This window comes from Pantanalinema rosaneae CENA516, assembly GCF_050753385.1.
Classification (GTDB): Bacteria; Cyanobacteriota; Cyanobacteriia; order Leptolyngbyales; family Leptolyngbyaceae; genus Pantanalinema; species Pantanalinema rosaneae.
In genome coordinates this window covers 1-56,818 of sequence record NZ_JBLZFZ010000013.1, presented here as the reverse complement: position 1 = coordinate 56,818, position 56,818 = coordinate 1, and the positions used below count along the sequence as shown (strand labels likewise).

Genomic DNA, 56,818 nt, shown 5'->3' with positions numbered 1-56,818 from the left:
ATCATCCATGTCTTTGCGCACATTGGCGGCTGAGTCGTTACTGTAGTTTGCGACAATACTTAAGACAACTGGGGGATAGTTCGGTGGAGTTAGATAGCCCGATAGCGCTACCACACCCCCGATCGTGCCTGTTTTAGCCTGTAAGCGCCCCTGCACCGGAGTGTTACGAAACCGATTCTTTAACGTGCCACTCACCCCCGCGACCGGTAAGGAGTTGCGGAAAATGGCGGCATGGGGAGATTGTGCCATTGCTTGCAGAGTTTGCACAAACGCTTCAGCACTCGCCCGGTTTCGAGCCGCTAACCCCGACCCATCAACCATGCTGTAGCGGTTAGGATTCACACCTAAGGGGGTCAAAATGGCTTTAATTGCCGCCGCCCCAGCCGTCGTAGCATCCTGATTACTCGGAGATTGGACTCTGCCAACGGTTTTTAATAACGCTTCAGCATAGACATTATTACTTTCTCGATTCGTCTCTTGCAGCAGTTGAGATAAGGGTGGGGAGGCGATCGCCGCTAATTCTGTTTCGCCGGGAGGAGCCGCACTGGCTTTGACTACGGTTGACTGGCTCACCTGAATATTCGCTTGACTCAAAGCATTGCGAAACTTTTGGATCAGGTAATTGCCAGGATTCGGAATCGATGCCGCGACCTGCTCCGAAGCCGCCCCCGCCCGCAATTGTCCTTCTACCGTCACCACCCAGCCACTACTGGCACGATAGGCATCCACATATTCTCCCTGACTGGCAGATACCGTCGTTGTCCGATTATTAATCCGCCAATCACTGGCATCCGTCGGATCATCCCATTGAATTCGTAATGGTTGTCCAACTCGCTGCGGAAATAATGTCAGCCCGATCGCATTTTGATTGAGCATCAAGCTATTCACAGGTGCTCCATAACCCGCCAGCGTATCACCGGCTTTCCAGTTAGGATTGACTGCCGCACCGCGAAAATAAGTATCATCACCAATCAATTGTCCAATCTGACGAATACCTTTTTGACTTAATTGCTGAACCAATGTAGTTAACTGCGACGTAGTTAAGCTGGGATCGCCTTGACCAATAATCCGTAGAGTGGTTAAATTAGCTCCGTTGCCTGTGCCAGTCACCACCGTTCGCAACCGATACTGAGGTCCTAGCTGCGTTAACGCCGCTGCCGTTGTGAATAGCTTATTATTTGAGGCTGGAATTAATTGGGTTGCAGCATTGCGGTTATACAGATTACTGCGATTTCCGGCTGCACCCTGAGTCTGCACCAAAATGCTCCACTGCACCGACGATCGCGTGGCAATCCGATTGAGAGCCGCCGGTAACTGAGCCGGACAAACTCCCGTCGCTGTCTGCGCGATCGCCTGGGGTGCGGCTAACGCTATATGCCCGAGGGCAAAACTGGTCGCTGACCAGAACACTAGGGGAGTGGTCAATCTAGCAGCGAGGGATTGGCTCTGAATCAACCTGAATAAATGCAGCATTGGGCTAATCTATTACGTCTCAAGACAGTTTAAACGATGGTTTTGCAAATCCCGGATGCTGGCGAATCAGTTCAGCCACGATCAAGACTAGCGATCACACATCCTGGGGGGTAAGACTATCTGAGACTCAAATCGATGGGCAATGTTCCATATTCAGAAAAGGCTAGCTGATGCCGTCGGACATGATTGCTATTGAAGTTTTACAAAGAGTACCTCAGCAAATGCCGATCCCTACTACTGTGTCTGAATATAAAGTGGTTCTGCCAGAACGGTTTCACGATGCGAGAAAAAAATCGTTGGTTTGCCGAATCCGTAAGTTCTACCTGATTGTTCCAAAATGCTTATGTGAAAATAGAGTAAAGCATGGCTTTCAGCCTCCAGCCGTATGAAAAGCAATCTGGTTGAGACAGAAGTTTACCATCGCAATCAGCAATTGCACCATCTGATTCAAGTCATTCAGCAACTCGCTGTTGCTCGGGATCTGGATACCATCATGGTGGCGGTACGGACTGCCGCGCGGCAATTAACCGGGGCTGACGGTGCTACCTTTGTGCTTCGCGATCAAGACCAATGCTACTATGCCGACGAAGATGCCATCAGTCCCCTGTGGAAAGGTGGGCGGTTTCCCATGAGCGCCTGCATTAGTGGTTGGGTCATGCTAAATCAGCAGCCTGCGGTCATTGAAGATATTTATGCCGATCCCCGCATTCCCGTCGATGCCTATCGCCCCACGTTCGTCCAGAGTTTGGCAATGGTGCCAATTCGTACCCGTGATCCGATCGGGGCAATTGGCAACTATTGGGCAACCCGCCATATCCCTACCCCACAAGAATTAGAGTTACTGCAAACCCTGGCAGACACAACCGCGATCGCCCTAGAGAATATTTACCTGTATGAAGCACAGGAACAACGCATCCAGGAGCGTACTGTTCAACTTCAGCAAGCATTAGACTTTGAAGCCTTGCTGAAACGCATTAGCGACAAGGTGCGTGATAGCCTGGATGAATGCCAAATTTTAGCAGCCGTTGTGCAAGAACTGGCTGAGGGATTGGGATCAATCCGATGTGACACGACGCTTTACAATTTGACACAGGCAACTGCCCAGGTTTGCTACGAGTATAGTCAAGCTAGAGTCGCTACGGCTTGTCAACCGCCCCTATTAATGGCTGAGTCGGCGGCATTATATGAGCAACTTTTACAGGGTAAAACTTTGCAATTTTGTGATTTACGCCAATCGTATAGCCCTCTTGAGATGGATGCTGCCACTGTCACGTTAGTCTGTCCGATCGTCGATGATCAACGGGTACTAGGTGATATTCGGTTATACCGCCCAGCTAGAGAAACGTTTACCGAACTGGAAGTCCGTCTAGTACAGCAAGTGACGAACCAGTGTGCGATCGCGCTGCGGCAAGCCCGGTTACATGAAGCGGTGCAGGTGCAGGTGCATGAGCTAGAACGGTTAAATCAACTGAAGGATGATTTTCTCAGTACGATTTCCCATGAGTTGCGATCGCCGATGGCAACCATTAGAATGGCGGCCAAAATGCTGAAAACGGTGCTGGGTGTAGGTAAATTTGACACTCAACTAGACTCACCTAAGGATATTGTTTTAAATTGGTTTAGCTTCTCTAAAGCCATGCACTATTTACAAATTTTGAATAACGAGTGCCAGCGAGAAATCAGTTTAATTAATAATCTGTTAGACTTTGTGCAATTTGAAGCGGAAGAGCCGTCGAGCATATTAACCGACGTGCTCCTACAGGAATCGCTCCCACAAATTATTGAGCCGTTCAAAGAACGTCTTCAGCAGCAACAACAACAGATTCAGATTAATATTCCCCCTGACTTACCCCCCTTAAGAACAGATATGGCGTTGTTAAACCGAGTTTTGACTGAACTGATTCAAAACGCTTGCAAATACACCCCAGCCGGGGAAACCATTGAGATTGCAGCCGTCGAAACTAACTCTGGCAGATTAGAGCCATCACCCCGATCGCCTACAATGCTGTTAACTGTCAGCAATTCTGGCGTGGAGATTTCTGAGCGCGATCGTGCCCATATTTTTGATAAGTTTTACCGCATTCCCAACAGCGATCCCTGGAAGTATGGTGGTACTGGGTTAGGGTTAGCGTTGGTCAAACGGTTAGTTGAACATATTGGTGGGGCGATCGAGGTTGCCAGTGGTCATCATCGCGTTTGTTTTACAGTGACGTTAACCAACCTGCAATAAACAACGGAGATCCGCCATCATTCGGGTGCGATCGATGACCGTAACATAATCCGATAAATGGGCAATCACATGGGCAATACAAGTTTGTGGCTGGTCTAAGGAGCGACTGTCGGTGATGTCCTGAATTATTCCTAATACCTGTAATGGTAAGCCATTTGACGCTTGGACAAAGACCGTCTCCTGGGAATGTAGGTGTCGCCAGATGCCGTCTGATCGCAGCATTCGATATTCCACCTTGATCACTTCCCCCGGAGTCAACGTGGTGAATTTTTGGAAATGAGCCGCCACCCGTTCCAAATCATCCGGATGAATGAGTTGAGCAAATCCCAGTTCCTCCTGCATAAGAGGATGGTTAGGCGCATAGCCCAATAGACTGGCGATCGATTGACTGGAACAAATATTGCATTGATCAACCAGGTCATAGATATAAATACAGCTAGGCGTTGAGCTACTCGACTGCTGCTGAAGATGGTCTAGAACTTCAATCACCTGCCACGGAGAGGCGACGGCAGCAGAGCTAACGTAAATACTTGAATCAGAATGCAGCATGGTTAATCTCCCCAGCCGTTGATAAGCAAATTTTGCGGAACTATCTCAAGCCTATTGATCTGTGCTTATTGTGGGGGATGAGTTGTAAAGGAACTGTGAGACTGCCTGTATCCTTCATAGATTATTTATCAAAGTAAGGACAAAGCAGTTGGACGAGCGACGCTGCGAGGATTGCATCAATTTTTATCCAGATGCTTCACCCTTACTTTGTTCTCTCGGGTTGTTGGGCAGGTAAATACACTTTAAATTGGCTACCATGACCAACCTGACTGAAGACCTGTAAAAAACCTCCATGTTTTTTAACAATCCCGAGAACGGTTGCCAACCCCAAGCCTGTGCCTCTACCCGGATCTTTAGTGGTAAAGAACGGATCAAAAATGCGATCGAGCAATTCTGGCGACATGCCGCTTCCGGTATCTGCCACGGTGATTAACACATAGTTACCAACCCGAGCGTCCAGGTTGAGTCGAGCAACCCGACTGTGGACGTAATGGTTTTCTACCGAAATTGTCAGGGTGCCGCCATCCGGCATGGCATCACGGGCATTGACACATAGATTCATTACCACTTGCTGGACTTGGGTGGGATCTGCCTCAATCAACCATAGATCCTGAGGAGGAATCGACGGATGAATGGCGATCGATTTAGGAAAGGTTTGCTCAATCACTTTCACCGTTTCTAAAAGCAGTTGCCTCACCTGTACGGTAATACACTTACCCTCTGTCCCACGGGTAAACGTCAGAATTTGCTGAATCAGTTCTGAGCCGTGTCGAGCGCTACCCTGAATGGTTTCTAAAATTTCCCGCGATCGCGGATCGAGATGGGAGAACTTCTGTGTCAGAATTTGGGACAACACCAGGATCGGGGTAAACACATTGTTCAGATCATGGGCAATGCCACTGGCTAACGTTCCCAAACTTTCCAGGCGTTGCGCCCGGTAAAATTGTGCCTCCAGTTGCCGTTTCTCCTCAAGGGCAACCTCTGCCTGTTTGCGCTCGGTGATATCAATCTGGGTACTGACATAACCAATGATTTTGCCAGTCGTCGATCGCATGGGGGCAGCATGAGCCGCTATCCATCGCACCTGATTTTGGGGCGTGAGTACGCGGAATTCACAGGCACATTCTTGCTGCTGCTGAAGCATCTTTTCCCATGCGGCGACAATCATCGGTCGGTCTTCCGGATGAATCGGTTGCATCCACCCATTTCCTAAACAATCGGCTGCTTGGAGTCCAGTCATGACTTGCCAGCGGGCATTGGCATACAGACAGATCCCATCAGCATTCATTTGTAAAATGCCAATCGGGGCAGAAGTGCTGAGCGATCGAAACCGTTCTTCACTCTCCTGAAGCGCATCCTGAATCCGTTGCCGTTCTAGCAATTCATGGCGGGTTTGTTGGTAGAGTTCCGATTGGTAAATCGCAATGCCAACCTGATTCGCCAGTTGCCGCAATAATTCGATCTCTTCCGGCTGCCATTGCCGTGGACTGGCACAATGATGGGCAATCAATAGACCCCATAATTGATCACTGTGCAGAATCGGGACTACAAGATTGGCTTGCACTTGGAAGTGGGCTAATAGTTCCACATAGCAGGGTTCAATTGCTTCGGTATGGAGGTTAGTAATGGTAGAAATACGCCCCTGACGATAGGGTTCAATATAGCGATCGCTGAAGCAAGGATCGGAGATGATGGTGGAGAGAATCGCTGTCCACGGGGCATCCACCGACTCCGTCACCACCTCACCCTGCCAATTCGATCGAAAGCGAAAGATAATCACCCGATCGGTCTGCAAGATGTGCCGGACTTGATCAACGGTGCGCTGTAAGACTTCATTAACATCCAACGTTTGCCGAATGGAATGAGTGATTTCAGCAATTAATTGTTCTCGGGCTAATTGTTGCTGTAACGCCATCTCGGCTTGTTTGCGATCGCTAATATCGCGCAAAATCGACAAATGGCGATGGGGGATAAAGTTGGCGACGGCGTTAAACTCGACATCTCGGACAGTGCCATCCCGCCGATATACCCGGTACTCTCCTGATAGCTGTCCCGACTGGAGGAAGGCAGTCCAGAGCTGGTCAAAGTCCAACGCTGGATCAGAGAAATCAGCTACCCTGAGCCCAATTAGCTCCTCTCTAGCAACTCCCAAGAGGGCACAGGCAGCCGGATTCACATCGGTATAATATCCGGCATCATCGGTAATCGCGATCGCATCGAGAGCATTGTCAAATAATCCCTGCCATTGGCTTTCTCGTTGGCGTAAATAGGCATTGGCTAACACGAGTTCTGCGGTTCGCCTTGCCACCCGTTGTTCCAACTCCTCCTGGGTCGCTTGCCATTGAGTTTGTGCCTGTGCTAATCCCTGTAAGGATTGCAAACCCTCTATCCATCTGATTGGATCGAAGGCTTGCAATAAACTTTTTTGAGTAATTAGTCCTACCGGGTTGCCCAATTCATCAATCACGGGCAGGTGGCGAATTTGATGCTGCCGCATTAACGATAAAGCGACTAAGGCTGGCGACCCGGTTGCAACTGGCAGGGCAATCACGGGTTGTGTCATCACCTCCGATACTGGGAGTGCGGTGTAATCCATTCGGTTTGCCATGAATCGTATAACATCATGGACAGTCAAGATCCCAACCAGATGAGATGGTTCTACCACCAACACACAACTGCTAATCCTGGGATCTCTAGCCTCTGACGTTAAATTTGTGGCTTCACCCATCAGGGCAATCACAGCCTGTAGGGTGGTATCTGCTTGCACGATCAGAGGAGAACGATCGAGCACCTGCTCTAACGTCGGCAAATCAACACGCGAAGAGGGCTGCATGATAAACTCGGGCTGGGGCAACGCTGGCGAGGAGGGGGGCAGGCAAAACAGGCTGAATCAACGGCTATATTTCAGATTTTAAATGGAATTACCAGGTCGTTGTATCAGTATTTTTTCTGTTAAAGCGAATAACTCCACAAAACTAGAGTTACGCTATCAGTGACTTTCTTCCCGGCTCAGTTTGGGAAACCCGGATCTTCACCTGTGCAAATCAACGCTATGAGTATGTGGACTCGAATTGTGGCAATCGGGGCGATCGTATTGTCACTCAGTCTTCTCTCCCCTACGATCGCGGGGGCTGAGCCGACTGAACTTCCAGCCAATTCTGTCAAAGTGACCCCTGTGCCCAATTCGCCATTAGATCCCTTCTGGGTGAAGCTGGAACGACTACGAGAAGATCGGCAACTCCAGGATTTGGTGGAAGATGACATTAATCGCAGTCTGGCAATTCGGGCCCAAATTCAAGCGGAGGTCGATCGCGCCTTTGGGCATACCACCACACTATTAAATGTGCTATTGGGTGTATTGACTGCTCTACCGATCCTCGCGGCTGTGAGCATCTGGTTTATTCGTCGCAGTGTGATTAACCAGATTATTGGGGAAACCAAACGGCAGATTCAGGAGGAAGTGGATCGCCAACTGGAAGCCGAAGTTGCCACCGAACTGAAGCAGCAGGCGGCTGCCTTCCAACAGCGAGTAGAACAACTCGAAGCGGAATTTCAAGCCCAACTGTCTCAATTAAAAAGTCTGTTCTCCGATGCTCAACGCGAGAAGGATCAGATTATTCAGGAATTAGCTCAGATTACCCCTTCTCCTATCCGTGATTCGGCCACCCCGGAAGCCAAGGAAAAAATTCACGCCCTGACCCGCCAATTAGAACAATTGAAATCGACTAATTCGCAATTGTCATTTACGGCTAATGATTATGTTGAACAGGGAAAAGCGCTTTATTTTGAGAATCGCTATGAGGATGCGATCGCTTGTTATGACAAGGCAATTCAGATGGAACCAGAGAATGCCAAAGCCTGGTTGAGCCGTGGAGCTATTCTTGCCAAACTGCAAAATTATGAGGCTGCGATCGCGGCCTACGATCGCACGATTCAACTGAAACCCGATAGCTCGGAAGCCTGGTTTGGGCGCGGCACTGTACTGGCGAAACTACAACGGTGGGATGAGGCGATCGTCGCCTATGACCAAGCCATTCAACTGAAACCTGATGCTTCCCTGGCATGGTTTGGTAAAGCTCGGTGTCAGGCACTCCAGGGACAGGGGGATTTGAGTTTAACTACCCTGCAACAGGCGATCCACCTGAATGGCGATCGGTGCAAGGAAATGGCGAAGACGGATCCAGCCTTTGATCTGCTGCGGGAACAAGCCACTTTCCAGGAATTAATCAGTTGAACAGTGATATTGATCCCAGCCGACTTTGGCAATTGGCATAACACGTCTCATAGATTCCAAACGTGCCAGTTAGATGATGAGTGTTTTTACTCACTCTCTAATTCCTTGAGCGCCGTTTGTAAATCGGTTTTTCCACTGGCAACAGCATCAATTAAGTCAACAAACATATCCTGGGTATACACAAACAAAAGTACCGTTTCGGTAATAGCAGCCTGATTCAATAATTCATCCTTAGGCGCAATATAAATGTATCGGTAGAATAACTCGTTATTGGGTTTGAGGTTATAGTGACCTAGCGCTAAAACCCCATTAATCGCCATTAATAGCTTTTCCAATGCGTCCCGGTAGTCGGGATTAAAGTCGCAGGGCACAGAGGTATAAAGTTGCAACAGGTTAATGGCTTCTAAATCCTCGTCTGAGGTAGGGATATAGGAGAAATTGATCGCCCGATCGCGCCCCTGTTTGTCCTTAGCGATCGCTGTCAGTAATACGTTAATCGGCACTTCGGGCGATCGCTCCACCAGTTTCGATTCCAGCCCAATCTCATCCATGTAACGTTTGAGAAAATCAAGTTCAGCCAAATTTCTGGCATGAGTGGCTTCGGAAATCATGAGTTGTACCGGATAAAGATTGACAACAAGCTTATACTAATTTACTCGCGCTGCTTCATCGACTCAATCAGCAGTTTCTTCTGGGCAGGAATATCACCATTCAGACGATACAGGGCATGGGGTTCGCATCCTGCGGCAATGATGTAATGCTCCACCCGTTGGTAGCTTTCAACAATGGTCGGCACATTCGGATCATGGGCAGGGAGTTTAGCAATCATCTGGAAGATGACTTCCGTATCTCTGACCCGTTTCGCATGTTTCTTATCCGAGGATTTTTCAGCATTAAATACCTTTTTGGTAATTTCCCAGGCTCCAGTTTGAGCCGCTCGATCGCGACCATACTGTTTCACCCGCCGCGTCACACTCATGCCCACTTCTGTACCCCCTGCCAGCATCTTGAGGGGAACTCCGGCAACGGCACCCTGTCCGGTCAAGGTGGCAATATCACCAGCGATCTTAGTCATTTCAATGCCGATCTGAATTCCGGCTCTGGTCTTCCGCTTCTTATTGATGTACTTCATCTCGCTGGCAAGTTCGTACTCGCGGATCCCATGCAGTTCTTGCTGTTCTTCTGGAGTAATCGTGTTCGCTGTTTCTTTGGTTTCTAACGCCAGCTTCCGGGCTTGCAGTTTAAGCAGATCAACTTTATTAGTCGTCTTGTCGGTCTTGGTAATGATGCCCGTCTTCCGGGTGTATTGGTACAAGTAGTCCTTGCCCGCACTCTTCTGCTTAAACTGCTGCCGCATGGCTTTCATCCGTTTACTACTGACATGCGACCAGAGAATGTTGTAAACCTTGACGGCGATCGTGGCACCACTGATGGCGATCGTTAAACCAGGAATCGTAGAGGCTAAGGCGGCATTCACCCCACCCTGGGCAATTTCCAAAAAGCCTTTCACCGATTTCACTACAGAAGCCGCAGTCTTCAACAAACCCAGGATCGTGTCCATCACACCCCGGAACACTTCCCCCTTACTCGCGCCCTCATCACTGGTGGCTTTTGTATACAGGTCGTAAATCGATTTCACGGTAAAGAAGGCTTCCTTCACCGAGGAGATGGCATCACCGACGGAGCCAGTCCATTTGCCAGCGATATCTGAATCGCCCACCCCTTTATCCTTACCACTGGATTTGGCGATCGAGTCAACCGCTTTTGTCCCCCCAGCGACTGTTTGACTGACACCACCAACTCCCGACAGCACCGCACCCGTCTTATCCATGCGGGACTCAGACTCCTTGTAGCTCTTGACGGCTTGCGCCATCGCCACTAGCCCACCCACCGTATCAGCTACACCGGCTGTGGCATCTAAGCGATTTTTATGACCACTAATACTTTCACTGGCATTCTCCTTATCCACCAGCAAGCTGCCCTGCCGTTGTTTCAAGTGCTCGGTATCCAACGCATTAGCCATCGGATCGGTGGTTTTGCCACCCGATAAATCCGTGACATCTGCCAGGTTATCCAGGGTTTGCCCTTCAGCCTCATGGACAGGAGCACCATCCCGCAGCGTATTCCCCCGAGCCGCCTCATCCGCGACTTCTCGCGCCCCCGTCACTCCCAACCCGGCAAACTTCACCTTATTCGCCCGAATAAAGCCTTCGTAAGTCGTTGTGCCTTGAGTTACTTTGGCTTTGAGCCACTGCCCAGTTGAATCGGGAGTCGCGTCATCCACATCTAATACAAACTTGTTGCCTTTCAGGTTCGGACCTATCTGTTTCTTCTCCAGAACCACATAGGCTCCAGTTGTAGCGGATCGCTGAAACTCCCGCAAATGGGTACTCTCCCCATGTACCACGCTGGCAGATTTACGTTGCAGTATTCCTGAAGTCGTCAGACGTTGCACCGATGGCACTACTGGTTGCGCTGACGATCGTCGCTGCACCGTAGAGCCATTTTGTTGCACGACATGGGTCAATTCATGGGCTAATAGTTCTTTCCCTGACCGTGTGTTGGGATTATATTCCCCTTGCTTGAAGAAAATATCTTGCTGGGTAGTAAATGCCCGGGAACCAAGGGAGCGGTTGAGCCGATGCGATTCTGCATCTGTATGGATCTTGACTCCACTGAAATCTGCCCCAAACGATCGCTCCAGAGGTTGCCGCACCGGATCGGACAAAGCATCCCCACTGCCCCTGGCTCCCGCGATCGCCCCTTCTAAGTGAGTATTCGCGGCTGGCGACGCTGCCTCTGTCTGGGTCTGGACTAAGGGTTGAATGGACTGGCTGGGAGGGATTGGCTCTGAATCAGACTGTCGCCGCTTTTTGCGAGGGGAAGCTTCAAATGATTCCAGGCGATCGACCACCTGAGCAGCGACCGCATCCGCCTCCTGTTCATAGTGATCCCCTGGTTCTCCCACCGTTAACTGCGGTTGGAGAGTCACTCTCTCTGCCCGATCTGCCGCATTGACAGCCACGTTTTCTAGAGTATGACCGTAGCGCTGGCTTCTGGTTAAGGCGGTTTGGAGTGTGCCTGACTGTCCTGACTCGGTAGCGGCTTTCGCTTGAGGCGTAAACGAGCGAGGTTGAAACTGGTCAGGCGGGGACTCGATATCAACACGCTGCTCTCGTCTCTTTTGAGTATAACTACGCAGTTTAGTCATGCGGCAGGTGGGGGTAGTGGGGGCGATCGCGCAAAAATTAAAGATTTCCCAGGTCCAGTCTACCCAATTCTGCCCAGAATCTCCTTCAGAAGTTTTACGGAATCTACGTCTTTTTACGGATGAAACTATCCGCTTCAGGAAAAACTGGCTTCTTCATCAGTTCCTTAGATTTGTCCTTTATCACTAACGTATGAGGATATGACTGGTTCAAATCTAAGTCTTATCTTCTCTCCGTCAATCGATCCCCTACTGCTTACCCAGTGGGGGATTTTTCATGATTCGGGGCAAACCCCAAAAAGCTCACTGCCCGATCGGACAATGAGCAGATGCTGTTACCTACTGGTCGCTCCTACAGAGTCGGATTACTCCGGCAAGGTACAAAACTCATCAACATGCAGCATAATTTCGCCATAATCAGGAATCCAGGCGAGCCAACTTTGCTCGGAACACTGACAGAGTAACCAGGCTTCATCGAAACTAAATGCCGTGGGAGGATTTAACAACTTAACCCAAGTAGACGGCTCAAACTGAGGGATAGCCGACATCAAGGGCGACTTTTCCCAGACAAACGCCGATCGGGCATGGGTAGGCGATGGCAAAAACTGATTCGCACCTGTATAAGCCTGGAGTGTCATAAGTTCATCCTGTGCAGTCGAAAAAACTGCGCCCGAATGAGATTGAGTCCTTCAATGTGGTGGTTCAGGCGCAGGATCAATTCTGTAGTTTATGCTACAAAATTACACGGGTGAACGGCCGCGATCGTCTTACTTCTTAACGATTTGTCGTTGGCAATGTTTTAATTTGGTGAGGAAATATAACAACTGGGGATCATTCTGGGAGAGTAAGGAGGGCAAACAGGTTGGCTTACGAACACAACAATCACACAGCATAATCAACGCATTCCTTGAACATACCTGCTGGGGAAGAAATGGGGGATTAAAAGACAGACCTGAACAAGCTTCAAACTAGAAACGGGTTCAGTCCCTGCTGAATATCTTGGCGGATTTCGACCCATTTGAGGTCGTGATTTGGTTAAAAGAAGGCTAAGATTCTCTCCCTAGATAGATGCCAGATCCCCCGATAGATCTATATACGCAGGGAAAGAAGCCATCCAGGAGTCGCGAAGGGCTTTAGCTGTCAACCAATCAGCTAAAGGACACGATCGCCCGCCGTGATCCAGTAACCGTCAGTCCTCAAACATGAAGTTGCTTAAAAATTTTGGTTGAAATTTATCTGGATTACCTGAACAGCAGTAGGGTAACGGATCTGATGCCCCTTGAAGTATGACTGTATCTGTGACGACGGCTCAACATCTTTCTTTCCAGGAACAGATAGCGATCGTAGATCGTTGTCTCACTGAACAACTGGATTTAAATCAAGAATTACATCGATTAGAACTGACCTACGATGACCTGAGCTATCGAATCCATCCACCGATCGCGACTAATTCACCCGCTTATCTGTCACTGCACCACTTTGATGCTCCTAAGCATGGAGTGCCGATCGTCAGTTTTTTTGCCGGAGCGGGAGGGCTAGATTTGGGATTCACTACCGCCGGATTTCAGCCTTTAGTCGCGATCGAGATTAATCCCCTCTGCTGCCAAACCCTACGCACAAACTATCCTGACTGGCAGATTATTGGGCCGCCAATCTATAGCGGTGATGTCCGCGATCGAGAGACTACGTCTACTTTGCTGCAAGCCATCCCCGGAATGACAATTCCGTTTGAGGGAGTATTCATTGGTGGACCGCCCTGCCAACCGTTTAGTGTAGCCGCCAATCAACGATTTGCAAAACAGGAAGAACAGTTCAAGCGAATTGGCTTTGATGATGACAAATTTGGTAGCCTGATATTTGATTTTATTTGGTATGTTGAGCAATTTAAGCCAAAAGTTTTTTTAATTGAAAATGTTCCCGGCTTATTAGACATTGATCATGGCAAACAAGTAGCTAAACTGTTATCTCATTTAATGTCTTTAGGATATACGATTACTCACCCCCAGATTCTCAATGCGGCTGACTACGGAGTGCCACAAAATCGCTATCGTTTGTTCATGATTGGATGGCGATCGGGTGCTAATTTCTTTACTTTCCCCTCTGCCTGTTCTTCACCGATTTCTTGTGGGCAAGCCCTGCAAGCCCCTGTCCAGGGGTTAACCAACCACATCACACGGGCACATCATGCAGCTTCTATTCGGCGCTATATGGAACTTGCCTGCGGCGACCGCGATCGGTTAGGACGGGTCGATCGACTACACCCTCACTTACCTGCAAAAACAGTCATTAGTGGAGGCAGCACTGGCGGTGGGCGATCGCACCTCCATCCTTTCATTCCCCGTACCCTATCTGTCCGCGAATCTGCTCGGTTGCAAACATTTCCAGACACCTTTGTATTTTGTGGAGCTTCCGCCCGTCAATTTACTCAGGTTGGCAATGCTGTTCCCCCACTATTGGCATTCCATTTAGCCTGCGCCATTTATACGCAGCTTTACGCTTAAAGTTCTGGATCGGCAATGTCTACTAAGACTTTCAACATCCCCCGTTGCCGCGCCTGATCAAACGCTTGCACCACCTTAGATAAGGGGTAACGCGCCTGAATCAACGGGAGAACATTGACTTGCCCGGTTTTCAGCAGTTCTAGCGCTGGAGCAAACGGTCCACAGCGGGAGCCAACTAGCGTAATTTCATCGACCACTAGCGCCGATGCATCGATCGTCAAGCGTCCAGCATAGGTACTCTTTAACACCAATGTACCGCGTGACCGTAAGGCACGATGGGCGATCGCAAACCCCTCTGGATTTCCCGTACATTCGACGGCTAAATCAAATGTCCGATCGCTGACTATATCCGCAAATCCCACTTGAATGCCTCGTTCCGCCAAATTAGCCAGTTTTTCCGTGTGACGACCTACTACCACTAAATCACACCCAGTTAACGCCAGAGTTTGCGCCACCAATTGCCCCAACTTGCCATCACCGACAACCAATACCCGATCAGTGGCTTGTACCCGCACCTGTTGCTGAATCTCTAACGCGGCGGCTAATGGTTCCGTAAACGTTGCCACATCTGTAGACACATGATCTGGAACCAAGTGCAAATTTGCGATCGGTAACGTCAGGTACTCTGCAAATGATCCATGACGATTAACAATGCCCAATACGGTGCGGTGCTCACAGTGAGTTGATTGCCCTTGTTGGCAAAACCGGCACTGTCCACAGATGGCATTAATCTCACCGACCACTCGCTGCCCTAGCAGGTGCGGTGGGCCTTGTTCCACAACCCCAACAAATTCATGCCCTGGAATCCCTCGGTAAGGATAATAGCCTTGTAGCAATTCCAGATCGGTATTACAAATCCCCGATCGTAATACCCGCACCAAACTCTCTCCGACTGGCACTTCTGGCACTGACACATCTGTACGAAATTGCAATTGCTTGTTCTCTAGCCAAAGCGCTTTCATCGTTTTAGTATCTATATCCCTACATCCAGTTAAACTTAATGTCCCCATCCCTTTCTACATCCAATTTTAATCAGACGCTCTCCGTCTGTCAGTAAACGAGGAATGATTGACCTCTAGCACTCCTAAGGAAGCAGTTGGAATTGTCTTCCCGGACAGATGGCAGGGCTGGGTATAGCCCTAGAGAATGGCATGATGCCTACTCAAATTCTGCCCTGATCAGACAGGCTACAAGGAGGTGATACAAACACGATGCTGGCAGGATTTAGGGTAGACCAACGGTACCCGATATGATTGAGATCAGACCTATGCCGGAAAAGGATGAGTAGTAATCATGAACCGCCGAACTATCCGTACAGCCTTGGCATTACTAGTAACCGTCGGGTCAACCTTTCCCGCCCTAGCCAGATCTGTTCCTGGACGAGGGGTGGTTATCCTATAGGCTACTTCCCAGACGATACGGTGCGAGTCTTTACCCTGTTTGACCCTAGCACAACCCAGGAAGAGATGTCACCGTATGTAAAAACAACGGAAACTCCTGATGGGAAGCATGTAATTTACCAGTGGGGATATACTTTTTCTCTATGACACAAGCACTAGAACAACACACCTATACCCTCGAAGAGTATCTGGAGTTTGAGGTTGCCTCTGAGGAACGGCATGAATATCGGAATGGGGAAGTAAGACGGATGACAGGCGGGACACCCAATCACAATGATATTACTGGTAATCTCTATATCCTGCTCAAGCTAGCTCTACGAGGAAAACCCTATCGCACGTTCTATACTGACCAGCGCCTCTGGATTCCCGATCGCAATCTCTATACCTATCCAGATGTCATGGTAATTGAGGAACCTTTACAGTTTCAGGCTGGTCGTAACGATACTCTTACCAACCCGATCGCGATCGCTGAAGTGCTATCTAAGTCAACTCAGGACTACGATCACGGCGAGAAGTTCTCAGCTTATCGATCGATTGAGACATTTGCAGAGTATCTATTGATTGCTCAGTACAGTATCCATGTGGAGCACTACGTTAAGACGGCGGCGCATCAATGGTTATTCACGGAGTACGACGATCCCAACATCACTTTGTCTCTCAGGACTATAGAGGTACAGATTCAGATTGCTGACCTCTATGAAGGAATTGAGTTTTTAATCTCTAAACAGTAGGCTGAACATAGCTCTAAGGACTATGTGTGAAATACTCTGAAGCTTATAGCTAGCATTAAAGAGAATCGGGTTGAAATTCTGAGTTAAAGGGTGCAAGTTCGGGAAACCTATATTCAATGATTTGGTTTGCTTCTATGACATTCTTACTGCTCTTAGTTTCTATCGGGCTAGCTACTGCTCTTGCGTTAACGTTCAAGCAACTGCAACAGTATAAGAATGACTGCACAATCGCTCAACAGCGTGTAAAGGAAGTAGATAGGCGATTACAAGCAGCGGATCGGAAATATAGTGGGTTGATCTCTAGAGAAGATGCTATTAGGGAATTAGATACACAAATTACAGTTCTAACCGCTCGCCACAAACAGTTTATCCAGCAAGCAGAGCATGAAGAGCATAAGATATCTGACCGAATCTCAATTCTAAAAAACCAACTGAAAGAACTTGAAGAGCAGGAGCTTGTCGAAGCTTTTGGATTCTATGAATCTAAATATGACTTCCAGGGTTCTGACGACTATAAACAGCGTTTAGATCAGATTCGAGCCCAGCAAAAACAGATGCTTAAAGATAAGCAAGCTGCTATTTGCCATGCTGAATGGACAGTAGGTGGCAGCGCAAAAGAGGGCAAGAAGATGACTAACAACTTTCTTAAGTTAGTGCTTCGTGCCTTTAATGGAGAATCGGATGCTTCTGTGATGAAGGTTAAATATAATAACGTTCAAACAATGGAGAATCGAATTAGGAAAACCTACGAAGAACTGAATAAGCTATCGCAGACTACGCACTGTGAGATTAGTGCAAGCTACCTAAACTTAAAACTCCAAGAACTTTGGCTAACGCACGAATACCAGGAGAAAAAATATGAGGAGCAAGAAGAGCAACGAATCATTCGTGAACAAATGCGCGAAGAAGAGAAAGCAATACGAGAACTTGAAAAAGCAAGGCTAGAGGCTGAGCGCGAGGAAGCCCGTTATCAAGAAGCATTAGAAAAAGCACGTAAAGACATAGAATCTGCTACGGGTAAGACCCAACAGAAACTCCTCAGCCAAATTGAAGAATTAGAAAAGCGGCTTGCAGAAGCAGAAGCTAACAAACAGAGGGCTATCTCTCAAGCTCAGATGACTAAGTCCGGACACGTTTATATCATTTCAAACATTGGTTCATTCGGTGATGATGTTTATAAAATCGGCATGACCCGCCGTGAAAATCCACTGGATCGAGTTAAGGAACTAGGTGATGCTTCTGTTCCCTTTTCTTTTGATGTCCATGCCATGATCTCTTGCGAAAATGCTCCAGAACTTGAAGCTCGCTTACATAAACGCTTTGATAACAGAAGAATGAACAAGATGAATGCGAGAAAAGAGTTTTTTCGAGTTTCTTTGCAGGAGATAATTCAAGCTGTGCAAGAGATAGATAAAGAACTAAAAATTTGTAAGTCAGAGGTGAAATTTACGAAAGTGGCTGAGGCTGCTGATTATCGGAAAACTCTAGCAAAAGAACGGGAACTAGAGCAGCAAAGAGTTACAGTAGCGTCCTAACAGCTATGCAGTTCGGGTCTATTTCTCAAGATCGCGTGTGTTAGCTGACCTTTCTCTGGTTCCCTCCAGGCTTTGGTTAATTAGTTAGCTGACCTACCTGATTAACCTCGATCGCGAATAACCACCCAATCAAAATAGTGACATGGGAGGGGTAAGAATCTTGCTTTGCTTATCAGAACTTCCATCCAGAAGGGTGTTTGGGGCATATCAACTTCAGATAACCTGGAAAAACCAGATATGCTGCGAGACTACATTGATTAGTGCAGCATCGCCGCTGAATCTCAGGCATCGCCCAGGAGATCGGTCCTCACTCTTCTCTTGTATGCCCATTGCCCCCACATCGTTGGGTCCAAGCATCCAGAATCGCCTGGACGGTTGTTCTAAACTCGGTTCGGTCTAATGCCGCCTGAGAACGGTCTTGTTCCGCCGATCGCATCATTTGCTCCATTTGCAACGCTAGACCCTCAACATCAGCCGTTAGTCGCTCAATAGAACGGGTGTTAGAACCGACGATCGCTTCAATTCGGTCTAATCGCTCGCTAGACCCCTGGTTGCTCACTACAACCGCTTCCAGTATCCGCTCAATCCGGTCTAGCCGTTCTGCGCTCATATCGCCTTCGTCAATCCCTGACCCTATCCTATAACGTTGTCCACCCATTGGGGTGAGCCGCGATCGGGTCTAGCGATAGTCTTGTCGTTGAATATCCCGGAGGCGGGCTTCTGGACGCAAAAAGCGATCGAGTTGCGATTCAAAAAAGGCTCGATTTGCTTTCAGGTGTTTGGGATTGGGGTCATCCAGGGGATACAGCAATGCCGTCCGGAGGGCTTGAATCACCGCCGAAGTCACACAATACATCGATCGCTGGAAACTAACTGCCAATTGAATCAGCATGTCATCTTCACCCCGACAATGCTGTTGGTAATAGTCCACCAGATACGACGGCAAAAAGTGCAACATATCTTGAGCCAATAATGTTGGTGGAATGCCTGCCGTTCCTACAGGGAATTTATCCGCATACAACACGCCATAGTGGAAGTCCTTTTGGTCGGCGGGAACTTGATTCGCCTGGGCGTTATACGACTTTGTGCCTCGGAAGGGAGAGGTGCGATAGAACACTGCTTCTACATACGGTAATGCCGCTTCATACAACCAGGTAAATCCCTTCGACTTGGGAATGATTTCATAACATTCACCCCGGATGTAAACATGGTGGTAAATAGGACGACCCGCGATCGCAAAGATCCCATTCACCAGAAAATTCATTGCCTCTGGCACACTGGTAATCTTGCCCTCATCATACAGATCCGACATTTCAAAAAACACTGGAGCCATCACTTCCCAAAACAAGCCTAAATTGGCATAGTAGGACGCTTGACGGCACTGCTCCAGAAACATCTCTGGAAACAGTTTGTACAATCCCATCATAACTGGATTGCCCTGGAAGTAGGCGCGAATGGCTCGATCGGCATTCTCCCGATATTCCTGACTATCCAGATAGGGATCAAATTGATTCACCGGGCAATACATTTGGCGATGCCATAGCATCGATCGCATACATTCTTCCGCAAACTCCATGTTGATGCGATCGTGCCACCAATGATGCAAAATTCGGGGCAATTTGATTTTTAGTTCCCCTTTCGCCATGAACTCCAACAACTCTGGATGCGCCGTTGCCTCACCCCGCCAAATCCGCAAATCCGCATCATCACCTGCATAGTGATTATGCCGCTCCAAATAATCCTTAGGAATAAAGTATTTGAAGAATGGTAACGGATCTAAAAACACCCGCTCAGCAATATAGAGCAAATCCCGCCAATAAAAATCCATTGGCACCGCATAGGCTTTATACAAACCAATGATTTGCATCAGATTTTCTGGTGTATCCGGGAGCATCGCGCCACCCGCTTCCAACCGATGAATGATCTCGGCAAACGGGTGCTGAGATGGAGGTAGCTTAGTTTGGGGTGCAGGCATATTCATGGCGATCGAGGAGTAGGTTAAACAAAAAATTAGATTGCTGGTATGGAGGAATTAATGATTACTGCCCCACACCTAAGCTGATTTAGAGGCGATCGTTTTCCGAACTGATTGGGAGAAGCGCCGGAATGTAGCGCGGAGAAATTTGCGTTCGTCGATCGTGTGTAAAAAAATGAAGGCTAGGAAAGCGTAGGCAAGCCAAAAATGGAGGCTTCGCCCTAATGCCGCAACAGCATTATCCGGTGGGAAGAGACGGGGCAACAGTAAACCAAAAAAACTCACATCTTTGTCATAGGAATTGGAGAAGAACCAGCCAGTCAGAGGCACTACGAACATAAACACATACAGCACTGTATGGCTGACGATCGCCCAGATGCGATCGCCTTTAGGTAAGGGGCGCTTAGCTGCCGATTTCCAGCGGAGTGACAACAATAGAAAGAGAATGCGGGCTGTCAGCAAGCCCATCGTTAACACACCTAGCGCTTTATGGAAGTTGTATAAACTACCGCGATAGGATACATCACCCGAAAGGCTTGCCATGTAGGTTCCCCCTACAAACAGAATCAGATAAATCCCTGCCATCCACCAATGGAGTGACCATAACCGTTGAGCAAACGTCTTTGATTTGGGGGCTTTGCGGGGCTGAGTGTTAGAGTTAGCTACCTTGTTCACAGTCACCTCCAAATAGTCGTTATCAGATTGCCTTTGCCTGTTCTAACACTCAACCGGCTGTCATTGCAGTGATGGCGTAACTACTTGGGCAGATAAGGGATGATTCAAACTAGCCGTCGGTTCCAGGGCAACAATGCGATGGGCGATCGGGGCAGATCCTGCCAGAGTTGCCGTGGTTGTTTCACTCCAGCGCACTAACCAGGTTGGTTGAATTCCTAACCAAATGATCAACGCTGTCAACGCCAAAGCTGGAACTTGTTCCCAGAGGGTAACTTTGGGATAGTAGGCGGTGGCTGTATCGAGTTTGCCAAAACAAGTTCGGTTGAGCATGATCACGAAGTAAACCGCCGTCAACCCCGTACCTACAACGCATAACAGGGTTTGCAACGGAAAAATCGGATAGCTGCCCTGGAAGACCAGAAACTCGCTGATAAAACCAACCATGCCCGGAATTCCGGCACTTGCCATGCCCGCCAGTACCAACAATGCACTGGTCATTGGCAACCCCCGAATCGCATTCAACAACCCATTCAAGACATCTAACTCACGGGTGCCCACTTTGGCTTCGATCGTGCCCACCAGATAAAACAGCAGTGCCAGAATTAAACCGTGGCTAACCATCTGTGCCACCGCTCCCACCATGCTTAAGGGGGTTAAAGCCGCCGCACCGAGGAGAACATAGCCCATGTGACCGATCGAACTGTAGGCAACCATCCGCTTGATGTCCTTCTGGGCGATCGCCGCCATTGCTCCATACATCACACAGATCGCCGCAATCAGGGCTAATCCTGGGGTGACGAGCGACCAGGTTTCGGGAAACAGTCCCAAGCCAAACCGGACTAATCCATAGACTCCGAGTTTGGACAACACGCCACCCAAAAGAATTGCCGTTGGCGTTGAAGCTTCCACATAGGCATCCGGGAGCCAGGTATGTAAGGGAATTAAGGGAATTTTGATCCCAAATCCCACTAACAGTAACGTCAACAAAATTAGTTGAGTTCGTTGTGACAAGTCGCCTGTTTGGATCGTCTCATAATCAAAATTGGAACCAGTCAACCACCCGATCGCCAAAAACGCTGCCAGAATCAGAATGCCAGATAAAGCGGTGTAAATGAGAAACTTCATGCCAGCATATTCCCGCTTGGCTCCGCCCCAAATCACAATCAGCAGATAGAAGGGAATCAATTCCAGTTCATAAAACAGGAAGAATAGCAGCAGATTTTGTGCCATCAATGCCCCTGCCATGCCTGCATTAATCAGCAATACCAGGACATAAAACAGACGCGGACGCTGAAGTGGTAAAGCGGTTTTGCCGACTAACTCACTCGCAAAAATGGCCACGATCGTCAGCAAATTACTCAATGCCACTAACGGCAACGATAGCCCGTCGATCGCCAGGGAATAATTAAGACCCAGGGTGGGAATCCAGGGCAAATATTCCGGCATCTGGAAGGTGGCACTACTCAGATCGAACTGGGTCAGAAGCCACAGACTCCACAGCAAAGCAACGGTGACGATCGCGATCGTACCAAACCGCAATTGCTTTACCGGAATGCCTCCTGGCAAACATCCCACCAACAGTGCCCCAACCAGAGGCAACCAAATTAAGGTACTTAGCATAGTATCTATTGCTTGTTTCTCTACAGGGATCAAAAAATGAACTACTGAATCCTTAACCTGCTGCTCGACCAGACCATAAAGCACTAACTGAAGTCAGCAAAGAACTAATGGCTGGGTCTAACGACAACTGAGAGATCAACGGAAAACAGAGCCAAATGCCCAGAAAGGCTAATCCCATCAGAATTGTCAGCATGTAAAACTGAGACTGACCGGAGGTACTGTATTTCAGACTTTGTCCGCTCAACAGGGTAATCAGACCAAATAAGTTGACTGTGCCATCCACCAGATACTTATCCACCCAGGAGGTAAGACGTGAGATCAGATCCACCCCAAATACAATGCTGGAACGATAGAGGCTGGGAGTGTAAAAGTCATACGCCACCAGATCTTGCAGTCCTTTCCAGGGAAACTTGATCGGCTTAGGTATGGCTTTACCCAGGTAGATCACCGCACTTAAACTGCTGCCTAAAATACTCGACCAGATCAGTAACAGCGCCATATCTTTATTGAGTTGCACCCAACTCGGTAGTAAAGAGAACGCTTGTAGCACCAACGGTAGATGGAGGGTAAAGCCCAGCAAGATCATCATCGGCATCATCATCGGCCAATGCACTTCCGGCGATCGCTCGGACATTGGCTGAGGTTTCCCCCCAAACACCAGACAGAATACCCGCACTAAACCAAATGCTGTTAAGCCATTCACAACTAGCAATAGTGCCGCTAACCAGGGTTGGGTCTGCCAAATGCCAGTTGCCAAGTCTAGCATTGCCCAAAAGCTACCGAGGGGTGGAAACGCGATCAGTCCTAAGCTACCTACCACAAATGCCAGCCCGGAGAACGGTCGTCGTGACCATAGACCACCCAGTTGCGTTACATCCTGAGTCACATTATTCCAGACGATCGCGCCGGTACTCATGACCAGCAATCCCATAGACACGGCATGGGTCAATACCAGTAATAGGGCAGCATCCACCTGTTGCGTCCCGACGGCAACAAACACAATGCCCATGTAGGCACTGACTAAATAGGACAGGGTGCGCTTAATATCAATTTGTGCCAGGGCAATCAATGATCCACCGATCGCCGTTAAGGCGCCAATCAACGTTGTGGCAGACAGTACGATCGGTGACAACGCTAACACAGGGGTCAATTTCACCAAGACCCAGGCTCCCGTTGCCACCACCACCGAGTTCCGCAGAATCGTGGATGGTACAGGGCCCTCCATGGCTTCATCTAGCCAAAGATGTAACGGAAACTGAGCGCATTTCCCCATGGGTCCAGCAATCAGCCCGAGTCCAACTAAGGTGATCACAAAGGGACTGACCTCGGCTGTTTTTGCCCACTCCGCCAGTTCCGTAAAATTCCAGGTACCCGTTAGGGGCAATAACGCAATCACCCCCATCAGCAGGAACAAGTCACCCACGCGCTTGGTCAGAAAGGCATCCCGGGCACCCGTCACCACAAGGGATTGATTGAACCAAAAGCCCACCAATAAATAGGTGCCTAAGGTCAAGATTTCTAGAATGATGTAACTGAAGAAAAGGGAATCGCAAAGGGCAAGCGCTGTCATCCCGGCTTCAAACAGTGCCAGCAAGGAATAAAATCTTGCCCAGCCCCAGTCCATTTCCATATAGCCGATCGCATACACCTGCGCCAACAAGTTCATGCCAGTCACCAATACCACAGCACCGACTGTTAATGCCGAGGCGACGATCGGTAAGGTTAGATTCAGGTCAGCGACTTGTAGCCAGGTGATCGATAATTCATACGCTGGTTGCTGCCAAACGGCTTGTAAGGCAATCAACGCATGGACAAACGAGATCAAGGTCATTAGGGCATTAACATAGCCAGCCGGTCGGGGACCAGTACGCCTGGTAATTGAGGGCAACCAGATGACTGACAATGCTGCACCAATGAGGGAGTAGATCGGGACTAACCAAATCGTTTGTAGGAGGAGGGAAGCCATCCAAAATTACCTCATAGGACTCCAACAATAAACGCAAAAATAGCGGTACTCAGACTAGGGATTTTTCTTGAGTCAAGAGTTATTAGTTTTTCTTAATCTTTTGCGTTACTTAGAATTCAAGCATATTTACAATGCTTGAGTTAATCGATAGTTTTAAGCAAAACCATTGATAAACTCCTGAATTGACCGATATTCCAGGGCTTCAGCCAGTGATTTAATTGCTCAATTAATTTAATTGAATTTGACTATTAATCAGAATCATTAGATTCAGCAGCATATATCTATTGATTTGAGTCTATGATGGAGGTTCAATAAGTCACTATCGTTCAACCAGAGTAATTAATCGGACTGAGATCGTCTATCTCCAGTTATATTAAGTCAGTTGCGATCATGGACGACCAAAAAAATTCCCCTACTCCTCAAAGAGAAATCAGGGGAATCCGCTTAATTCAGGCTGTAAGGCAATCCATTACAAGCCGTCAATATTCTACAAGCCTGTGACATCAATAAAGTCAAAATCTCGGTAAACATTGGAGCCAATATAGCTGTTGAAGACTAGCGGCATCGTGCGACCGTAGTTGCGATTGTTCTCCCGACCACCGGGACCCTCATTCGGAATGTCTAGTCCACTGGGATCAATCCACATCAAAATATAGTAGCGTCCATTTCCTTGCCAACCATCCCATCCTCCTAAGGTTGGTAGACGAACATCCGTGTTAGTAAAGAAAGAGGCTTGCGTTGTACCAGGAACTTGGGCGGTTGTACTAATAAAGTTAGCGCTTGCCCCTGCCGCTAAGGGAGCAAAAGAAGCAGTGGTCAAGAAATGATCACCACCGTCAAGGACATCATCCGCAGAGAGATAGAAGTTTACCTGGAAGCGGAGTCCGGTTGTTCCAGTAGCAACAGTTCCCTGGTTCGTAATTGTGCCACGCAGGGTAATGGCACCACCAATCGTTTGACTAGACTGTACGATATCGAAGCCATTTCCAACCGCATCCGGTCGTACTGTCCCCGTAATACCAATGCCTAGCGCCCGATAATTGTTATTCTCGAAGGTTTCTACCACTGTGTTGCCGGGATCCGCCAAGACACCGAGGTAATAGGTCTGGTTGCCGCCCCACCAATTATCACTATTTGGCGGCAAGGTAAGACTAATGGTGCGCTGGAATGTCCCTGGTTGCACATTCGTGAAGGTAATGTAGTCATTCTCATCACTGACACCATCCCCATTTAAGTCAAACAACCGATCCGTCGGAGTAATCACCGCATCCCGCGACAGATAGATCCCAACTGAGAATGTTCTACCCCCTTGAGGCGGATTAGGATCCGTGTATTGCACCGTATAGGTGATGGAGATATTTCGCTGAGTACTTTGTGTTAAATCAACGGTACTACGAGTGGCAGTCAGATTTGTTGCAACTAAGTCGATCGGCGGAGCCTGAGTTGCCGCGATCGCTAACGAGTAAGGAGTCACAGTATCCGCAGACGGTGCAGCCGATCGCACACGAATAAAGTAGGTTCCAGCACTCAGGATTTCCGAGAGCAGTTCATTGGCAGTCCCAGGATTATTTGACTGCCAAGTCACGTCATTGTCATCTAGTTCTCCATTGTTATTGACATCCCGGATTAACCAGAGATCGGCATTGGCTTGTAAACCTGCCAGAGAAATTGAGACGGTTGAAGACGTTTGTAGGGTGAACCTATAATAATCGTTCTGGTCAGAAACAGAGCCAATGGTGTCAGTATAGGTAGCCGCGTCATTCCCCGTTCGGTCATCAATGACACCAATATTAAAAGCGGTTCCCAGCGTATTTCCTGCCAGGTCAACCGTACCCGCCGTCTTGATCACCCCCCCTAAATGCCAGGAGACACCCAGTGAGGAGAAAGGCGCTGTTGATAGATAGGTAATGCCATTCATGTACCAAATCTCATTGGCTCCAGTCGTGGTATTCCGCCAAATTAGATCTAAATGCCCATCACCATTAAAATCAGCGCATTCTGCAATCTTCCAGGCACTCCCAGTGCGGCTTGTCAGGCTGGCGGCTGATGCGTAGGTAGTGCCATTGAAAAACCAAACCGCATTTTGTCCTGTACTTGAATTACGCCAAACTAAATCATTCAAGCCATCGCGATTAAAATCCCCGATCGTTTCAATCCGCCAAGCTCCCCCGATCGCAGGGAGTAGAAACGCTGAGGAAATGGTGGAACGATCGCTATTCATCACCCACATAGCGTTCTCCCCAGTCGAGGAGTTCCGCCAAACCAGATCCAAAATGCCATCGCCACTGAAATCTGCTGCGCCAGCTAAGGTCCAGGTGTTAGAAATTGTGGGCAAAGAAAATGTCCCGAGTAAGCTACCATTTGAGGTCATCCGCCAGACACCGTTCACTCCGGTTCTGTTGTTGCGCCAGAGGTAGTCGTCCTGACCATCCCCATCAAAATCGGCAACATCAATAATTTGCCAATCAGTACTGACCAGGTTAGGTCCGGCTAGGGAAGATCCAACCAGCGTAGTATTGTCCATCCGCCAAACGCCGATGTCTCCACTCGTCGCGTTCCGCCAAATAATATCAGACCGGCTGGTACCAATGGAGTTGACTCCCAGGGTGTAGTTAATTAGCGTACTGGGATCGCTGGTAAACACCCGAATGTAGTAAGTACCAGGATTCAGGACATCAGTAATAATACTCTCGGATAGCGCCCCTGGGTTGGTAGAACTGCCCAATTCTCCTGTGAGCGGGTTGCCAGAACTATCCAAAAGTTGTAAATCCGCATTACCACCGAGTTCCGTCAGAGTCAGAATTAGACTGCTACTACGACCGAGTTGAATCCTATAGTAATCGTCTGAGTCCCCCGGGCCTAAAGAATAGCTGGTATCGGTTCCTGTATTTTTGAATGTTTGCAGTCCTGAGCCAACGGTGATAAGCCGCTGAGTTGTCGCATTATTATCAAATAAACCATTATCTGCCATAATCTATACCCTCCACAGTCGCAAGCCTATGTTTCCCCGCTTTAACAGATCAACAAGCACAGAGAGAGAAACTTTATTAACACTTTTTATTTGATACAGAATACGAGAAATCACTTACGTGATTCTACATAAAAAGCCAAGAAGTGAAAAAATAGATTTGGTCATAGGTCAGCTAGCGGTATAACGGGGGTGGTACAACATTAGATTGGCTACGTTCTTACCCAATACAAGCAATCTATGAGCAACCCCGATCGCTGGACAGCAACCTATCACCAACTATTTCCCAGTCCATTGTTTGTGTTTGATTTGCAAGACCATGCCGCCCTGGATCAACAACTTTTACAAATCATTTATCAGTTAAAAGCGACGGATCCGGGTGCTGTAGCCTCCAATGTCTTAGGCTGGCACAGTCGGGGGAATTTATTCGATTTAACTGAATTTCAAGGTTTCAAGCAATTCGTAGATGCCGCGATCGCCGATGTTGCCCAGGCATTAGGGTATGGCAATGTTCGGATTACTCCAGCAAACTGTTGGGCAAATATCAGTCCCAAATTTGCTAGCAATAAAATTCACGATCATGCCAATTGTCTATTTAGTGGGGTGTATTATCTCCAAACTGCTAAAGATTGCGGTAATTTAATGTTCTATGATCCGCGCAGTGCTCGGACATTTTACAAACCGTTAGTCAAAGAGTTTACACCATTTACGGCGGACGCGATCGCCTATGAGCCTCAGGCTGGACTCCTGTTGATCTTTCCAAGTTGGTTGAAGCATGGTGTAGAACCAAACATGAGTGACATCGATCGCGTCAGTGTTAGTTTTAACTACATCTTTAACTGAAACGAACACACAAAATTAGCGGCGTTTGTTGCAGCAGTACGACTGATTGCTCTCCTTTAGCATCACTCTAATTTTACTTACACCGGAATTTCCTTGAGGGTTTCTTTAACAATTTGCTGAATTTCCGATCGTGCCCGTTCATAGACTTCCGCCGCACACCAGGGACGCAGATAGAGAACTGTTTTGTCTGCCGCGATCGATAATACATGGCACGTCACTTTCGGATCATTCAGCACTAATGGATGTGGCTCAACAACGGCTAATAAATGGGTAATGGTAGATTCGATCGGTCGATTACCAATATCCACTTCTAGATCAACTCGTCGAGTGCCTAAGGCTGTTAAGTTCTTTAAATTGGCAGAGAACAAACTATTATTTGGCACCACAATTTTGACGTGATCTGGCGTGATGATTGTAGTAGAAAAAATGCCGATACTATCCACCATGCCAGACACTCCCGCCCCATCAATCAAATCGCCCACTTCAAACGGACGAAAACTGACTAGCATCACTCCTGCCGCAAAATGGGACAGGCTACTTTGTAACGCTAAACCGATCGCTAAACCTGCCGCCCCCAGGATCGCTACTAGTGTCGTCGTTTGAATTCCCAGGACATTTAATGCCGCGATAATCCCCACAATTAACGTTAGAATCTCCAACGCTTGCATAAAAAACTTGCGAATCGTCGGTTCCATGGGGGAAAAAAGTCGTCGCGTCACCCGTCCAATAAACCCAATCACGACTCGGGTCAGTGCCAGAATTGCGATCGCCCACAAAATTCTGGGGAGCAGTTCTACAGTCATATCCACTAACAGCTCGTAGAGCGAGGTAGGAGTCGTTTTAACGGTGATTTCTGCCAGAAAAGTTGGAGATCGCATAACTCAATCGTGACGAACAAAATTCTTCTCCAATCTTGCCCCAGAGAATCGCCAGCGACCAGTCTAATTTGGGGTTGCCTCAGAACAGTGATTTTTGTCCAAAACTGGGAAAAATAGAGTCACGCTAATGGCTCCACTACGGCTCACTCAACGCATCAGGGTAAAACATTATGGCTGAATCAACTGATCCCCAAGAAGCAACGAATACTGATAACCTGGCTGAGGTTTTGAGTTATCTGACGACGCTAGTCGATGCTCCAGATCCCGTTCTAGAAGAGGTCGCTGCTGCGTTAGAGGCTTTTACCCCAGCTTGTGAGTCTGACGATCGTCCTGATCCTGCGGCTCCACCCGCTTCAGACCCATTTCCCGACTGTTCCTGGAATCCACAATCCTTGTTTCCGTTGGATGAGGCGACGATCGTGGAGCAAAAAGCCTTATTGCTACTCGAACATTTGCCGGGGGCTGACATTGAACGGACGCGTGACCTGATCCAGATCAACTACAATGGCACAGAAGGGATTGTAATTTTTGTCACACCAGAAGCGCTGGAATTACGATTACCCACAGTGGAGTGGACCTCAGGCAGCTATGCCCCTAAGTCGTCCAGCAAACTCTGGAAGCGGCTCCAGTGGAACCAGGTTTGGGCAAACGAAATACCTGATCTATTACAAGCGGCTCTCACCGCTAGACGGCGCGAATTCCGGAATTGCCGTTACTGCCACAAACCATTTGCGATCGAACACATGTTTTCCAAAACTGCCTGCCACAGTTGTGCCAGCCTCCATGAAGGAGTCATGTTCTAACATCAGGAGTTCGGTGCTGAGAAACCTGCCTGCTGTTCTAACCAGGCAACCACATCGGCTACGGCGGTAAAATCCAGTAGGGCTTCACTCAACGCTTCTAAGTCTGGGAGTGATAGAGCTTGGATTTGAGTGTGTAAAGAACTATCCAATTCACCGACCCGCCGATTCAGCAAACGGATCACTAGAGACAAAGCCTCATTTTTCCGCCCTTCCTGTAATCCCTGCTGTAATCCCTGCTGTAATCCCTGCTGTAGTATGTCCTGGTAAATCACCGATTCACGCATGGTGTCCTCTTGAAAGATTTGCCGAATTAAATCTTTTTCAAACCTTAGTCCAGCTAAAACTTCAGCACAACTGGCTAAATTCGATCGTTGTTGACTGTCCTCCATTCTAGCGACCTGGACTGCTACTGCTTGCAGCAAGTTCTTTGGTGAGTTAGTCCGAGCCAAGGTGGCAAATGGCAATAGAGCTGGAATGCTTAAAAGTGCCTCAGGTTCTTGCTCCCAAATCCGAATTACCCGATAGCGGTGTTGGGTCGTCTCATCTTGATACTGTTCAACAACTGCCTCCTCTGAAGTTGTCTGTTTTAAGAACACCACCACTTGATTGACGGATTTGCCATATTCACGTTTCAAGCGAACTGAGTAGTCCAACATCCGAAATGGTAGCGGTGGCTTGGAAGTTGGTGAAGTCTGAAACTCAAGATGTAGAATTTGGTTCGCCGTTCTTAACAGCGTGAGGGCATCGGCGCGAATTGGCTCCTGACTCAATTCCGTTTTGAGGAGTTGAATCTCTCCTGGCTCGATCGCAAGTAGCCAACGAACGAAATCACCAGGATACTGTTCAGCTAGAAATTTACAAACATTGTCGTAGCTCATTCATTGTTAGCTCAATGCGATTGATAAAGCTGCATCACCTCAGAGATAGGCATGCGGGATTGGACTCCCAGAGTTAGTAGAGAAGTATGACCGTGTTCGAGGTGATCCGCCGCCGCACAGCCAATCATTGCCGCATTATCCGTACAGAATTTCATCGGTGGGAATAAAACCGTGAGATTGTGGGTTGCCACGATCGCCTGAAGATGTTGTCGCAACCCGCTATTAGCTGCCACACCACCCCCAACCGCGATCGTGGTTAGCCCATAGTCCAACGCACAGGCGATCGCCCGTTTCGTCAAAGCTTTCGCGACCGTAGCCTGGAAACTAGCCGCCAGATCCACTACAGGTAGGGGGCGATCGTCCTGCTGAAGTTTTTGTACCAACCGCAGTACCGCCGTCTTCAGGCCACTAAAGCTGGAATCATAGGGATGGAAACCCCCTTCCGGTAACGATACCTGCCCTTCTGGTAAGGGAAAGGCTTTGGGATTTCCTTGCTTTGCTAGGCGATCGATTTCGGGACCACCCGGATAGCCTAAATCCAGTAAGCGAGCCACTTTATCAAACGCTTCACCTGCCGCATCATCCCGAGTCTGCCCCAAGATTTGATACTCCCCGCATCCCTTGACATAAATCAGGCTGGTATGACCGCCAGACACCAGTAAACACAGAAAAGGCGGTTGCAGTGAGGGTTCACTTAGGTAGGAGGCATAGATATGTCCTTCCAGGTGATGAACTCCAATCAACGGCTTTTGATGCACCAATGCCAGGGTTTTGGCACTGGTTAAACCCACTAGTAACGCTCCGACTAATCCAGGCGCACAGGTTGCCGCAATCCCATCGATCGCCGACCAATCCAATCCAGCTTCAGCAAAGGCTTGCGCGATCGCTGGATTGATCATTTCAACATGCTGGCGAGAAGCCACCTCAGGCACGATCCCACCGTAAGGGCGATGAGACAGAATTTGAGAAGATACAATGCTACTCAAAACTTGACGATTCTTAACGATCGCCACCGCCGTTTCGTCACAACTTGTTTCAATTGCCAAAATGGTCGCCATTTGCTGGTAACTTTTTGGAGGAATAAGCTGTTTTCAAGCTTAAGCGTTAACTGGACTGCTGCAAAAGCCTGATGCTCTCCTTCAGTTTAGCGAACGCTTGTATCATGAAACACTGGCTCTTTTTGTAGAACATAATGTAAGAAGGGAAACAATTCCATGCGACGATTGTTTGCTCTGATTTTGGCAATCACCCTCTGGTTTGGGTTCGCGGCAACCCCTCCAGCCTACGCTTCACATCTCACTCCTTGTAGTCAATCGGCAGCGTTTGCTCAGCGGGCTAAAGCGTCCAAGAATTCGACAGCGGCTCAACGCTTCGATCTGTACGCTAAATCCGGTGTCATGTGTGGTGAAGATGGGCTGCCTCACCTGATTGTGGATGGCACCTTGCCCCACGCGGGTGAATTTTTGATCCCTAGCATTCTCTTCCTGTATATCGCAGGTTGGATTGGTTGGGTTGGTCGGGCATACCTGCAAGCGAACAAGAAGAGTAGCTCTCCCGAAATGGGCGAAGTTATTATTAACGTGCCTACAGCCATTACCTGCATGTTGACTGGCTTTGCTTGGCCTCTGGCAGCGCTAGGAGAATTCACCACTGGCAAGCTAACTGCAAACGACAACGAGATCCCCATCTCACCTCGCTAGTTGGTAAATCTGGAGGGTTTGGTAGGCTGATCAATTCCTGGCAATTCGGTTGAACAGGGTTTGATCAGATTTACATATCAAACCTCTGGATCGGCTAACTAGCGTGTCTTGGCTCTGCTGACCTTTAGGAGACTTTATCGATGCAATACTTTGTTAAGTATCTATCTACGGCTCCAGTGCTGGCAGCCATTTGGCTCACCATCACTGCTGGAATTTTGATTGAGTTCAACCGTTTCTTCCCCAATCTGCTATTCCACCCCATGCCTTAAGGCTGGATTGCCGTCAGCCGCACTCTATCGAGGGTCAAGGGCATGATTAGCCTGTTGCTTGACCCCGGTTCAGATTGGCTAACGGCTTTTAGTAGAAGGGCAAGATTGCCTAGCCTAAATCGGTTCACCATCCATTAGTGATGGCAGAATTCCTTAAGCCCACGATCGACGGTCGATCGTGGGCTTTAATCTAAGCGATATATTTCGGTCATGGTCTCAGACCTGGCTCAACCGATTAAGCACAAAGCGTAGACGGTTGCAGAGGTTTTTCAAAGTCCCGTCGCTGTAATTGTTTACCTCGGGCATCCTCTAATTCACAAAAAAATAGTCCGCTCAGTTGGCTACCATCGGCAAATTGCACCACAAGCATAGGTTCGCTGCTACTCATGAGCCGCACTGCAATAATCCGACACTCTTGCCCCCGGTAGGGATCTGCATGGGGATGGTTGGTCGCACCTAATTTACAGTGCAGACCAATAGCTCGGTAGAACGTATTTCCCTTGACATTAAACATTGACACTCTGTTCTCAACTTAATATGCCGCGATCGCTGATTCGGATTAGCACCAGCCTATTGGTCTTAAGCAGCTGATCTGACTTCGGTTGCTGTAGAACCATTGCGTAAGCTTGCCCAAACGGCGTACCGCTCCTGGGAAACAGTAATCACAACGGGGGCTCCTTGCAAAATTAGTTCACAGCCAAAGCGATAGGCTTCAAGCCGTTCTTTGACCGGAAATACTTTGACCAGGCGGTACAGTTCATTTGTGTGGGTCATTCCTTCACAAATCGCCTGATCCATGTAGAACTTAAATAGAACCACCTGCTGCTCTCTAACAACGAGAGGAACTGTATCTAGGGTGCTGATAGATGATTTCTTAGCAGTAGTCATAGCTGCTTACCTGGAACGTTGGGTTGGAGGTAAAGCCTCTATATAATGCTGAATTTGAGGGTGAGGAAATATATTAAACGCGCTAGAAGTATTTGTGCTTGCTAAGTCAACAGTAGAAGCGCGGGTACGTTAAGGGTCACTCGACTGAGTGGATTGATAGGCTAAAACAACGAATAGACAGGATTGTCGAGGAATTATTAAATCATCGTTGGATCTATCCTGTAACATTTAGACACATAAAACAAGTGTCCACCGATACATTTCTTTAAAAAACATCCTGGCTTTATAGAACGGGTCAAGTTTCGACCGCTTGAGTTTTCAGTCCTACCCAATCCCCAGGTTCGGTCTGCCCCAGGATATAAATGGCTAAATTGATGGAACCGACTCGATAGACGATCAGGTGCTGAAGCTGCTGCTTTAAGAGGTCAACGAGCTGCTGATACCGGCTTGCCTGCGCCCGTTCATTAGCGCCAAACCAACTCAAGGTCTGGGTAGCCGTCGCAAAGAAGCTGTCTAGATCCACGACCTCGATCGGGGTATCGGGTGGACGATCGATGATTTGGAGTAGCTGATTGGCAGTGATTGACGTAACAGTTGGGAATTGCCAATGCACGACTTCAAACGGATAATCTGATTCGCTCATCCAGAGCAACCCCTGGGTCGCTGCCTGAAGTTGATTGAGCAGATCTGCGGATGGCTCCATGATTCCTCCGGGTTGCCGCCACAGGATAACATTACCCTAAACTGCCCTCAACCGCGATCGCCCCATGTCTGACTTTTTCACCACCTATGGTCCCCTCCTGGTTTCGATGGTTTTGGGAGCCATGCTGGGACTATCCCTCTATCTACCGCTTATGGCAGGACAACTATCGTTAGCGAGTCCCGGATTCTATGCTTTGGGAGGCTATATTGCGGCGATTTTATCAACTCAAGTCTTCCAGTTTCAGGGTAGTTTATTCCCGATCCCGTTATTACTGCTGGAGATGCTTATTAGTGGCGTTGTCTGTGGGAGCTTGGGAGTGTTGGTCGGTGTACCCGCACTGCGGCTCCGAGGCATTTATCTGGCGATCGCTACCATTGCCTTTGTGGAAGTTCTCCGAATTCTCTGCCTGAATCTAGAGATCACGGGCGGAGCCATTGGAATTTTTGGTATTCCCCAACCCTTTGCAGGCGCGATCGATTATCTGTGGATCGCCTTACCACTATTGCTGCTGAGTATGGGCTTCCTGTATCGGCTAGAAAAGATTCGGGTCGGACGCGCCTTTATTGCCATTCGCGAAGATGAATTAGCCGCCGATGCCATGGGCATTAATCCCACCTACTACAAAGTCTTAGCGTTCACGCTGGGAGCGATTCTGGCTGGAATGGTGGGAGTCGTGAGTGCCCACTTTCTCAATACCTGGAATGCCCGTCAAGGGACGTTTGATGCCAGTATTATCTACCTGACCTTTGTGTTGATTGGGGGTTCACGCACCTTTTTAGGCCCCGTGCTGGGTGGAATGCTATTCACCGCCTTGCCAGAAATGCTACGAGCGCTGGCAGATGTCCCCAATTTGCCCCTCTGGTTAGCGCAATTTCTCCGCGATGGTCGATTAATCATCTTTGGATTATTAATTGTGCTGGGAACAATTTTCTTTCCACAGGGTCTGGTAACTCCTGGCTGGCTCAAACGTCTACGCCTGTAACTAACGAACCGAATTACACGCCGTCCTCAGTACCAGGCGAATCGCTTCAGATTGGGGTTTCAAATTGCGTTCTACCAGTTGCCCATCCACCCAAACTTCTTTAAACACCCCCCGCCGACAATCGGGAATTGCCGTCACTTGATCTCGACCGATCGTGTAAACAAGCATCGGATTTTTCCAGCACTCATCAGTACGGGGTAGATCGCCACATTGGGCACGAGCCCCATGATAGTAAACAGGTTCACCCGTCGAAGCTCGTCCCATATAAACTCCGTTGCTTTGGGCAAAGACGGGGGGAGTCACTGCTAGAGTAAACAACAGCGTTGCCATGATTTTTTTCACTGTCCGGCTCCAAGATGACTTATAACTTAGGGTTAGAGTGCCCTCTATCAGTAGGATTCCCCACCAATTCGCTTCATTCCCAGAAATATGCTGAAAGAGAAAAATTATTATTCTGCAACAACCTAAAAACGGTTAAAGGAAACCGAGTATGAGTGACGAAGTTAAATCTGTAGCAACAGAAGAATTTGACCTTACCAATTGCGATCGCGAACCCATTCATATTCCCGGCTCGATTCAACCGCATGGTGTCCTCTTGGTTCTGCAAGAGCCTGAGTTGACCATCTTACAAGTGAGTTGCAATACAGGTGATTTCTTTGGCATAGCACCAGAAGCATTGGTAAACCAGAATCTGAACCAGTTGCTTGATCAACCGCAAGTTGATTTTCTTCAGCAATCCTTAGCTCAACATCAAGATCCCGATCAGTTAAACCCAATTAAATTATCAATTTATAAAAATCAACGCAACTCGCTGTTTAATGGGATTCTGCACCGCTCTGACGCTGGTTTATTATTAGAATTAGAGCCTTCATTGTCCAAAGAAGTGCTGTCTTTTCTAGATCTCTATCATTTAGTCAAGAATTCTGCCAACGCGATTCAGAAAACCGCCCAATTCCAAGATCTCTGCGAGGTAATTGTCCGAGAAATTCGCAAGATTACCGGGTTCGATCGCGTCATGCTTTATAAATTTAATCCTGAAGGGCATGGCACCATTATTGCTGAAAATAAGCAAGCTCACTTGTCACCGTTTTTAGGCTTACACTATCCCAGTTCTGACGTGCCGCAACAGGCAAGACGGCTGTATTTAACTAATTTAATCCGGCTCATTCCTAACTTCAGCTATCAACCCGTTGACATTACTCCTGCCCTGAATCCAATTACCAATCAACCGGTTGACTTAAGTTTGTCTACACTACGGAGTGTTTCACCGTTACATGTGGAATACCTGCGAAATATGGGTGTAACGGCTTCGATGTCTATCTCGGTAATTAAAGATCAAAAACTTTGGGGCTTAGTTGCCTGCCACCATTACTCCCCTAAATATGTTTCCTATGAAGTGCGATCGACTTGCGAGTTTTTGGGGCAGATCATGTCATGGCAACTACCCTATAAAGAACAAACGGAATATCAGGAATATCGCATCTTCTTGAAATCAGTTCAAAACAAATTAGTTGAATTGATGTTACAGGAAACCCCGTTTGTACAAGGATTAATCAACCATCAACCAAGTCTACTGGACTTAACCAACGCCCAAGGAGCAGCCGTAATTCTGGCAGACAGTTATCAGACGATCGGCAACGTTCCTGGAGAAGAAGATATTAGAGCCTTAGTGCAATGGTTAGATCAATCTGAGCATCAAGAGATCTTCTCTACCGATCATTTAGCTTTGCATTATGCCCCTGCCCAAGCCTATCGAGAGGTTGCCAGTGGTTTAATCGCCATTGCTATTTCACCCGGTCAATATATTTTGTGGTTCCGACCCGAAGAAATTCAGACGGTCGATTGGGCAGGCGACCCGAATAAACCGGTCGAAGTCAGCACCAATGGGGAGGTACGTTTATCACCGCGTAAATCCTTTGAACTCTGGAAAGAAACCGTTCAATCTAAATCGCTCCCCTGGGAAACCTGTGAGATTGCGGCGGCGACTGAACTGAGACAGGCAGTGATTCAAGTGGTGCTACGGCAGGCGAATGAATTAGCGCAACTAAATCAAGCATTGCAACAATCAGAAGCTAGAGAACGGGAAAAATCAGCCGAATTAGAACAAACATTAAATCACTTGACACAGGCACAAACTCAGCTGGTGCAAAGTGAAAAAATGTCTAGTTTAGGTCAGATGATTGCCGGGATTGCTCACGAAATTAATAATCCAGTCAACTTTATTCATGGCAATCTGTCCCATGCCGATACTTACATCCAAGATTTATTAGGTTTACTGAATTTATATCAGCAAACATTTCCCAATCCGGGTGAGGTGATTCAGGATGAGATCGACGCGATCGATCTGGAATTCCTCCAAGCCGACTTACCTAAGCTACTCACATCAATGGAAGTTGGGGCTGAACGCATTAGTACCCTGGTTGCATCTCTACGCAACTTTTCTCGCTTAGATGAAGCGGAAATGAAACCTGTCAACATCCATGAAGGAATTGACAGCACGTTATTAATCTTAGGAAATCGGCTCAAAGTCCGACCCGAGCAACCCCCAATTCAGATCATTAAAGAGTATGGTAATTTGCCTCAAGTTGAGTGTTATGCCAGCCAGTTGAACCAAGTATTTATGAATATTTTGGCAAATGCGATCGATGCCTTAGAAGAGGGCGATCGACAACGCGCTACTGAGGCAACATCCAATCACATTAATACGATTACGATTCGCACCAGTAAATTCCAATTAACAAATCAACCGCTCAACGATTGGGTCAGAATTCAAATTATTGATAACGGCCCCGGAGTGCCACCCGAAATTCGCGATCGCCTATTTGATCCATTTTTCACCACCAAACCGATTGGTAAAGGCACTGGAATTGGGCTAGCCATTAGTTATCAAATTATTGTCGAGAAACATCAGGGTCAGCTAACTTGCCACTCTGAACCAGGACAAGGGACTGAATTTAACATTGAAATTCCCCTCCGGCAGCCTGTTATTTCACCGAGCGTTGCCAGTCATCAGGTGTAACAATGAATCAACCCGAGCAAGATTTAACCTCAATTTCCCTCAGCGATCGCCCAATGCTAGAGGCAAAAGGATTAACCCGCCGCTTTGGTGGATTAATTGCAGTCAACAACGTTTCCTTCACCGTAAATCCCGGCGAAATTTTTGGTTTAATTGGACCTAACGGAGCCGGAAAAACCACGCTATTTAATTTAGTCACAGGGCTAATTCAACCGTCTAGTGGACAAATGCTGCATTGTAATGAAGAGATCTCTCGGCAGCGTCCCTATCAAATTGCGGCTCGGGGAATTGCTCGCACCTTTCAAAATATTCGCTTATTTGGTAATCTTACGGCACTAGAAAATGTGACGATCGCCCAACATATTCATACTCGCAGTGGTCTACTTAATGGCGTATTAGGATTACCACCCGCTCACCAGGAAGAAAAGATCACTCAACAAAAAGCCTTGGAATTATTAGAGTTAGTCGGACTTAGCGATCGCGTACAAGAACAGGGACAAAACTTTGCTTATGGAGATCAACGTCGGCTCGAAATTGCGCGGGCCCTGGCGCTGGCTCCCCAAGTCCTGTTGTTAGATGAACCCGCCGCCGGAATGAATCCAAATGAGAAGCACCAGTTAAGCGAATTCATTCGGCAAATCCGTGAGCAATTTAATCTGACGATTCTCTTAATTGAACATCATGTGCCCTTAGTTATGGGATTATGCGATCGCATTGCGGTGTTAGATTTCGGTCAATTAATTGCCCTGGGCGACCCGGCTAAAGTTCGTAGCGATCCCGCCGTAATTGAAGCATATCTAGGTGGAGAATAATTACTGATGACGGCTCCTGCATCTCCACTACTAGAAATTGTTGATCTGAGTGTTAACTATGGTGGTATTCAAGCCCTACAGGCGATTAATTTAGTGATTCATCCCGGCGAAGTAGTCACTTTGATTGGTGCCAACGGGGCGGGAAAATCAACCACACTTCGAGCCATTTCGCGGATTGTGAATCCTAGATCAGGACGCATTCTCTATAACGGACGCAATGTTACCCGGTGTCAGGCCCACGAAACCGTCAAATTAGGCATTGCCCATAGTCCGGAGGGGCGACGGGTGTTAGCTCGACAAACGGTTTTAGATAATTTGGAATTAGGGGCATATACCCGATCTCAGCCTGGTCAAATTCAGGCAGATATTGACCAACAATTTGCCACATTTCCTCGATTAGCCGAACGACGACATCAACTGGCAGGCACGTTAAGTGGCGGCGAACAACAAATGTTAGCGATCGCCCGGGCATTAATGAGTCGCCCCAAATTATTGTTATTAGATGAACCCAGTTTAGGACTCGCTCCCGCGATCGTGCGGGAAATCTTTGGCATTATTCAAACCCTACGAACCACGGGAGTCACTATTCTATTAGTTGAGCAAAATGCTAACCTGGCATTGCAACATGCCGATCGGGGCTACGTCTTAGAAGCCGGACAAATCACCTTAACTGGTAATGCCAGTGATTTATTAGCCGACGATCGAGTTAAGCAAGCCTATTTAGGCTAGCCGACATCGGATAGCTAGAAACAGAATACCCACCCCAACAGTCGTCTGTCAGCCGGGGTGGGAAAATGGCAGGTTGGAACCTAATTACCAGAGAGCCGGAACCGCACAATAGGCCAGATTCGAGGCACCCACAGGAGCACCATCCGCTCGGCGAGCATCCGTCACCGGAATCCACCGTTTAGTCCCATTGTCATTAATTGCCACCATAATCGTAGCGGCTGTCCCTGTCCCTTCAGCCACAACTCGCTCCTCATAAGGATCCGAGAGGGTAACTGACTCGCCAACCCTGACGACTCTCACTGGAGTAACGCCGGGATTATACAGGTCATTCGGGTCATTAAAGACTGGCAACTGGTTGTAATCGGCTCCTGCCACAGCGCGAGGAAACTCGGGTCCACCCTGAATACTGACAACACGACGGCACTGCCCACCCCGCTGGGCGATTAAAATGCTAGATTCGGTAGATGATGAGAGCGCAGGGGCAACCATCCCAAAGGCAATCCAGCCCATAGCAATGGCAACAGCCGATCGAGTCAAATGCAATGGCATAGACAAAACCTCACATCTTGTAAAACTTCAACAATTTACGGACATTAGTTACAAACTTGCTCCAACCGACCAGTTTAATTTGTCCTAGAGATTTTTTTGAAGAAAGCCGCAAAAAGCAAGAAAAAGAGAAAGTTCTTAGCAGTTTTCTTTAACTAACGAAGGATTTCGGCACATCAACCCAGGTTTTGTCTTGATTTGATTGCTGCACCAGATCCATGAGTAACTGCGAATAGACTCCCTCCTGCAACGACGGCACGATCGCCTGTCCCTGATCAATGCCCTGCACCCAGCGATCGACAATCCGCAGGAACGGGGCAATCCGCCCATCCTCCCAGGTACGGGGAAACTCCAACCTAGCCGGAATTTCTAACTCAGCTAACTCTGCGCCCTGCTGGCTCCCCCAAAGCTGGAAGCCATGCACATAGTCCTTTTGATTGCTACTCCCCAATACCAACGTGCCGCGATCGCCATAAACTTCAACCCAATGTCCGCGTCCCTGGTAGGTTGCCGCACTCAAGTTAACCTGGCAGGGCGTACCATCGGCTAACTCCAGCATGATTAAGCAAATATCATCGGCATCCACAGACCTGAGTTGTCCCCCACTAGCGGGATCGGGACGTTCCAGGACAGAAACACTTAAGCGAGCACAAAGTTGTTTGACTTCCCCAAATAACCAGGCAATGTAATCGAAAGCATGGGAACCGATCGCGCCTAAGGCTCCCCCCCCCTGATCCCTGCGAGCATACCAATTCCAGGGACGGGAGGCATCGGCTCGGCTGGAAACCAGCCAATCGACTTTAATCAATCGCGGTTTGCCGACATAGCCTTCTGCCAGCAATTCTGCCAACCGCAACCAGGCTGGAATACAGCGAAACTCAAAGTTCATGGTGGTAATTAATCCCTTTGCCGTCGCCAAATCGTGCAGTTCTCTCGCTTCTGCCACCGTTAGCGTCGTCGGCTTTTCTAAAAGCAAATGCTTCCCTGCATTTAGCACCTGTTTTGCCATCGGGTAATGCAAAAAAGGCGGGGTCGAAATGCTCACGCCCTGAACATTCGGCAGTGTCAAGATTTCTTCTAAACTCTGGCAAGCCTGGGGAATTTGATGCGCCTGAGCGATCGCCTCGGCTTTTGCCCGATCTCGATGATAAACGGCAACAATTTCGGTGCGGTGATGGGCTTGAAACGCCGGAATATGGACTTTTTGCCCAAATCCTGTGCCGACGATCGCCACGCCAATAGTCGCCTGACTCGAAGAAACCATAACCACTTCCACCTTCAGGTTCACAACCGTTTAGACTACAAACATGAGCCAGATTATGGGAATGGAGTAGCGCCATTGCCCTAGCTCGATCGCAATCCACTTTTTAGATTACGCCAGGATATGACCGCCGCCGCACATCCCCAGCCGGATTCTCCATTTGTGATGCCAGCGATGGTATTCGCAATCATCAGCCGTTAGGATGACATATAGCACCTGAGGACGCTTGTACCATGTCCGAACCCTTGCTCCCAGAACTGGATGATGTGCCAGATATCCGTCATCTGGCGATCGAGGACGATACCCCTGTGGATAATCTGATCTCAGAAAAACAGCAGCGCTTATTAACGGAACCACTTTACAGCAATCCCGCTGTCCTAGCGCCATCCACCTTTCTGGTCGCTGCTAATGTGGGGGTATTTTATGGCATTCGCCAACCTCCGCTCGTACCGGATGTCTTTCTCAGCCTGGATGTGACGGTACCGCAGGACTGGACAGACAAGAAAAACCGGACTTATTTCATTTGGGAATTTGGTAAGCCACCGGATGTGGCGATCGAAATTGTGTCGAATCGAGAAGGCAATGAACTCGGTCGCAAATTGCGGGACTATGCCCGGATTGGCATCAGTTATTACGTGGTGTTTGATCCCTTACACCAATTGGGCACAACCTTACTCCAGGTCTTTGAAGCTACCGCCGCACAGTATCATCCCCGCTCGGATGGCTGGCTAGAGGCGATCGGCATTGGATTGACGTTATGGGATGGTGCATTTGAAGGTAAAACCGATCGCTGGTTACGCTGGTGCGATCGCCAGGGACAAGTAATTCCAACCGGCGCAGAGTTAGCGGCACAGGAACGGCAACGGGCTGAACAAGAACGGCAACGGGCTGAACAGGCTGAAGCGAGAGCGGCGGCATTAGCCGAACGGCTACGGGCAATGGGCATTGATCCAGATGTTTAGGGAAGCTTGATATGGCTCGAACTCCAACGCTCTCCTACGATCGCGGGACGTTACTGATTCATCCCCCCCCGCGTGGCAAGGAATGGATGGATTATGCGACCTGGGACGATCGGGTGGAAAAATTCCGGATTCCGGCGCTGCATTATCGGGATGTGGTGTTGTCGCTGCGGGCGGCGAATACCGAACTGATTGATAACGCCAAGCAGTTTCAGGAGATTGAGTTAGTCCCCAGTTTGGAGATGGAACCCTATCCCCATCAGCAGGAAGCCTTGGATGCCTGGAAGCGATCGGGACGGATGGGTGTAGTCGTGTTACCAACCGCCGCAGGTAAAACCTATTTGGCGCAACTGGCGATGCAGTCTACCCAACGCAGTACCTTAATCATGGTGCCGACGTTGGATTTAATGCACCAGTGGTACGCTCACCTGAAAGCCGCGTTTCCCGATGTCGAGATTGGCTTACTGGGGGGTGGTTCCCGCGATCGCACCCCGATTTTGGTGTCAACCTATGATAGTGCTGCAATTCATGCCGAAACCCTGGGCAATCAGTATGCGTTACTGATCTTTGATGAATGCCATCACTTACCGAGTGATTTTAATCGGGTGATTGCCGAATACGCGATCGCGCCTTACCGCCTGGGATTAAGCGCTACCCCGGAACGGACGGATGGTAAACATGAGGATCTGAACACCTTAATTGGCGCCGAAATTTATCGCCGGACGGCGGAGGAACTGTCGGGAACCGCTTTAGCCAATCATAAAGTGGTGCAGATTAAGGTGCATTTATCGCAGAAGGAACGGGAACGCTACGATCGCCTAATTCAGACCCGCAATGCCTTTTTGCAAGAAGCCAATATTTACCTGAGTAGTGCCCAGGGTTGGCAACGGTTCGTGCAAGCCAGTGCCCGCTCCAAAGCCGGACGACGCGCCATGTTAGCCCATCGGGAAGCGAAGGCGATCGCCTTTGGTACCGAAGGTAAATTACGGGTATTAGCCGATTTGCTGGCAAACCATTACCCCGAGCGATCGTTGATTTTTACCGACGACAACGCGACTGTTTACCGGATTTCACAGGAATTCCTGATTCCTGCGATTACCCACCAAACCGGAGTCAAAGAGCGGCATGATGTGTTGCAACGGTTTAAGCAAGGCGAGTATCGATCGCTGGTCGCCTCTCGCGTGTTGAATGAAGGGGTAGATGTGCCAGAAGCGAGTGTAGCGATCGTGTTGTCAGGAACAGGCTCGACGCGAGAATATATTCAACGCTTGGGGCGAGTGTTACGCAAGGGCAAAGATCCAACGAAACTGGCGTTACTTTACGAAGTCGTGGCAGAAGATACGAGTGAGGAAAATGTCTCCCGTCGTCGCCGAGGCACAAAGTCCCAACCCCAATCGAATCAATTGGAATTAGTACCCTCACCCTCTCCCTATGCTGTGCAACGAAAGGCTATCCCGCGCGCGGCGGAAGCGGAAGCTGAATGGGGTAGCCCAGTAGATGATAGGCCTGATTAATGCGGACAGTTAATCTTCGCTTCTACAGGTGGGAAAGTCGTGGGAGCGATCGGCAGTTTAGCTCCGATCGTCGTCTCTTCCGGTGGTTCAGTCGATAGGTAGAAAACTGCATGAGCGGTGGGCGCAAATTGGATGCGATCGCCATGCTGCAAATCATAGGTGCAGTGATCAATCACCTCACCATTCCCTTGCTGCAAATCAACATCGGCAAGGCGATACCCCGTTGCAGTTTTAATAAACAATGCTTGGCATTCGTGAGCGGTCGCTGAGATCAGTTGAATATCACAGTCGGCACTACCACCTACCCAATATTGTCGCTCTTGTAAATAGATAGTTCGAGCACCCAGTAAATCCTGAATCACTAGATAGGCATAGCGGGGGTTTTCAGGTAGCATAAGGGGTTGCAACAAAAGGATGTTTTTTCTTCTTTAGCGTAGTAAGTTTGATCAATGACCGTCAATAGTACAAAGTTATGACTGACGTTGATATCAGTTTAAACCGATCGCTTCCCAGTTTTTCTCTCGTACTAGAAACCGAAAATCTGGAAAACGCTGATCTAAATGATTTATTACGATCGTTAGCTTCCTTAACCAATCAAGAAATCTCGCCCCAACAGGCGAATGACGTGTTGTTAATTGATAGTGGTGATACCCCTGCCGAATTATTAGCAGAATTATGTCGCCAGTATCCCTGGATTACCGTCAAAACAGCCCCTCCGGCAACTGGCTACTACACTGCCAAAATGTTAGGCGCAACCTGGGCAACGGGAGAAATTATTGTTTACTTCGATTCTGATTGCATTTATGAATCAAGTTGGTTAACGCAAATGTTACTGCCATTTACTCAAGACCCAGCGATTAATGTCGTCGCTGGTGAAACTCGCACCCGAGGTCGAGGAGCCTATGGCACAGCAATGGCATTAACTTATATTTTTCCCCAGTATTCGGGACAGACTAAACTCACTCCTGTACCGCAATATTTTTTCAACAATGTCGCGTTTCGCCGCGAGTTTTTATTGCAGCATCCGATCGCGGATAACCTGCCGTTATTCCGGGGAAATTGTGTGCTGCATGCCCATGATTTGCGGCAACAAGGCTATACGATTTGGCGACAACCGTTAGCCAGAGCCACCCATGCGCCCCCTGAACATGGATCGCATTTTTTCTGGCGATTTCTATTAATTGGACATGACTATTATTGGCAAAAACAACTGCTAAAAGACCGGGTTTCTACTGCGACATCGAAATCCGATCGCCTGGAATCCTTCCGCGAAGGCGGATTTCAAGGTAAAGTTCAGGTGTTTTTTGAGCGTGTCCAGAAACTCTTTGCCGACGATCGCCGCCACTGGTTCTATTTGCCCCTGGCAATTCCGATCGCTGCCACCTCCATCCTGTTAATTTTCATCGGCTATTGGATTACCCGCTTCCAACCGGATTACCTACTCAAAGCCTACGAACGCGCCGCCAATACCGGAGTGTCCAATCCCTACTCGACCACATGACGATCGTTGGTGAACTGACTTGCAGTTTTCGATCGCAAAGCACCTCCTCTGATTGGATGAAGCGATCGGGCGATGGGGATAACTGGGTTCACGGCTTACCTTAGAACAAATGTTGTAAGGAACGATTCCGCTATGCAGCCCGTCACTCTAGCTCAACCGACTGTTAACCCCCAGCCTGCCGTTGCTGAAGTACCGCTTCAGATGGTGATGATGCAAATGGTAACGGGCTATTGGGTTGCCCAAAGTATTTACGCGGCGGCGAAGTTGGGCATTGCTGATTATTTACGAGAAGAAGCACAACCCTGTACCGAGTTAGCGATGCTGACTGGCTCCGATGAGCGATCGTTGTATCGCTTGTTGCGGGCACTAGCCAGTGTGGGAATTTTTGCCGAAACAGAACCCGGTTGGTTTGGTTTAACTCCAATGGCAATGTTGCTGCAACGGGATGCCCCTGGCTCGATTCGGGATATTGCGATCATGCTGGGTGATGCGGAACACTACGGCAGTTGGGGCAACATTCTGCACAGTATCCAGACGGGTGGCAGTGCGTTTGAGGATTTGTTTGGCAGCAATATCTTTCAGTACTATGCCCAAAATCCCCAACCTGCGGCGGTATTCGACAAAGCTATGACGGGGTTCTCGGAAGTGGAGGGCGCTGCGGTAGCTGAAGCTTATGACTTTTCCGAGATTCACTGTTTGGCAGATATTGCCGGAGGTCAGGGGCATCTCCTTACAACGATCCTGCAAGCCAATCCCCACATGATCGGGATTCTGTTTGACCAACCCGCTGTAATTGAAGGAGCAGAATCGTTTCTTGCGGCGAGTGGTGTTAGCGATCGCTGTCAAACGGTTGCCGGAAGCTTTTTTGAGACTATTCCGGCTGGAGCCGATACCTACATTCTGAAGCATATTGTGCATGACTGGGACGATCAGCGGGCGATCGCGATTCTGCGCCAATGTCATCAAGCCATGCCCGATCACGGCAAGTTGCTGATTGTGGAACAGACTGTTCCGGATGGGAATGAACCCTCAATGAGCAAATTTCTGGATTTGAATATGCTGGTGATGTGTCCGGGGGGCAAGGAACGCACCGTGGGTGAATATGAAGCGCTATTTGCGGCGGCTGGCTTTCAGCTCAATCGCATTGTGCCAACGACACAGATCGTGAGTGTGATTGAAGGCGTGAAAATTTAGCGATCGCCCCTAACGATCGCGCTAGGCGAGGGAGCATTGCACTTTGGATGGTACAATTGCACCATTCCATCGCTCATCCAGCCATGTCAGCCCGTGCAGACCAGGATTCCCCCTGGAAGGAGATCTTACGTCAGTATTTTCCTGAGGCGATCGCGTTTTTCTTCCCGGAACTGCATCGCTTGATTAATTGGCAGCAGCCCCCCGAGTTCCTCGACAAAGAGTTTCAGCAAATTGCCCCCGATACCGAAACTGGCAAACGTCATGCGGATTTGCTGGTCAAAGTGTGGCGTAAACGTGGCAAAGAATTATTCTTACTGCTGCATGTTGAAGTACAAGCTAAACCTGAAGCCAATTTCGCGGAACGGATGTTTATCTATGCGCTACGCATCTTCGATCGGTTTCGTCAACCAGCGGTGAGTCTGGCGATTTTGTGTGACAGTCGGACAGACTGGCGACCGAACTGTTATGAGTTCAGTTATCCCGGAACGCAACTGTTCTTTCAGTTTGGCACTGTCAAGTTGTTGGATTATGCTAAGCAATGGCAGGTGTTAGAGACTAACCCGAATCCCTTTGCCACGGTGGTGATGGCTCATCTCAAGGCGCAGGAAACCAAACGCCATGCTCACCAGCGCAAAGAGTGGAAACTGAGCTTAATTCGCCGCTTGTATGAAGCAGGGTACAGTCGGCGGGAAGTGCTGAACCTGTTCAAGTTTATTGATTGGGTTATGATCTTGCCAGAGGGCTTGAAGCAGGCGTTTTGGCAAGAGTTGAAGGCATACGAGGAGGAACGCAAAGTGCCCTACATTACGAGCGTGGAAGAAATCGGCTTTGAACGGGGGATTCAGGAAGGGCGACGATCGCTCCTCTTACTTCTCTCTCTTCAGCTAGAGCAAAAAGTGGGGCAGTTACCGCCCTCTCTACACGATCGCATTGCCCAATTAAACCTGACTCAACTGGAAGCCCTGGCGATCGCGTTGCTCAATTTCTCTTCCCTTGCTGAATTGGAAGCTTGGCTGGAAAGTCACTAGGAGTAAGGCTTGGATCATGGTTGCTCTACTTCCTGGGTGACTACATAAAGCAAGATAGCATAGAGAACTGCTCATAAAATTTGCATTGAGGCAATTTATGTTGAATGTCACTATTGATGAAATCCAACGCGATCCTCTAAAGTATCTTCGTCAGGTAGAGGCAGGTGAAACGCTTGTTATTGTTCGATCTGACAAGCCGATCGCTGAACTTAGACCGATTGCTAGTAGTAAGCAGTTGCGACCCTTTGGTTTATGTGCAGGCGAGTTTACGGTTCCAGATGATTTCGACGCTCCTTTGCCGGAAGATGTCCTCAATGCCTTTGAGGGCAAATGAGGATTTTGCTAGATACGCTATTTTTTGACCATTGCACAGTAGATGCAGCAGTTCGTGCCTATTCAGTTAGCGTCTTGTAGCGGCGTAGCGGTTGTGGTTTGGACAGAACGACAACATGACGTAATTCGGATCATTTCAGCACGAAGGGCAAATCGAGCAACAAAGACTTAAGCAATACCTCTCGTACTAATTGGGCAGCACTAGAGGCAATGGATGATGCAGAAATTGATTACTCTGATATGCCACCATTGACAGAGGAGTATTTTGAGAAGGCTACTTTAAGAATTCCTGCGTCCCAAGCTCAGCAGCTAGTTCAGATTGAACCTGATGTATTGAAGTGGTTTCAAGCTCAAGATGATGAATACAAGGCTTTAATCAACTCAATTTTGCGGCGTTACATTGAAAGCCACGGTGAACAGCCAGCAGTATAAAAACTCACTTGGAGTGGGCTGACGAAAAATCTGATCACTGATTCTCGTTCTGCTTCAGCAACGAGTTGGGCAACTTCTGGATCAGTTGTGCGATTGAAAAATGCTGGAGTTAAGCGACAAGCCCAAACTATCATGATAAACTGCTGCAAGATCATTTGTTCTTGTATGACGATGACGAATCTACCCCACTTCATTCAATACCAAGGCAGCAAAAGAAATTTAGCGAAGCACATCCTCCAGTTTTTTCCGAAAAATATCAACAGGCTGGTAGAGCCTTTTGCTGGAACTGCTGCGATTAGCATTGCTACGTCTGCAAATCAGATTACTCATAGTTTTTGGTTAAATGATCTGAATAAGCCTCTAATCGAGCTACTAGAACTGTCTATAGAAAAACCAGACGAAATAGCAAATTTTTACTTAGAGCTATGGAATGAGCAACATACTAATTCTGTAGCCCACTATTTTGAAGTCAGGTCAAAATTCAATCAGACTAATGATCCAAGATTATTCCTTTATCTTCTAGCAAGATGCGTTAAAGGTTCGGTTCGCTACAATTCTGAAGGATTATTCAACCAAAGTCCGGACAAAAGAAGAAAAGGAACACAACCTGAAACGATGAGAAAAAATATAGTAGGTGTATCTAGTTTGCTCAAAGGCAGATGCATGTTTACTAGTTTGGATTATCGAGAAGTATTAGAGCAAGTCCAAGAAGGTGATTTTATTTATATGGATCCTCCATACCAAGGAGTATGCGGAAATAGAGATTCAAGATATCTATCTGGGATAAATTTCGATGATTTTGTGTTAGCTCTTGAACAATTAAATCGAAAAGGATGTGCGTTTGCTATCAGTTACGACGGTAAATTAGGTGATAAGGCTTTTGGTAAGATTCTTCCTAAATGCCTGAATCTTGAAAGAATCGAAATCGAAGTTGGCAGATCCTCACAGTCTACATTGTTGGGCAAGAAAGAAACTACAATTGAGTCGTTGTACCTGTCGCCAATTTTATCCAAAAGCTTAATGAATACTAAGATTTATGATTTTAGCTATATTGGCAAGAAACCAAAGCAGCTAACCCTCTTGGAAAAGCATGGAGAATTCGCAGCAGCTACCCGATGACTTCTTGGAACTTTGTCGTTCTGTAACAGCAAAGAGGCCGAAGGCAGTCATTGATCACATCTTGAAACACGGATTTATTACAACTGAGGAGTTGAAAGAAACTTACGGTTATAACCATCCTCCAAGAGCAGCTAGAGATGTTAGAGAGAATGGTATTCCATTAGAGACTTTTCGTGTTACTGGAAGTGATGGCAGAAAAATAGCCGCATATCGGTTTGGGGATATTAGCAAGGCAAGATTCACTCGCCTTTCTGGAAGAACAGGTTTATCCAAGCAGATTAAAGAGGCATTGATTAGTAGATATGGATGTAAGTGTTTTATTTATTTTGAAGAGGTAGATGAACGCGAGTTGCAAATTGATCATCGTGTTCCTTTTGAAGTTGATGGTGAGCCGGATCTAGCCCCAGAAAACTTTATGTTACTTTGTGGCTCTGCTAACCGGGCTAAATCCTGGTCATGCGAACATTGCGAAAACTGGAACAAAATTAAGGATAAGTCTATTTGTCTATCCTGCTACTGGTCGTATCCGGAAAGCTATGAGCATATTGCAATGCGGCAGGTCAGAAGAATAGATCTGCTTTGGGAAGGAGATGACATTGAGATTTATGAAAGGCTCAAGCAAAGGGCTGTTAGCGTAGAAAAGGAACTGCCTGAGTTTGTTAAAGAGATTATTGAGCGTGAGATCGAACGTAATAGTGATGGCTAACACTGCGTTGGTGCAGACGGTACAAAGGTTGTCGGTGAGAGTTCGAGGTTATCTGCCGCCACATAACATCACCGTTAGCCGAGTTATATCAATTACTACTAACTTTGGGATCGAGGCTATCACGCAAGCCGTCGCCTAATAGGTTAAAGGCTAAAACCATCAGGGTGATGACTAAACCGGGAAATAGGGTTGTCCAGGGAGAGGTGAGTGAGTAACCTCCTTTAAATGCATCGGCGAGCATTGTTCCCAGTTCGGGGGTGGGTGGTTGTGCCCCTAAGCCCAGAAATCCTAGACCCGCTGCTTCCAGGGTGGCTGTGCCGATCGACAATGTAGCTTGCACCACGATCGGCGGCAGACTGGCAGGCAAAATATGACGGCTGAGAATGTGCAGGGGAGAAGCGCCTAACGCTCGGACAGCCTGCACAAACTCTTGTTCGCGTAACGACAACACCATCGCTCGTGCCAGCCGAATGTAAATCGGAATCTGCACAATTCCTACGGCAATCATCACACTTTGCAGACTGGGACTGGTGACGGTGACGATCGCGATCGCCAATAAAATTGAGGGAAACGCCAGCAGAATGTTGGTGAGCCAGTTAATCACTGCTTCGACTTTGCCGCGATTATATCCGGCGATTAGTCCTAACCCTAAGCCAATCAGTAATCCCAATCCGACGGAGACGATGCTGATTAATAAGGATGTGCGAATGCCGTACCACACCAGCGTTAGAATGTCCCGTCCTAAGGCATCGGTGCCAAACCAGTGCGCGGGACTGGGGGGCAGCAGGCGGGCGAGATAATTGCGATCGGTGGCGGGATCGTAGGGATGCAACACGGGAGCTAGCAACGCCAACAAGAACAGGACAATGCTTAATCCTAAGCCAACTCTACCAGAGGGAGATTGCCAAAATCGTTGGGCGGCGCGTTGAGAGGAGAGGATGTTTGTTGTCATCGCCATTGAATCCTGGGGTCAATCAAGATGTAGGACAGATCCACCAATAAATTGATCACCACAAAGGCGATCGCGACCACCATCACACCACTTTGTACCACGGGATAATCTCGCGCCAGAATACCTTCGTAAATCCAGGAGCCGATACCCGACCAGGAGAAAATCGTTTCGGTTAGAATTGCACCCCCGAGTAATGTGCCAAATTGCAGTCCGGTAATGGTGCTAATCGGTAACAACGCATTTTTGAACGCATGTTGGCTAATTACCCAGAATTCCGGTACACCTTTAGCTCGGGCAGTCCGGATGTAGTCTTGCGAGAGCGTTTCTAACATTGCCGATCGGGTAATTCGCGCCAGAATCGCCAGGGGAATGGTGCCCAGAGTTAAAGCAGGCAGAATTAAATGTGCCAACACATCTCGCAACGCTGACCCATTCCACCGCAGTACGGCATCCAGAACATAAAACCCAGTGAGTGGCTGGAAGCTAAATCCGGCATCGACACTAATCCGACCACTCGGCGGCAACCAATGCAGATTCACCGCAAATAAATAGATCAATAACAACCCTAACCAATACACGGGCAATGACACTCCCAACAGAGAACCTGTCATCATCAAGTGATCCAGCCAGGTATTTTTGCGTACTGCTGCCAGCATTCCCGCCGGAATCCCCAGAATTAACGCCACGAGCATTGCCGCGATCGCTAACTCAAACGTTGCCGGAAACCGCGTCCGCAATTCATCCACGATCGGAATGCCGCTAATAATACTGGTGCCCAAATTCAAATGCAGCAGATTATTCAGAAAAGCTAGATATTGCAACGGTAAGGGGCGATCGAGTCCTAACTGTTCTCGCAGGGCAGTGACTTGATCGGGGGTTGCCCGTTCCCCTAACAAAACTACGGCGGGATCACCGGGAATCAGATGCAGTAGCCCAAACACTAATAAAGTGATGCCCAGCAGCACAGGTAATAAACTAAATAAGCGTTTCAGAAGATAAATCCACACAAGCACGCGCCATAGGGGTTCCCGCCATTATCATACGAAGTTGAGCGATCTCCAGGTCGATCGCGCCAATTCAGCAGAATGCTGCCACAACTCAGTCATATTGCCACCCAACGGAATGCGAGCGGAGTGGAATCAAGTTTGATTGTGATCAAACTCAATAACGTAGTCATGCAATCGAGTATGATCGTTCGATTAATCATAAAATCTTATTTCGATCTAAGTAAGATATAAACGTTATTCAGTTTCATCGGAATGATATTGAGTAACGCGGCGATCGAACTCCATGCGATCGTCCGATTAATAACAAAACCTTATTTCGCTCTAAGTAAGATATAAACGTTACTCAGCTTGATCGGAATGACATTGAGTAACGCGGCGATCGAACTCCATGCGATCGTTCGATTAATCATTAAATCCTATCTCGAATTGAATTAACGTGACTCAGTTTTGTCGTGATGACATCGAGTAACGTGGCGATCGCACTCCATGCGAGGGTCGGTTAACTCATAAACGTTACGATCAAGCTAATAATGATAGTGATTGTTCACATTGTTTATGACAGCAGAAATCGCATTATCCAATAGGCGGGGCTTTCAGTTTAATGAACTGGAAATGAATACGATCGGCATCCTGTTAGTCAAAGCTCCGATTGATTCAGTCAGCCCAGCGATCGCAACCGAATTTGGAGGCAGTTTAGACCAAAATATTTGGGGACAGCCGTGTGATCCTGATCATGGCTGGCGATCGCTGATATTCCAGTACAAAGAACATCCCTGGACGATCGTTTTGCCAATCGATGTCTGTCTAGAGAGCCAAGTATCTCAATTCTCTGGATTACTCAAGACTCAGTGTATTTATTTGCAGCATGAAGACACCTCAAGCTGTTCTGCTTACCATCTATTTGACAATGGTAAATGTATTGAAGAGTTTGATTGGGGAGACGATTATACGGAAGAGTTCCTGGAAATCTCTGCTTCAGAATTACCTGAATACGCTGAACAGATGGAAGCTCAGGGGACACCTTTACCAGACCAATGGAACCCGAAACAATGGGATATTTATATTACTAGCGGCAGTTATGTTGGCTACAAATTTCGGAGCGAAGCATGTCCTGCCGACATTACCGAAGCCCATTTAAAGGAGACAACCCTCTTTCTGGATTCTCTTCTCCACAGACAGGATGCCTGGTTGCCCGATTATCCATACATTCCTTGGGGCGAGACGATCGCAGCTGAAGCGGCCACGGCTGACGACTTTGTCCGTGTAGATGGCATTCGGTAATGATTCCTGACGATTGCGCTAAAGCCGTGAAATAGGAACGATCGGCTATGATGGAGCATCTGATCTCAGGAATTGACCTGAAGTAAGTGGGGTGGGATGGAGATTAGTCTGAAACAATTGACGAATGTGCTTTGCCTGGTCGGATATGTCGCCAGCTTTCCAGTGAGTCTATCCGATCGCTCCCAACCTCCCGCTTCCCTGGTCGCTACTCCAGTTCAGATGGCCGCCATCAGTGAAGAACAGGCATTCCAGCAACTGATCCAGACCGCCAAACGACAGCAGTTACATCAACGCCCGATCGGGGAGATGATGCAAGCGATCGCAGAATCCTTATTAGGGCGAACTTATCAGGCAGGACTATTGGATCGATCGCCGCAAGAAACACTAATTGTCTCTTTGACTCAGTTTGACTGTTTGCTGTTAGTGGAAACCGTTTTAGCCCTATCGCGCGGCATTGTTTTGGAGGATTACTCCTATGTCACCTTTGCCAATCACCTGCAAGCCCTGCGCTATCGGGATGGTAAGCTGGATGGCTACTGTAGTCGGCTCCATTACTTCTCGGAATGGATCATTGATAACCAGAAACGCGGTATCGTTCGCGATCTCACGGCTGAATTGGGTGGCATCGCTCAAGCTAAACCCTTGAACTTTATGAGCCACCACCGCCAGAGTTATCCACAAATGAGTGATCCAGCCACCTACCAGTGCATCCAGCAGGTCGAAGCCCAATTACAGTCCTTGCCACTCCACTACATTCCCACCGATCGCATCCAGCAAATTTATCCCCAGTTGCAACCCGGAGATATTATTGCGATCGCCACCGATCTGCCTGGTTTAGATGTCACCCATACTGGGATTGCCTACCGCCAGCCGGATGGTAGCTTTGGGTTACTCCATGCGTCTCCCAGTGGCACAGTCAAAATTTCCCCTGATCTACAACGCTATATCGCCAGAGTTGAACACAGCATCGGTATTACCGTGGCTCGTCCGAACTAATCCCGCCACAGGGCAATTCCCCCCAGAATGCCGGAAACATTCGGCACAATTTTGACATTGGCAGGCAGTTTAAAGGTGATGCGATCGGTATTGCCCCCACCAATATAGAGGCAATCGTAATTAAACAAGTGTTGTAATGAGGCGATCGCTCTTTCCAGGCGTTGATTCCACTTTTTCTTACCTTCGCGATCGAGGGCGGCTCGTCCCAGTTGTTCCTCGTAGGTTTCCCCTTTGCGGAACTCGTGATGTCCCATTTCTAGATTAGGTACTAACCGACCATTTAAGAACAGTGCCGAGCCAAACCCCGTTCCCAGTGTAATCACCAGTTCCACCCCACGACCCGCGATCGCCCCTAACCCCTGCATATCGGCATCATTGCAAACTCGGGTCGGCTGACCCAATTGTTGAGTTAGTGTCCCTGCCAGGTCAAACCCAATCCAATCGGGATGCAAATTCACGGCGGTTTCCGTCACCCCCAATCGCACCACTCCCGGAAATCCGACCGACACGCGATCGTACTCCAGATCTTGCACCAGTTCCACTAAGGCGGCGATCACTGGAGCAGGCATCGCTGGTTGGGGCGTGGCAACCCGCACTCGCTGATTCAAGGGATTACCAGTTTCATCCAGCACCATTGCTTTGATGCCACTACCACCAATATCGATCGATAACGTGCGTTGGGGTTGCTGATCCATGCTTAATCCACCCAGCCTAAGTCTTGTTCTGTCAGTTGTCCTGGCACTTTATTGGGAAAAATTGGATGTGCCAGCGATCGTTCTTGCAGTTGTCGGAAGCTATCCGCCGTAACGAGCGGGGCAGGCTGAGCTTTCGGGGGAGCCGGTTTGGCAGCCGGTTGTGCCGTTGGTTGTGCCGTTGGTTTCGCCGCAGGTTTTGCCGACTGCTTTAAAGCTGCCAACTCTTGGGTCAGTTTAGAATTTGCCTCGGCTAACTGCAACGCCGCTTGTTTTGCCTCTGTTAGTTCAGCATCTAGTTGTTTGGTCTTTTGTTCTGCGGTTTGTAAGTTACTCTGCAACTGTTTCAATTCGGATGCTTGAGCATTCATTTCAGTTTCTAACTGATCGCTGTGTCGCTCCGCTTTCTCCAACTGTGATTTTGCTTGTTTCAGATCTGTTGCCTGCGCTTTCAACTCCGCTTTTAGGTCACTCACCTGTTGGTTTAAGTCTGCCTCGCGTTGTTCCGCTTGCTCCACGGCTGTTTTTAACTCTGCCACTAACGTTTCCAGTTCTGGTTGCTCCTCCTTGACGGGAACTGCCTCCACCTCGATCGTGGCTGCACTATCCTGGGTTGCCTCCGGGATTGATGACTTGGTTGGGGCTGAAGGGTCAGCGTTCGCATCAGCACTCGCGCCCTTGTCCGTGGGTTTGCCAGCCTCCTCCCGTAACAAATCAGATAAGCGTTTTCTAGCCATGCTGCCTCCAATCCTGCTGAATTTCATCTAATACACGACGATAATCTGCCTCCGCTTCTCGGGCATTCGCTCCCCGAAGTTGAGTAATCGCCGTTCCTTCTAATACCGCTCGTTCATGAGCTTTATAAGCTCGAATATACGTCGTGCAAGCCGGAATACCTAACTCCTTGAGAGTGAGTTGCGCTTCCACTGCCTCAGTCGATCGCCGTGGATCGACCCGAGTTAGTAACACCCGATGGGCAACGCCTCTGGGCACCACTGCCTGTCGTACCGTCTCAATTAATGTTGCCAGATCCATTGGTGTGGGTGGAGTCGGTAAGACCAAATAATCGGCGACAGGAATCACGGCGGCTAATGCCTCTGAACCTAACGCCGGGGGGGTGTCTACGACTACCTTGTCATATTCTGCTAAGGCTTGTAGCTTACCCAATAGCATCGGATCCGTTTCCTGCGCCAGGTCAAACCCGATCGCCCGATCGCCCCGTTGTGACCACCAGGAAGCCGACCCCTGCGGATCTGCATCCACTAACAACACGCGCTGCTGTTCAGCCAACAGGGCAGCTAAATTAACGGCAGTTGTTGTCTTGCCAACTCCCCCCTTGCCGTTTAATACAACCAGGATTTTTTTGGAAGGGTTAGACTTCACAGTCAGTTGCTTATGTCGAGAACATCACCGATCGACACAGCGATCGTCTGATATTCACAGAAACCAATCACTGCACCTATCGGCTTGCACTATACCGCGTTCTGCATCGAAAGCCGACAGATCCCACGAATCTCAACAGAAATTGTCAACGGTTGGCAATAAATGGGTGAGGAGGATGGGGAAGATGAGGCGGGTAGGGAAGGTGAGGCGGATGGGGAGGGTGAGGAAGGTAAGGAGGGTAGGGTTGGTAAGGAAGGTGGGGAAGAGACTATATAAATCTCCTTATCTCCCCATTTCCCCATCTCCCCATCTCCCCATCTCCCCATCTCCTGTCTCTTATACACATCT

Annotated in this window: 54 protein-coding genes (1 of these 54 cut by a window edge); 25 read left to right on the top strand and 29 right to left on the bottom strand. The window is 48.4% G+C overall.

Annotated elements, in window-relative coordinates; translation table 11 throughout:
• Window positions 1-1,473 carry the 5' portion of a D-alanyl-D-alanine carboxypeptidase/D-alanyl-D-alanine endopeptidase gene (gene dacB, locus ACN4EK_RS09965; RefSeq protein ID WP_431657698.1) on the bottom strand. 42 nt of this gene lie to the left of the window's left edge, so 1,473 of the gene's 1,515 nt are visible here — the first part of the coding sequence; the start codon lies at window positions 1,471-1,473; the stop codon falls past the left edge of the window.
• Window positions 1,474-1,858: 385 nt separating this feature from the next.
• Between dacB and ACN4EK_RS09960 the strand changes: the two genes are divergently transcribed.
• A complete protein-coding gene (locus ACN4EK_RS09960; protein WP_431657697.1) occupies window positions 1,859-3,703 on the top strand; it encodes a GAF domain-containing protein in 1,845 nt (614 codons plus the stop codon).
• On the opposite strand, the gene ACN4EK_RS09955 is transcribed toward ACN4EK_RS09960, so the two are convergent.
• Together ACN4EK_RS09955 and ACN4EK_RS09950 are read right to left on the bottom strand one after the other, a co-directional pair.
• A complete protein-coding gene (locus tag ACN4EK_RS09955) occupies window positions 3,686-4,252 on the bottom strand; it encodes a PAS domain-containing protein (protein ID WP_431657696.1) in 567 nt (188 codons plus the stop codon). The two genes, ACN4EK_RS09960 and ACN4EK_RS09955, sit on opposite strands and share 18 nt — an antisense overlap.
• 202 nt (window positions 4,253-4,454) lie before the next feature.
• Window positions 4,455-7,085, bottom strand: a complete 2,631-nt coding sequence (locus ACN4EK_RS09950; protein ID WP_431657695.1) for a PAS domain S-box protein — start codon at window positions 7,083-7,085, stop codon at window positions 4,455-4,457.
• Between the two features lie 219 nt (window positions 7,086-7,304).
• Between ACN4EK_RS09950 and ACN4EK_RS09945 the strand changes: the two genes are divergently transcribed.
• Window positions 7,305-8,486 carry a tetratricopeptide repeat protein gene (locus tag ACN4EK_RS09945; protein ID WP_431657694.1) on the top strand — a complete coding sequence of 394 codons (1,182 nt, stop codon included), beginning with the start codon at window positions 7,305-7,307 and terminating at the stop codon, window positions 8,484-8,486.
• An 86-nt stretch (window positions 8,487-8,572) separates the two neighbouring features.
• Here ACN4EK_RS09945 and ACN4EK_RS09940 read toward each other — a convergent pair whose 3' ends face one another.
• The 3 genes from ACN4EK_RS09940 to ACN4EK_RS09930 all read right to left on the bottom strand — a co-directional run bounded on the left by ACN4EK_RS09940 (window position 8,573) and on the right by ACN4EK_RS09930 (window position 12,332).
• A complete protein-coding gene (locus ACN4EK_RS09940; protein ID WP_431657693.1) occupies window positions 8,573-9,097 on the bottom strand; it encodes a type III secretion system chaperone family protein in 525 nt (174 codons plus the stop codon).
• A 41-nt stretch (window positions 9,098-9,138) separates the two neighbouring features.
• Window positions 9,139-11,697: an eCIS core domain-containing protein gene (locus ACN4EK_RS09935; RefSeq protein ID WP_431657692.1), complete on the bottom strand. Its 2,559-nt coding sequence runs from the start codon at window positions 11,695-11,697 to the stop codon at window positions 9,139-9,141.
• 362 nt (window positions 11,698-12,059) lie between these two features.
• The gene (locus ACN4EK_RS09930; RefSeq protein WP_431657691.1) at window positions 12,060-12,332 is read right to left on the bottom strand and encodes a hypothetical protein; all 273 of its coding nucleotides are present in this window, start codon (window positions 12,330-12,332) and stop codon (window positions 12,060-12,062) included.
• 648 nt (window positions 12,333-12,980) lie between these two features.
• Between ACN4EK_RS09930 and ACN4EK_RS09925 the strand changes: the two genes are divergently transcribed.
• On the top strand, window positions 12,981-14,195 hold the full coding sequence (locus ACN4EK_RS09925) for a DNA cytosine methyltransferase (protein WP_431657690.1): 1,215 nt from the start codon (window positions 12,981-12,983) through the stop codon (window positions 14,193-14,195).
• Here the strand turns inward: ACN4EK_RS09925 and ACN4EK_RS09920 are convergent.
• Window positions 14,192-15,157: an MDR/zinc-dependent alcohol dehydrogenase-like family protein gene (locus tag ACN4EK_RS09920; RefSeq protein WP_431657689.1), complete on the bottom strand. Its 966-nt coding sequence runs from the start codon at window positions 15,155-15,157 to the stop codon at window positions 14,192-14,194. The two genes, ACN4EK_RS09925 and ACN4EK_RS09920, sit on opposite strands and share 4 nt — an antisense overlap.
• 318 nt (window positions 15,158-15,475) lie before the next feature.
• On the opposite strand from ACN4EK_RS09920, the gene ACN4EK_RS09915 reads away from it, so the two are divergent.
• The 3 genes from ACN4EK_RS09915 (at window position 15,476) to ACN4EK_RS09905 (ending at window position 17,861) form a co-directional block, all read left to right on the top strand.
• Window positions 15,476-15,742 (top strand): hypothetical protein, encoded by a 267-nt coding sequence (locus tag ACN4EK_RS09915; RefSeq protein ID WP_431657688.1) that lies wholly within the window; start codon window positions 15,476-15,478, stop codon window positions 15,740-15,742.
• Window positions 15,739-16,326 carry a Uma2 family endonuclease gene (locus tag ACN4EK_RS09910; RefSeq protein WP_431657687.1) on the top strand — a complete coding sequence of 196 codons (588 nt, stop codon included), beginning with the start codon at window positions 15,739-15,741 and terminating at the stop codon, window positions 16,324-16,326. The genes ACN4EK_RS09915 and ACN4EK_RS09910 overlap by 4 nt, the downstream gene beginning before the upstream one ends.
• A gap of 116 nt (window positions 16,327-16,442) precedes the next feature.
• Complete coding sequence (locus tag ACN4EK_RS09905; RefSeq protein WP_431657686.1) at window positions 16,443-17,861, top strand: DUF4041 domain-containing protein; 1,419 nt, start codon at window positions 16,443-16,445, stop codon at window positions 17,859-17,861.
• A gap of 307 nt (window positions 17,862-18,168) precedes the next feature.
• Here ACN4EK_RS09905 and ACN4EK_RS09900 read toward each other — a convergent pair whose 3' ends face one another.
• From ACN4EK_RS09900 to ACN4EK_RS09875, 6 genes are all read right to left on the bottom strand, one after another.
• A complete protein-coding gene (locus tag ACN4EK_RS09900; RefSeq protein ID WP_431657685.1) occupies window positions 18,169-18,471 on the bottom strand; it encodes a hypothetical protein in 303 nt (100 codons plus the stop codon).
• Window positions 18,472-18,540: 69 nt separating this feature from the next.
• Entirely contained in the window at window positions 18,541-19,842 is a 1,302-nt protein-coding gene (locus tag ACN4EK_RS09895) for a CO2 hydration protein (RefSeq protein WP_431657684.1), read from the bottom strand.
• A gap of 72 nt (window positions 19,843-19,914) precedes the next feature.
• Entirely contained in the window at window positions 19,915-20,511 is a 597-nt protein-coding gene (locus ACN4EK_RS09890) for a cytochrome b (RefSeq protein ID WP_431657683.1), read from the bottom strand.
• Window positions 20,512-20,571: 60 nt separating this feature from the next.
• Window positions 20,572-22,131 (bottom strand): NADH-quinone oxidoreductase subunit M, encoded by a 1,560-nt coding sequence (locus ACN4EK_RS09885; RefSeq protein WP_431657682.1) that lies wholly within the window; start codon window positions 22,129-22,131, stop codon window positions 20,572-20,574.
• 52 nt (window positions 22,132-22,183) lie between these two features.
• Window positions 22,184-24,097 (bottom strand): NAD(P)H-quinone oxidoreductase subunit F, encoded by a 1,914-nt coding sequence (locus tag ACN4EK_RS09880; RefSeq protein ID WP_431657681.1) that lies wholly within the window; start codon window positions 24,095-24,097, stop codon window positions 22,184-22,186.
• Window positions 24,098-24,584: 487 nt separating this feature from the next.
• Window positions 24,585-27,068 (bottom strand): FG-GAP-like repeat-containing protein, encoded by a 2,484-nt coding sequence (locus ACN4EK_RS09875; RefSeq protein ID WP_431657680.1) that lies wholly within the window; start codon window positions 27,066-27,068, stop codon window positions 24,585-24,587.
• A 237-nt stretch (window positions 27,069-27,305) separates the two neighbouring features.
• Here ACN4EK_RS09875 and ACN4EK_RS09870 point away from each other — a divergent pair, with 237 nt between their 5' ends.
• Entirely contained in the window at window positions 27,306-27,908 is a 603-nt protein-coding gene (locus ACN4EK_RS09870) for a TIGR02466 family protein (protein WP_431657679.1), read from the top strand.
• A gap of 77 nt (window positions 27,909-27,985) precedes the next feature.
• Here the strand turns inward: ACN4EK_RS09870 and ACN4EK_RS09865 are convergent, their stop codons facing one another.
• Window positions 27,986-28,786, bottom strand: a complete 801-nt coding sequence (locus tag ACN4EK_RS09865) for a mechanosensitive ion channel family protein (RefSeq protein ID WP_431657678.1) — start codon at window positions 28,784-28,786, stop codon at window positions 27,986-27,988.
• A 170-nt stretch (window positions 28,787-28,956) separates the two neighbouring features.
• Here ACN4EK_RS09865 and ACN4EK_RS09860 point away from each other — a divergent pair, with 170 nt between their 5' ends.
• The gene (locus tag ACN4EK_RS09860) at window positions 28,957-29,589 is read left to right on the top strand and encodes a hypothetical protein (RefSeq protein WP_431657677.1); all 633 of its coding nucleotides are present in this window, start codon (window positions 28,957-28,959) and stop codon (window positions 29,587-29,589) included.
• Between the two features lie 2 nt (window positions 29,590-29,591).
• On the opposite strand, the gene ACN4EK_RS09855 is transcribed toward ACN4EK_RS09860, so the two are convergent.
• Together ACN4EK_RS09855 and tsaD are read right to left on the bottom strand one after the other, a co-directional pair.
• A complete protein-coding gene (locus tag ACN4EK_RS09855; RefSeq protein WP_431657676.1) occupies window positions 29,592-30,467 on the bottom strand; it encodes an Rpn family recombination-promoting nuclease/putative transposase in 876 nt (291 codons plus the stop codon).
• A gap of 11 nt (window positions 30,468-30,478) precedes the next feature.
• The gene (tsaD, locus tag ACN4EK_RS09850; RefSeq protein ID WP_431657674.1) at window positions 30,479-31,525 is read right to left on the bottom strand and encodes a tRNA (adenosine(37)-N6)-threonylcarbamoyltransferase complex transferase subunit TsaD; all 1,047 of its coding nucleotides are present in this window, start codon (window positions 31,523-31,525) and stop codon (window positions 30,479-30,481) included.
• Window positions 31,526-31,681: 156 nt separating this feature from the next.
• On the opposite strand from tsaD, the gene ACN4EK_RS09845 reads away from it, so the two are divergent.
• Both ACN4EK_RS09845 and psaJ read left to right on the top strand, forming a co-directional pair.
• Window positions 31,682-32,167 carry a Photosystem I reaction center subunit III gene (locus tag ACN4EK_RS09845; RefSeq protein WP_431657673.1) on the top strand — a complete coding sequence of 162 codons (486 nt, stop codon included), beginning with the start codon at window positions 31,682-31,684 and terminating at the stop codon, window positions 32,165-32,167.
• A gap of 140 nt (window positions 32,168-32,307) precedes the next feature.
• On the top strand, window positions 32,308-32,436 hold the full coding sequence (gene psaJ / locus ACN4EK_RS09840; RefSeq protein WP_431657672.1) for a photosystem I reaction center subunit IX: 129 nt from the start codon (window positions 32,308-32,310) through the stop codon (window positions 32,434-32,436).
• 235 nt (window positions 32,437-32,671) lie between these two features.
• Here the strand turns inward: psaJ and ACN4EK_RS09835 are convergent, their stop codons facing one another.
• The 3 genes from ACN4EK_RS09835 to ACN4EK_RS09825 all read right to left on the bottom strand — a co-directional run bounded on the left by ACN4EK_RS09835 (window position 32,672) and on the right by ACN4EK_RS09825 (window position 34,027).
• Window positions 32,672-32,950, bottom strand: coding sequence for a hypothetical protein (locus ACN4EK_RS09835; RefSeq protein ID WP_431657671.1), 279 nt, complete (start codon window positions 32,948-32,950; stop codon window positions 32,672-32,674).
• Window positions 32,951-33,015: 65 nt separating this feature from the next.
• Entirely contained in the window at window positions 33,016-33,324 is a 309-nt protein-coding gene (locus tag ACN4EK_RS09830) for a hypothetical protein (RefSeq protein ID WP_431657670.1), read from the bottom strand.
• Between the two features lie 295 nt (window positions 33,325-33,619).
• A complete protein-coding gene (locus ACN4EK_RS09825; RefSeq protein ID WP_431657669.1) occupies window positions 33,620-34,027 on the bottom strand; it encodes a nuclease A inhibitor family protein in 408 nt (135 codons plus the stop codon).
• A gap of 64 nt (window positions 34,028-34,091) precedes the next feature.
• On the opposite strand from ACN4EK_RS09825, the gene ACN4EK_RS09820 reads away from it, so the two are divergent.
• Complete coding sequence (locus ACN4EK_RS09820; protein ID WP_431657668.1) at window positions 34,092-35,009, top strand: branched-chain amino acid ABC transporter permease; 918 nt, start codon at window positions 34,092-34,094, stop codon at window positions 35,007-35,009.
• Here ACN4EK_RS09820 and ACN4EK_RS09815 read toward each other — a convergent pair whose 3' ends face one another.
• Window positions 35,010-35,351 (bottom strand): hypothetical protein, encoded by a 342-nt coding sequence (locus ACN4EK_RS09815; RefSeq protein WP_431657667.1) that lies wholly within the window; start codon window positions 35,349-35,351, stop codon window positions 35,010-35,012.
• A gap of 148 nt (window positions 35,352-35,499) precedes the next feature.
• Here ACN4EK_RS09815 and ACN4EK_RS09810 point away from each other — a divergent pair, with 148 nt between their 5' ends.
• The 3 genes from ACN4EK_RS09810 to ACN4EK_RS09800 are packed head-to-tail and all read left to right on the top strand — an operon-like array spanning window position 35,500 to window position 39,566.
• Window positions 35,500-38,028 (top strand): ATP-binding protein, encoded by a 2,529-nt coding sequence (locus ACN4EK_RS09810; RefSeq protein ID WP_431657666.1) that lies wholly within the window; start codon window positions 35,500-35,502, stop codon window positions 38,026-38,028.
• A 2-nt stretch (window positions 38,029-38,030) separates the two neighbouring features.
• Window positions 38,031-38,837 carry an ABC transporter ATP-binding protein gene (locus tag ACN4EK_RS09805; RefSeq protein WP_431657665.1) on the top strand — a complete coding sequence of 269 codons (807 nt, stop codon included), beginning with the start codon at window positions 38,031-38,033 and terminating at the stop codon, window positions 38,835-38,837.
• Between the two features lie 6 nt (window positions 38,838-38,843).
• A complete protein-coding gene (locus ACN4EK_RS09800) occupies window positions 38,844-39,566 on the top strand; it encodes an ABC transporter ATP-binding protein (RefSeq protein WP_431657664.1) in 723 nt (240 codons plus the stop codon).
• Window positions 39,567-39,650: 84 nt separating this feature from the next.
• On the opposite strand, the gene ACN4EK_RS09795 is transcribed toward ACN4EK_RS09800, so the two are convergent.
• Together ACN4EK_RS09795 and ACN4EK_RS09790 are read right to left on the bottom strand one after the other, a co-directional pair.
• Complete coding sequence (locus tag ACN4EK_RS09795) at window positions 39,651-40,115, bottom strand: hypothetical protein (RefSeq protein ID WP_431657663.1); 465 nt, start codon at window positions 40,113-40,115, stop codon at window positions 39,651-39,653.
• A gap of 148 nt (window positions 40,116-40,263) precedes the next feature.
• Window positions 40,264-41,376, bottom strand: a complete 1,113-nt coding sequence (locus tag ACN4EK_RS09790; protein WP_431657662.1) for a Gfo/Idh/MocA family protein — start codon at window positions 41,374-41,376, stop codon at window positions 40,264-40,266.
• A gap of 230 nt (window positions 41,377-41,606) precedes the next feature.
• On the opposite strand from ACN4EK_RS09790, the gene ACN4EK_RS09785 reads away from it, so the two are divergent.
• Together ACN4EK_RS09785 and ACN4EK_RS09780 are read left to right on the top strand one after the other, a co-directional pair.
• Entirely contained in the window at window positions 41,607-42,335 is a 729-nt protein-coding gene (locus ACN4EK_RS09785) for a Uma2 family endonuclease (protein ID WP_431657661.1), read from the top strand.
• 11 nt (window positions 42,336-42,346) lie between these two features.
• Complete coding sequence (locus tag ACN4EK_RS09780) at window positions 42,347-43,846, top strand: DEAD/DEAH box helicase (protein WP_431657660.1); 1,500 nt, start codon at window positions 42,347-42,349, stop codon at window positions 43,844-43,846.
• Here the strand turns inward: ACN4EK_RS09780 and ACN4EK_RS09775 are convergent.
• The gene (locus ACN4EK_RS09775) at window positions 43,843-44,241 is read right to left on the bottom strand and encodes an FHA domain-containing protein (RefSeq protein WP_431657659.1); all 399 of its coding nucleotides are present in this window, start codon (window positions 44,239-44,241) and stop codon (window positions 43,843-43,845) included. The genes ACN4EK_RS09780 and ACN4EK_RS09775 overlap by 4 nt on opposite strands.
• A gap of 77 nt (window positions 44,242-44,318) precedes the next feature.
• On the opposite strand from ACN4EK_RS09775, the gene ACN4EK_RS09770 reads away from it, so the two are divergent.
• The 7 genes from ACN4EK_RS09770 to ACN4EK_RS09740 all read left to right on the top strand — a co-directional run bounded on the left by ACN4EK_RS09770 (window position 44,319) and on the right by ACN4EK_RS09740 (window position 50,159).
• Window positions 44,319-45,347, top strand: coding sequence for a glycosyltransferase family 2 protein (locus tag ACN4EK_RS09770; RefSeq protein ID WP_431657658.1), 1,029 nt, complete (start codon window positions 44,319-44,321; stop codon window positions 45,345-45,347).
• A gap of 132 nt (window positions 45,348-45,479) precedes the next feature.
• Window positions 45,480-46,541 (top strand): methyltransferase, encoded by a 1,062-nt coding sequence (locus ACN4EK_RS09765; protein ID WP_431657657.1) that lies wholly within the window; start codon window positions 45,480-45,482, stop codon window positions 46,539-46,541.
• Between the two features lie 83 nt (window positions 46,542-46,624).
• The gene (locus ACN4EK_RS09760; protein WP_431657656.1) at window positions 46,625-47,569 is read left to right on the top strand and encodes a DUF4351 domain-containing protein; all 945 of its coding nucleotides are present in this window, start codon (window positions 46,625-46,627) and stop codon (window positions 47,567-47,569) included.
• A gap of 97 nt (window positions 47,570-47,666) precedes the next feature.
• Window positions 47,667-47,903, top strand: coding sequence for a type II toxin-antitoxin system Phd/YefM family antitoxin (locus ACN4EK_RS09755; RefSeq protein WP_431657655.1), 237 nt, complete (start codon window positions 47,667-47,669; stop codon window positions 47,901-47,903).
• A gap of 209 nt (window positions 47,904-48,112) precedes the next feature.
• Window positions 48,113-48,334, top strand: coding sequence for a BrnA antitoxin family protein (locus ACN4EK_RS09750; RefSeq protein WP_431657654.1), 222 nt, complete (start codon window positions 48,113-48,115; stop codon window positions 48,332-48,334).
• Window positions 48,335-48,505: 171 nt separating this feature from the next.
• A complete protein-coding gene (locus tag ACN4EK_RS09745) occupies window positions 48,506-49,453 on the top strand; it encodes a DNA adenine methylase (protein WP_431657653.1) in 948 nt (315 codons plus the stop codon).
• On the top strand, window positions 49,425-50,159 hold the full coding sequence (locus ACN4EK_RS09740; RefSeq protein ID WP_431657652.1) for an HNH endonuclease: 735 nt from the start codon (window positions 49,425-49,427) through the stop codon (window positions 50,157-50,159). Before ACN4EK_RS09745 ends, ACN4EK_RS09740 begins: the two co-directional genes overlap by 29 nt.
• 88 nt (window positions 50,160-50,247) lie before the next feature.
• Here ACN4EK_RS09740 and ACN4EK_RS09735 read toward each other — a convergent pair whose 3' ends face one another.
• Both ACN4EK_RS09735 and ACN4EK_RS09730 read right to left on the bottom strand, forming a co-directional pair.
• Window positions 50,248-51,111 carry an ABC transporter permease gene (locus ACN4EK_RS09735; protein ID WP_431657651.1) on the bottom strand — a complete coding sequence of 288 codons (864 nt, stop codon included), beginning with the start codon at window positions 51,109-51,111 and terminating at the stop codon, window positions 50,248-50,250.
• Entirely contained in the window at window positions 51,108-52,118 is a 1,011-nt protein-coding gene (locus ACN4EK_RS09730) for an ABC transporter permease (protein WP_431657650.1), read from the bottom strand. Before ACN4EK_RS09730 ends, ACN4EK_RS09735 begins: the two co-directional genes overlap by 4 nt.
• A gap of 555 nt (window positions 52,119-52,673) precedes the next feature.
• Here ACN4EK_RS09730 and ACN4EK_RS09725 point away from each other — a divergent pair.
• Window positions 52,674-53,399 carry a hypothetical protein gene (locus tag ACN4EK_RS09725; protein WP_431657649.1) on the top strand — a complete coding sequence of 242 codons (726 nt, stop codon included), beginning with the start codon at window positions 52,674-52,676 and terminating at the stop codon, window positions 53,397-53,399.
• A gap of 96 nt (window positions 53,400-53,495) precedes the next feature.
• Window positions 53,496-54,395: an N-acetylmuramoyl-L-alanine amidase-like domain-containing protein gene (locus tag ACN4EK_RS09720; protein WP_431657648.1), complete on the top strand. Its 900-nt coding sequence runs from the start codon at window positions 53,496-53,498 to the stop codon at window positions 54,393-54,395.
• Here ACN4EK_RS09720 and ACN4EK_RS09715 read toward each other — a convergent pair.
• From ACN4EK_RS09715 to ACN4EK_RS09700, 4 genes are all read right to left on the bottom strand, one after another.
• Complete coding sequence (locus tag ACN4EK_RS09715; protein ID WP_431657647.1) at window positions 54,392-55,090, bottom strand: ROK family protein; 699 nt, start codon at window positions 55,088-55,090, stop codon at window positions 54,392-54,394. The genes ACN4EK_RS09720 and ACN4EK_RS09715 overlap by 4 nt on opposite strands.
• A gap of 2 nt (window positions 55,091-55,092) precedes the next feature.
• Window positions 55,093-55,824, bottom strand: a complete 732-nt coding sequence (locus ACN4EK_RS09710) for a hypothetical protein (RefSeq protein ID WP_431657646.1) — start codon at window positions 55,822-55,824, stop codon at window positions 55,093-55,095.
• A complete protein-coding gene (locus ACN4EK_RS09705; RefSeq protein ID WP_431657645.1) occupies window positions 55,817-56,470 on the bottom strand; it encodes an AAA family ATPase in 654 nt (217 codons plus the stop codon). Before ACN4EK_RS09705 ends, ACN4EK_RS09710 begins: the two co-directional genes overlap by 8 nt.
• An 89-nt stretch (window positions 56,471-56,559) precedes the next feature.
• Window positions 56,560-56,818: hypothetical protein (locus tag ACN4EK_RS09700; protein ID WP_431657644.1), on the bottom strand; the 259-nt coding region annotated here is incomplete at its 5' end.

What these genes read in the sequence shown, in the direction of transcription:
- ACN4EK_RS09720 (WP_431657648.1), top strand. Translation starts at nt 53,496, where the DNA reads ATGGAGATTAGTCTGAAACAATTGACGAATGTGCTTTGCCTGGTCGGA.
- ACN4EK_RS09790 (WP_431657662.1), bottom strand. Translation starts at nt 41,376, where the DNA reads ATGGTTTCTTCGAGTCAGGCGACTATTGGCGTGGCGATCGTCGGCACA.
- ACN4EK_RS09885 (WP_431657682.1), bottom strand. Translation starts at nt 22,131, where the DNA reads ATGCTAAGTACCTTAATTTGGTTGCCTCTGGTTGGGGCACTGTTGGTG.
- ACN4EK_RS09800 (WP_431657664.1), top strand. Translation starts at nt 38,844, where the DNA reads ATGACGGCTCCTGCATCTCCACTACTAGAAATTGTTGATCTGAGTGTT.
- ACN4EK_RS09880 (WP_431657681.1), bottom strand. Translation starts at nt 24,097, where the DNA reads ATGGCTTCCCTCCTCCTACAAACGATTTGGTTAGTCCCGATCTACTCC.
- ACN4EK_RS09825 (WP_431657669.1), bottom strand. Translation starts at nt 34,027, where the DNA reads ATGGAGCCATCCGCAGATCTGCTCAATCAACTTCAGGCAGCGACCCAG.
- ACN4EK_RS09860 (WP_431657677.1), top strand. Translation starts at nt 28,957, where the DNA reads ATGGCTGAATCAACTGATCCCCAAGAAGCAACGAATACTGATAACCTG.
- ACN4EK_RS09875 (WP_431657680.1), bottom strand. Translation starts at nt 27,068, where the DNA reads ATGGCAGATAATGGTTTATTTGATAATAATGCGACAACTCAGCGGCTT.
- ACN4EK_RS09805 (WP_431657665.1), top strand. Translation starts at nt 38,031, where the DNA reads ATGAATCAACCCGAGCAAGATTTAACCTCAATTTCCCTCAGCGATCGC.
- ACN4EK_RS09835 (WP_431657671.1), bottom strand. Translation starts at nt 32,950, where the DNA reads ATGTTTAATGTCAAGGGAAATACGTTCTACCGAGCTATTGGTCTGCAC.
- ACN4EK_RS09920 (WP_431657689.1), bottom strand. Translation starts at nt 15,157, where the DNA reads ATGAAAGCGCTTTGGCTAGAGAACAAGCAATTGCAATTTCGTACAGAT.
- tsaD (WP_431657674.1), bottom strand. Translation starts at nt 31,525, where the DNA reads ATGGCGACCATTTTGGCAATTGAAACAAGTTGTGACGAAACGGCGGTG.
- ACN4EK_RS09945 (WP_431657694.1), top strand. Translation starts at nt 7,305, where the DNA reads ATGAGTATGTGGACTCGAATTGTGGCAATCGGGGCGATCGTATTGTCA.
- ACN4EK_RS09870 (WP_431657679.1), top strand. Translation starts at nt 27,306, where the DNA reads ATGAGCAACCCCGATCGCTGGACAGCAACCTATCACCAACTATTTCCC.
- ACN4EK_RS09905 (WP_431657686.1), top strand. Translation starts at nt 16,443, where the DNA reads ATGATTTGGTTTGCTTCTATGACATTCTTACTGCTCTTAGTTTCTATC.
- ACN4EK_RS09770 (WP_431657658.1), top strand. Translation starts at nt 44,319, where the DNA reads ATGACTGACGTTGATATCAGTTTAAACCGATCGCTTCCCAGTTTTTCT.
- ACN4EK_RS09740 (WP_431657652.1), top strand. Translation starts at nt 49,425, where the DNA reads ATGGAGAATTCGCAGCAGCTACCCGATGACTTCTTGGAACTTTGTCGT.
- ACN4EK_RS09925 (WP_431657690.1), top strand. Translation starts at nt 12,981, where the DNA reads ATGACTGTATCTGTGACGACGGCTCAACATCTTTCTTTCCAGGAACAG.
- ACN4EK_RS09810 (WP_431657666.1), top strand. Translation starts at nt 35,500, where the DNA reads ATGAGTGACGAAGTTAAATCTGTAGCAACAGAAGAATTTGACCTTACC.
- ACN4EK_RS09960 (WP_431657697.1), top strand. Translation starts at nt 1,859, where the DNA reads ATGAAAAGCAATCTGGTTGAGACAGAAGTTTACCATCGCAATCAGCAA.
- ACN4EK_RS09950 (WP_431657695.1), bottom strand. Translation starts at nt 7,085, where the DNA reads ATGCAGCCCTCTTCGCGTGTTGATTTGCCGACGTTAGAGCAGGTGCTC.
- ACN4EK_RS09780 (WP_431657660.1), top strand. Translation starts at nt 42,347, where the DNA reads ATGGCTCGAACTCCAACGCTCTCCTACGATCGCGGGACGTTACTGATT.
- ACN4EK_RS09755 (WP_431657655.1), top strand. Translation starts at nt 47,667, where the DNA reads ATGTTGAATGTCACTATTGATGAAATCCAACGCGATCCTCTAAAGTAT.
- ACN4EK_RS09845 (WP_431657673.1), top strand. Translation starts at nt 31,682, where the DNA reads ATGCGACGATTGTTTGCTCTGATTTTGGCAATCACCCTCTGGTTTGGG.
- ACN4EK_RS09830 (WP_431657670.1), bottom strand. Translation starts at nt 33,324, where the DNA reads ATGACTACTGCTAAGAAATCATCTATCAGCACCCTAGATACAGTTCCT.
- ACN4EK_RS09715 (WP_431657647.1), bottom strand. Translation starts at nt 55,090, where the DNA reads ATGGATCAGCAACCCCAACGCACGTTATCGATCGATATTGGTGGTAGT.
- ACN4EK_RS09820 (WP_431657668.1), top strand. Translation starts at nt 34,092, where the DNA reads ATGTCTGACTTTTTCACCACCTATGGTCCCCTCCTGGTTTCGATGGTT.
- ACN4EK_RS09750 (WP_431657654.1), top strand. Translation starts at nt 48,113, where the DNA reads ATGGATGATGCAGAAATTGATTACTCTGATATGCCACCATTGACAGAG.
- ACN4EK_RS09735 (WP_431657651.1), bottom strand. Translation starts at nt 51,111, where the DNA reads ATGACAACAAACATCCTCTCCTCTCAACGCGCCGCCCAACGATTTTGG.
- ACN4EK_RS09935 (WP_431657692.1), bottom strand. Translation starts at nt 11,697, where the DNA reads ATGACTAAACTGCGTAGTTATACTCAAAAGAGACGAGAGCAGCGTGTT.
- ACN4EK_RS09955 (WP_431657696.1), bottom strand. Translation starts at nt 4,252, where the DNA reads ATGCTGCATTCTGATTCAAGTATTTACGTTAGCTCTGCTGCCGTCGCC.
- ACN4EK_RS09900 (WP_431657685.1), bottom strand. Translation starts at nt 18,471, where the DNA reads ATGAGCGCAGAACGGCTAGACCGGATTGAGCGGATACTGGAAGCGGTT.
- ACN4EK_RS09865 (WP_431657678.1), bottom strand. Translation starts at nt 28,786, where the DNA reads ATGCGATCTCCAACTTTTCTGGCAGAAATCACCGTTAAAACGACTCCT.
- ACN4EK_RS09775 (WP_431657659.1), bottom strand. Translation starts at nt 44,241, where the DNA reads ATGCTACCTGAAAACCCCCGCTATGCCTATCTAGTGATTCAGGATTTA.
- ACN4EK_RS09915 (WP_431657688.1), top strand. Translation starts at nt 15,476, where the DNA reads ATGAGTAGTAATCATGAACCGCCGAACTATCCGTACAGCCTTGGCATT.
- ACN4EK_RS09725 (WP_431657649.1), top strand. Translation starts at nt 52,674, where the DNA reads ATGACAGCAGAAATCGCATTATCCAATAGGCGGGGCTTTCAGTTTAAT.
- ACN4EK_RS09710 (WP_431657646.1), bottom strand. Translation starts at nt 55,824, where the DNA reads ATGGCTAGAAAACGCTTATCTGATTTGTTACGGGAGGAGGCTGGCAAA.
- ACN4EK_RS09795 (WP_431657663.1), bottom strand. Translation starts at nt 40,115, where the DNA reads ATGCCATTGCATTTGACTCGATCGGCTGTTGCCATTGCTATGGGCTGG.
- ACN4EK_RS09760 (WP_431657656.1), top strand. Translation starts at nt 46,625, where the DNA reads ATGTCAGCCCGTGCAGACCAGGATTCCCCCTGGAAGGAGATCTTACGT.
- ACN4EK_RS09940 (WP_431657693.1), bottom strand. Translation starts at nt 9,097, where the DNA reads ATGATTTCCGAAGCCACTCATGCCAGAAATTTGGCTGAACTTGATTTT.
- psaJ (WP_431657672.1), top strand. Translation starts at nt 32,308, where the DNA reads ATGCAATACTTTGTTAAGTATCTATCTACGGCTCCAGTGCTGGCAGCC.
- ACN4EK_RS09745 (WP_431657653.1), top strand. Translation starts at nt 48,506, where the DNA reads ATGACGAATCTACCCCACTTCATTCAATACCAAGGCAGCAAAAGAAAT.
- ACN4EK_RS09765 (WP_431657657.1), top strand. Translation starts at nt 45,480, where the DNA reads ATGCAGCCCGTCACTCTAGCTCAACCGACTGTTAACCCCCAGCCTGCC.
- ACN4EK_RS09785 (WP_431657661.1), top strand. Translation starts at nt 41,607, where the DNA reads ATGTCCGAACCCTTGCTCCCAGAACTGGATGATGTGCCAGATATCCGT.
- ACN4EK_RS09855 (WP_431657676.1), bottom strand. Translation starts at nt 30,467, where the DNA reads ATGAGCTACGACAATGTTTGTAAATTTCTAGCTGAACAGTATCCTGGT.
- ACN4EK_RS09895 (WP_431657684.1), bottom strand. Translation starts at nt 19,842, where the DNA reads ATGAATATGCCTGCACCCCAAACTAAGCTACCTCCATCTCAGCACCCG.
- ACN4EK_RS09910 (WP_431657687.1), top strand. Translation starts at nt 15,739, where the DNA reads ATGACACAAGCACTAGAACAACACACCTATACCCTCGAAGAGTATCTG.
- ACN4EK_RS09930 (WP_431657691.1), bottom strand. Translation starts at nt 12,332, where the DNA reads ATGACACTCCAGGCTTATACAGGTGCGAATCAGTTTTTGCCATCGCCT.